We start from the raw sequence: 55,828 nt of genomic DNA on the forward strand, positions 1-55,828 counted from the left end.
CCGGCGGCGAGCAGCGCAGCCACGAGCAGCACGCCGCCGCCCACGATGGTCTGCGCGCGGCGGGAAGGAACCGCGCCGTCGGCGCCGTCGGCATCCGCCGCGGAAGGTGCGAGAGGCTCTGTCATGATGGATGTGTCCTCGTAAATGGCCCCCCGCGCGGCGCACGGGCGCGCGCCGGCCTGCCGCGCGGCCGGCCCTTGTTCGGGGCCCTGCCGCGCACAGGCGCTGCGGGGGAGGGGAAACGGGTCCGCGGGCACGGGGCCCGCAAGGGAAACGGGTCCGCGGTCACGGGCCCGCAAGGGAAACGGGTCCGCGCGCACGAGGCCCGCGGCGGGGGTCAGACCATGCCGGCCTTGACCATGGTGGCGCGCATGCTGGCGAACTCGGCATCCACGAAGGCGCCGAACTCGTCGCCCGCCATCCAGGCCGGCGTCCAGTCGTTCTTCTCGATCGATTCGGCCCAGCTCTTGCTCTTGGTGGCCTGGGCCACCATGTCGATCAGCGCCTTGCGCTGCTGCGCGGTGATGCCCGGGGGCGCATACACGCCGCGCCAGTTGCCGATCTCGACGTTGATGCCCTGCTCCTTGAGCGTGGGCACGCTGGAGCCCTTCAGGCGCTGGCCCGACGTGACGGCCACCGGCACCATCTTCTTGGTGTTGATGTATTCGGCCATCTCGCTGTAGCCGCCGCCGCCGATGGTCACGTTGCCGCCCAGGATGGCCGCGATCGCCTCGCCGCCCCCACGGAACGCCACGTAGTTGATCTTGGCCGGGTCCACGCCCACTTCGCGCGCGATCATCGCGGCCGCGATGTGCTCGGTGGAGCCGCGCGAGCCGCCGCCCCACTTCACGCTGCCCGGGTCCTTCTTGAGCTGGGCGATCACCTCGGCCATCGACTTGAACGGCGAGTTGGCGGGCAGCACGAACACGTTGTACTCGCTCGTCAGGCGCGCGATCGGGGTGGCCTGCGACAGGTTCACGGGCGGCTTGCCGGTGATGATGCCGCCCACCATGACCGAGCCCATCACCATCAGGGAGTTCGGATCGCCCTTGGCGGAATTGACGAACTGCGCGAGGCCGATGGCACCGGCCGCGCCACCCTTGTTGTCGTAGGTGACGGACGAGGCCACGCCCGCGTCCTGCATCGCCTTGCCGAGGGCCCGGCCGGTGGTGTCCCAGCCGCCGCCGGGGTTGGCGGGCAGCAGCATCCGGATGGCCGCCGCGGCGCGTGCCGACAGCGGCAGCGCACCGGCGGCCGCGAGGGCGGCCAGGGATTTGAGGAAGGTATCGCGACGCATGCTGCTTGTCTCCTTGTGGTGTGGCGAACGGGGCCGATGATGCGCCCGTATCCTGTCAAACGGCTGTCCGCCGACTCAGGGAAAACACCCATGGGGCCCGCGGCCGCGCCCGGTGCTATGGTCGCGCCCCATGCAACTGCTTCTCGTGGAAGACGACCCCGCCATGCAGGCCACGCTGCAGCGCTCCCTGGCGCGCCGCGGCATGGACGTGACCGCGCTCGGCGACGGCCGCGCCGCGCTCTCGCAATGGGCCGCGCGCCCGCCCGACGCCGTGGTGCTGGACCTCACGCTGCCGGGCCTGGACGGCCTGCAGGTGCTGCAGCAGGCGCGCGCCCGGGGCCTGCGCACGCCCGTGCTGCTGCTCACCGCGCGCGGCACCGTGGGCGACCGGGTGCTGGGCCTCAATGCCGGTGCGGACGACTACCTGCCCAAGCCCTTCGACCTCGACGAGCTGGAAGCGCGGCTGCGCGCCCTGGTGCGCCGGCTGGGCGACCTGCCGGATGCCCGCCCGGCGGCGCCCTCCACCGTCTCGGTCGGCGCCATCCGGTACGAGAAGGACAGCGGCGCCATCTACCTGCACGGCGAGGTGATGGAGTTCACGCCGCGCGAACTCGCGCTCATGCACGCTCTGCTGGCCCAGCCGGGCCACGCGGTGGCCAAGGAGCGGCTCTACGAACTGGTGTTCCCAGGGCAGCTCGACGTTCAGTACGAGGCGATCGAGGTGGTGGTGTACCGGCTGCGCAAGAAGCTGGCCGGCACCGGCCTCACGCTCATGACGCTGCGCGGCCTGGGCTACCTGCTCAAGGCGGACGCATGACGGCGGATCGGAGCGCATGCGCATGAGGCGGCGCGGAACGGACCCCGCCCAGTCGCTGCGCCGCCGCCTGCTGTTCGGCATCCTCGTGCCGGTGGCGCTGTTCATCGCCTACAACACGGCGAGCCTGTACCGGCAGACGCTCTCGGCGCTGCACACGGCCTACGACCGCACGCTGCTGGCATCCGCCAAGACGATCAGCGAGCAGATCGACGTGTCCGGCTACGACGACGGCGCCCGGCTGCGCGCCACGGTGCCCTACTCGGCGCTCGAGGCCTTCGAGGCCGACAACCAGAGCCGCATGTTCTACCGCGTCTCCACCCTCGGCGGGGAGCTGGTGTCGGGCTTCGCCGAGCTGCCCATGTGGCACGGCCGCATCCCCTCCAGGCCACCCTATGCCGCGCTGGTGGACTTCTACGACGACGAATTCCGCGGCCAGCCGGTGCGCGTCGCGGTGCTGCTGCAGCCCGTCGCCAGCCCGACCGGGCGCGGCATGGCGGTGATCCAGGTCGCCGAGACGCTGGAGCTGCGGCGCACGCTGGCGCTGCAGATCCTGCAGACCACGCTGGCGCGCCAGGCGCTGCTCGCCCTGGTCGTGGCGCTCATCGTGGGCCTGGTGGTGCAATCGGCGGTGCGGCCGGTGCGGCGGCTCAGCGAGCAGTTGCAGACGCGGCCGGAGGACGACCTGCGGCCGATCGCGGCCCCGGGCACGCCGCGCGAGCTGCAGCCGCTGGTCGATGCCATGAACCACGTCATGGGCCGGCTCGCGCACCTGCTCGCGCACCAGACGCGCTTCGTGCGCGATGCCTCGCACCAGCTGCGCACGCCGCTGGCGGTGCTGAAGGTGCAGGTGCAGTCGGCGCTGCGCGGCGATGTTGCGCCCCAGCAGGCGCTGCACGAGATCAGCGACACGGTCGATCGCGCCACGCAGCTGGCCAACCAGATGCTGGCGCTCGCCAAGGTGGAGCAATTGCGCCAGCAGAGCGCGCCGCCCGTGACGCGGCTGGACGACGAACTGCGCGCGATCGCGCTCGAACTCTCGCCGCTGATCGCGCAGCGGGACATCGACTTCGGCATCCACACCGATCCGGCGCCCGTGCAGGCCCACGAATGGATGCTGCGCGAACTCACCCGCAATCTGCTGCACAACGCGATCCGGCACACGCCGGTGTCGGGCGTGCTGTCCGTCGACCTCATGACGGATGGGCGGCATGCGGCGCTGACGTTTTCCGACAGCGGCCCGGGCATCGACGCCGAACTCGCGCAGCGCCTCTTCCAGCCGTTTTCCGCGGGCGACGTGCGCACCGGCTCCGGCCTGGGGCTGGCCATCTGCCAGGAGATCGTGCAGGCCCTGGGGGGGCAGATCGAGCTGTCCAACCGCATGGAGGGCAGCCGCATCGCGGGGCTGGACGCGGTGGTGCGGCTGCCGCTCGCGCCGGGCGATTCCACCGCCGCCGAGCGCAGGAAGCCTGCGGCCTGACGGCGCGCACGGTATTCAGATACCCGCGGGCGGCCGGGGATGCGAAGCCACCCGGTCGATCGCGGCGGCGATCCGGTCGAGCATCGCATCGTCGGTACGCGCGATGTTGAGGCGCACGTGCGAGTCGAACCGGTGGCTCGCGAAAATGGTTTCGTTGGCCACCCTGGCGCCGTCCGCGGCCAGCGCCTGCCATACGGCGGGGGCATCGACGGCTTCGCCGGGCGACATCCACAGGTACATGCCTGCACCCGTCCCGTTGGCCTGCCAGCCGCGGGCACGGACCTTCGCCAGCAACGCCCTGCCGTGGGTTTCCAGCCGTTCCTGCAGTCCCCTGCAGTGCTGCTCGTAATCTCCTTCGGTCAGCAGGTGGTGCAGGATCTGGTCGGTGGCCAGCGAGGAATGGATCGCGCTGACCGAACGCATCAGCATCAGGCGCTGCATGCGCTGGCTGTTCACGGCCAGGAACCCGGCCCGCAATGCCGGGGCCGCGGTCTTCGAGAAGCTGCCGATGTGGATCACCCGCTCGAAGTGGTCCAGCGCGGCCAGGCGCGCCGTCTCGCCCAGCCGGCTGCGCGGCAGCAGGTCGCCGTAGGTGTCGTCGTCGACGATCCACAGGTCGTGCTGTTCCGCGAGCTTGAGCAACTGGTGGGCCTTGCGCGGCGACAGGCTGGTGGACGTCGGGTTCTGGAGGACCGAGCTGCAGAAGAAAGCCTTGGGTTTGTACTTCTCGCACAGTTCCGCGAGCCGCTCCAGGTCCGGGCCGTCTTCCAGGCGCTGCACGCGCAGTATCCAGATGCCGCTGGCCAGCAGGCGCTGGGTGTGGATGAACGGAGCAGGTTCTTCCAGCACCACGTACTGGCCCTGGTAGAGCAATGACCAGACCACGAGATTGAGCGCGTCGGCGGCACCGGCCGTGGTCATGATCTGGTCGGGCGTGGCATCGATGCCGGCCATGCGCAGCCTGGCCGCCAGGGCTTCGCGCAGCGGCAGCCACCCGCGCCGGTCCGCATAGTCGGCCAGGCCCGCGGGCGGGCGGCCGGCCAGCGACCGCAGGGCCGCGGACAGCGCCTCGGTGCCGGTCCACTCGGCGGGCAAGGTGCCGAGGGCGGAGTCTCCCTCCGGACCCGTGGACTGCAGCAGGTGGTCCCACGAACCCGGCGACGGCGGCCCCTCCCACCGCGGCGACGGCGTGGGCGCGCCCACCTCAAGAGCCCGCGGCGAGACGTAGAAACCGGAGCCGCGCCGTGCTTCCAGGTAGCCCGCTGCCGCCAGTTTGTCGTAGGCCCGCAGCACGGTCTCGTTGCTGATGGACATGCTGGCGGCCATCGCACGCACCGAAGGCAGCCGTTCGCCGACGGCCAACGCCCGGCTCTCGATCCGGCCCCGGTACTCGTTGAAGATGCGGTGGATGAGCGCTCCGCTGGCGCGGGCGTTCTGCGGCGCCGCCTGTTTCTTCGGTGTCACGGGGCCTGGCTTCGGCGTGGGGGTGGGTGCCATGGGGATGCGGCGTCGGAGGGACCAAGGAGTGCGGGTCGCAAATGATAGACCGGCCGGTGCCGCGGAGTGCCGGCCGGAGGGAACTGATACGGACAGTTTCCCTTTCGTCCGGTTTGCTGCCGCATGCACGCTCGGCCCGGAACGCACCGGCACGGAGCACGTCCCGCCGCCGATCACGGCGCCGCCGCGATCTGGTGCAGCACGCTGCACCTGATTGGCGACAAACCGGGCCGGCTCCGCGAGCTCATCCGTACATACCCTTATCCCGTCCACCGGGCGAACTGCCACAATAAAACTGTACCAAACACTTTTCGTGCAAAGACTTCTAGAGGAATGGACCCAGAACCCGGACGAAGCCCTTTCCTCTGCACAGACCGATGAAAAGCGTATGGAACACTAATTGCATCTGTTGCTGGCGATTTCGCCGACCACATCCCTTCCGAGGATTCCTGCCATGCTGCCTGCCCCGTCCCCGATGCTCCGTCCGGTCCCGTTCCGTGCGACCGCCATCTGCGCCGCCCTCGCACTCGCATTGCCCACCGCCGTGCATGCCCAGCAGCAGGAGCAGCCTGCCGCTTCCGCTCAGGTTCCCTCGGAAAGGGAGTTCTCCCTCCCCGCGGGGCCGCTGTCCGCCACCCTGCAGGCGATCGCCAGGATTGGTGGAAAGCGCATCCAGTTCGAGGAAGCGGACGTGCAGGGGCTCCAGGCACCGGCGATCGCCATCAGAACGACGGTGCAGGGTGCCGTCCAGACCGCCGTCTCGGGCAGCGGCCTGACCATGAACACGAACCCGGACGGCTCGATCCGCGTGTTCGTGCAGCAGCTGGCAGCCGTGGCCGTCACCGCCCAACGCGACGAGGCGGAAACCGGCTTCCGCGCGTCCAGCTCGTCCACCGCGACGCGCGGCGGCGCCGACCTGCTCGACGTGCCGCAGTCGGTCACGGTGCTGACGGCCAAGGTGATGGAGACCCAGCAATCGGCTTCCGTCGAGGATGCGCTGCGCAACGTCGCCGGCGTGGTGGTGCAACCCGCCACGCAGGGGGCCAACGCGTTCAACATCCGCGGCTTCAACACGGGCACCGCCACGCTGTCCAACGGGCTGAGCGATCCCAACTCCGTGAAGACCAACATCGCCGGCGTGGAGCGCGTCGAGATCCTCAAGGGACCGCAGGCCCTGCTGGCCGGTGCGAACGCCCTGGGCGGCACCTTGAACATCGTCACCAAGAAGCCGACCACCGAGCGCATCCGCGACGTGTCCTTGAGCTACGGCAGCCATGCCGAGCGCACCGGCACCATCGACCTGGCCGGTGCCATCAACGACAGCAAGGAATTCAGCTACCGCCTGATCGGATCGGCGACGCGAGCCGGCGGCAGCTCCGCCGGCTACGACGGGCGCTCGCAGACCTATGGACTGGGCGAGGTGCGCTGGAAGAACGCGGACACGGACTTCATCGCCGGCGTGTCCGCCGACAATTCGCGCTCGGTGCTGGACCGGTACACGGTGGCGATCCGGGGCTACATCGAGCCGCCTCCACCGACCCTGCCCGGCAACCCGGGCAATGGCATCGAAACCCGGACGCGCTCGGTGTTCTACACGCTGCAGCACTCCTTCTCGGACGCGCTGCAGTTCAGCAGCCGCATGCAACGCGTCAGCACCGACATGGACCTGTCCGTCTGGACGCCCCAGTTCCCGGTCAGCACGCCCAACCTGCTGCTGAACTACAGCGGCACCATGGTCAACTCGAACCAGACCACCACCAGCGGCGATCACTACCTGAGCTACAAGTTCAAGACCGGCCCGGTGGAGCAGCGCCTGGTGGCCGGCGTCAACCACAGCGATTACAGCTACGACCAGACCCAGTACACGGGCCCGAGAGCGGTGGTGCGTTTCGACCAGCCGACGCAGTACCCCTACCCTGCCCTCACGCGCAGCAATGACACCCGCTCCTTCAGCAACTACTCGCCGCAGGAGCAGCGGGGCCTGTACCTGCAGGACACCCTGAAATGGGAGCAATGGACGCTGGTGGCGGGCCTGCGCCACACGAGCCTGGACACCGGCCCCGGTCTCACCACCGTCTACACGAATCCTCCCACGCCCAGCACGGTGTCGTCCAAGAAGTCGTTCGGCAGGAACACCGTCAATGCCGGCCTGATCTACAACCTGGACTGGAACACGTCGGTCTACGGCAGCTACGCCGAAGGCTTCTCGCCGCTCTTCTCCGACCTGAACATCTGCGGCACCAGTTCGGCGGCCACGCCGCCTACCCTGTCCAAGAGCAAGGAACTGGGCATCAAGAGCAATGTGGAAGACCGCTTCTCCTGGTCGGCCGCCGTGTTCCAGATCGACCAGGTCAACCTCCTGCGGCGCAACCGCCCGCAGAACTGCAACGACCTGATCGACGGGCAGCGGTCGCAGGGCGTGGAGCTGGAGGCCTCGGGCAAGCCCATGCGCGGGCTCAACCTCATCTTCAACTACTCCTACAACAAGCGCAAGAGCATGACCGATCCGACGGCGCGTCCCGGCGTGGGGCCGAACACGCAAGTCAGCGCGTGGAGCACCTACGACTTCCAGTCGGAACGGCTGCGCCACTGGAGCCTCGCTTTCGGCATCAGCGCCTGGGGCCAGTCCCTGCTGGGCGTCACCGACACCGCGACACGCTCGCCGGGCGGCGCCCGCATCGACGCCGGCGTCGCCTACACGCAGCCGGAATGGTCCGTGCGGCTGGGCGTGAAGAATCTGGCGAACCGCACCCTGTACGGTTTCTCCACGAGCACCATGTTCGTGCCTGTTTATGACAAGCGCACGTTCATGCTGACCTACCAGCGCAAGCTCTGACGGCACGCCGCTCATCGCTGCCCCGCCCCCGCGCTCCCATCCAGGCCTTCTGCGCTCATGAACATCCACCAACGTCCCCGACTGCGCGACCTGATCCTGCCCTACTGGACTTCGCGCGAGAGCTGGCGCGGCTGGGTCCTGCTCGCGATCAAGCTGACGCTCATGTTCACCAGCGTCTATGTGGCTGTCTGGAGCAACCGGCTCCAGGGTCAGGTGGTGGATGCGCTGGTGAAGCGGGAGTGGGACGGCATCTGGCGCAGCCTGGGCCTGTCATGGATCGCCGGCATGGTCGCCATGCTGGTGTCGATGGTGCTTCTCTTCGTGGTGACGGAACTGCTGCAGTACGAATGGCGCACCGCCATGACGCGCCGGTACCTGGCGGCGTGGACGGAGCGGCGCGCCTACTACGCGATCGAGCGGGACAATCGCCTGGACAACGCGGACCAGCGCATCTCGCAGGACATCCCCCGGTTCATCGAACTCACGCTTTTTCTTTTTCTCAATCCGATCCACGTGGTGGTCTCGGCCATCTCGTTCAGCGTCGTTCTCTGGAACCTGTCCGGCACGCTGCAGTTCACGTTATGGGGCATCGGCTTCTCGATCCCCGGGTACATGGTCTATCTGGTGTATGCGTATTCGGCCGGCGCGCTGCTGGTGTCGCACCTCACCGGGCGTCCGCTGATCCATCTCTTCAACCTCCGCCAGACCGTCGAGGCCAATTTCCGCTACCGCGGCATGCAGTTGCGGGAAAACGCCGAGCAGATCGCCTTCTACGACGGCGGCGCGCGCGAGCACAAGCGCCTGGACGAATCGTTCGAAGAGGTGCGCGCCAACTGGCGGGACATCATCGTGCGCAATGCCAAACTGATCCTGGCGCGCGAAACCTATACCCACACCTTTTCCAGCCAGCTGCTGCCCACGGCCGCGGCACTGCCGCGCTACCTCTCCGGCGCCATCACGATGGGCGACGTGACGCGCGTCGGGGGCGCCTTCACCGCCGTCAGCAGCAGCCTGGTCTTCTTCAGCCTCGCCTACGTCAACTTCACCGAGTGGTGGGCCCTCGGCAACCGGCTGCGCGGCCTGCTGGGCGCCCTCGACGAAGCGAAACAGCGGCCGGCGGGCATCCACGTCGCTCGGACGCCCGAGCCTGCCATCGAGGCACATCGCCTCGCGCTGCAAAAGCCCGATGGCCAGCCGCTCGCCACCATTCCCGCGGTCCACATGCGCAAAGGCGAGCGCTGGCTGGTGCGCGGCGCCTCGGGCGCCGGCAAGAGCACGCTGCTGCGGGCCGTGGCGGGCATCTGGCCCTATGGCGAGGGCGACATCCGGCAGCCGGACGGCGGCCGGATGATGTTCCTGCCGCAGCGCAGCTACATCCCTCAGGGCACGCTCAAGGCCGCCCTCTGCTATCCGGGGCAGCCCGGCGATTTCGACGACGGACGCGTGCGCCAGGCGCTGCAGGAAGTGCGGTTGCCGGCGCTGGCCGACCGCCTGCACGACAGCGACCGCTGGCAGCAGAAGCTCTCGGGCGGCGAACAGCAGCGGCTGGCGATCTGCCGAGCGTTGCTGCACCGGCCCGACTACCTCTTCCTGGACGAGGCGACCAGCGCGCTCGACCCGGATACCGAGCGGGCGCTCTACCAGGCCCTGGTGCATGCGCTGCCGGAGAGCACCCTGGTCAGCGTGGCGCACCGCGAATCGCTCGTTGCCTACCACGACCATGTGCTCGACCTCACGCCCCAGCACGGCGAAGCCCCAGGCCAGGGCGGCGGCCCCGTACCCGCTCCGGGCACTGCCTGAATCCGCCTGCGCTTTTTCCGCTCACTTCCCGATCCCTCACAGCCACCGAACCATGCCTTCCAACGTCATTCCCGTCACCGACGCGACCTTCGCAGAACAGGTCCTCCAATCCTCCGGCCCCGTCCTGGTGGACTTCTGGGCCGAATGGTGCGCCCCCTGCAAGCAACTGCTGCCCATCCTGGACGACATCGCCGAGGAATACGCGGGCGAGGCCCGCATCTGCAAGATCAATGCGGACGACAACCAGGCGCTGGCCCAGCAGTTCCAGGTGCGCGGCCTGCCCACCATGATCCTTTTCGTGGACGGCAAGGAAAAGACCCGTCTGGTGAGCCTGGTCTCCAAGACACGGATCGCCCAGGTCATCGACGAATGCCTGGAGGCTTGACATGGGCATGCACGCATACCATGGTGATCCGCAACGGCGACAGCAGGTGGTCGACCGGCTGTATGGCCTGGAGCGCACAGGCCGCTGGGAGCACCGGCCCCTGTACTGGAACGGCGAGGTCGGCAGCTTCATCGGGACCCTGCTGCGGGGCGACGACCTCGGGCGCTGGGAGGCGGAGTTCGGTCTGCCGAAATGGCTCGCCCTGGCGATCGACTCCATGGTCGCCGCCAACCCGGCGCTGGGCGTGGCCTGGGGCATCCACCTGCTGCAGGGCATTCCGGTCGGCATGCCGATGGACACGATGGGCAGCCGCAGCCTGCTGGAACTGCTGAAGGGCCGCAGCCTTGGGCTGCTCGGCCTGGAGGGGGCTGCCGCCCTGGCGGAGGTGCTGGAAGGCGTCGCCGCGCTGCATGCGGCGCGGCTGGCGGGGCAGGACGTCGACAGCGCCCGCTGGCGCGCAGCGCGCCGAGCGGCGGTCGCGCAGACCAATGCCCAGGAGCCCGGATCGGTCGCGGCGGCCGCGGGATCGTGCATCGAAGCGGCCGCCTGGGACCCGGCGCAGTCCCGCAGTGCCGTGTCCGACACGCTGCGCGGATGGATCAACGCACGCGTCGCCGCCGAGATGGCGGTCTACCCGTGGGGCAAGTCGGACGACGAAGACATGAAGCAGCTTCTGGAGATCCTGCACGCGGAGGACAAGGCCCGCCGCGCGCCCGGAGACACCGCCCACACCAACGTCTTCCTCCTGCTGGAGGAAAAGCATCCCGAGAAAGCCCTGCGGCTGAGGACCTATTACCGATACCAGAAGAGCCAGTACGCCCGGCAGTGGCGACAGGCAGCGCTGGTGCTGCAGAACGTCCTGCATGCGGCCGAGGGCGACGCGCCCGCAGCCCTCATTCCCCGCGCCCACCTGTTCGCCAACCCGGTACGTGCCGCCATGGCCATCAGCCCGGACGGCCAGTGGCTGGCCTGGCTGGCCGACGGCGACGGCGTGATGAACATCTGGGCCGCCCCCACCAGCAGCCCGCAGGAGGCTCGCCAGATCACGCGGGACACGCGGCGCGGCATCCAGGCGTTCCACTGGACGTACGTCCCCGGCATGCTGCTGTTCTCGCAGGACCGCGACGGCGACGAGAATTTCCGGCTCTTCGGCGCCGACCTCGCGGACGGCTCCCTGCGCGCCCTGACGCCCGCCGCTCCGGGCGTACGCACGGGCGTGCAGGGCATCAGCCGGCGGCGCCGCGACGAGATCGCGATCGTCTCCAACGCGCGCGACGCACGCTTCTTCGATGTGCACGTGCTGCACCTGCGCACCGGTGCGATGCAGTGCGTGCAAGAGAACACGGGCTTCGCCGGCTTCCTGCTGGACGATCGGTACGAGGTCCGGCTGGCCGTGCGCAACACGCGGGACGGCGGCAGCGAATGGCTGCGTCGCGATGCCGCGGGCGCCTGGCGGCCGTGGCAGGTTTTCTCGGCGGAGGACGGGCGCAGTTCCGCGCCCACCCATTTCGACGCCGAGGGCCGTACGCTCTACGCCTACGACAGCCGCGGCCGCGACACCGCCGCGCTGGTCGCGATCGACTGGGAGAGCGGCGCCGCCACCGTACTGGCCGAGGACCCGCGCGCCGACATCGGCGGCATGCTCACCGATGCCGCCAGCCACCGCCCGCTGGCCTACGGCGTCACCTACGAGCGCTTCCAGCTGCACATGCTGGACGACGCCCTCCGGCGCGACATCGAGACCCTGGACGGCGCGGCCGGAGACGGCGAATGGCGCCTGACCGCGCGCACCGAAGACGACCAGCGCTGGATCGTCGCCATGTCGTCGGACACGCGGCCCTCGTCGTCGTGGATGTACGACCGCCAGGCGCGCACGCTGCAGCACCTGATGGACCTGCGCCCGCGGCTGACCTGGGCCCCGCTCGCGCGGATGCAACCGGTCGTCATCCCCGCGCGCGACGGGCTTCCGCTGGTGTCCTACCTCACCGTGCCCGTGCATGCCGACGCGGGCGATCTGCGCACCCGCGCGCCGCTGCCGCTGGTGCTGCTGGTGCACGGCGGCCCGTGGTCGCGCGACACCTTCGGCTTCAACCCCATGCACCAATGGCTGGCGAACCGCGGCTACGCCGTGCTGAGCGTCAATTTCCGCGGCTCGACGGGCTTCGGCAAGCGCTTCGTGAATGCGGCGGACGGCGAATGGGGCCGCAGGATGGACGAGGACCTGGAGGATGCCGTCGCCTGGGCGCTGGAGCGCGGCATCGCCGAACCGCGGCGCCTGGCCATCTTCGGCGCCAGCTACGGCGGCTTCGCCGTGCTGTCGGCGCTCACCCGCTACCCATCGCGCTACGCCTGCGGCATCGACGTGGTGGGCCCCTCCAACCTGGAAACGCTGCTGGCGTCCATTCCCGCCTACTGGGAGGCCGACCGCGTGCGCCAGCACCGTGCGATGGGCGACCCGGCCACCGAAGAGGGACTGGCCCGGCTGCGCGACCGCTCGCCCCTGCACCGCGCCTCGCAGATCCGCTCGCCCCTGCTCATCGCGCAGGGCGCCAACGACCCGCGGGTGAAGCAGGCCGAGTCCGAGCAGATGGTCGCCGCCCTGCGGCACAGCGGCATACCCGTGACCTACGCGCTCTACACCGACGAGGGGCACGGCTTCGTGCGGGAAGCCAACCGCATGTCATTCAATGCGCTGTGCGAAGACTTCCTGAGCCGCCACCTGGGTGGCCGCGCAGAGCCCTGGTCGGAGGCGGACCATCCGGGCCATTCGCTGCAACTGGCGGAACACGCCGCGCACCAGGCCGCATGATGGATGCCACGGCCCTTTCTCTGCAGGCGCCGCGGCCCGGCGAGCAGCGCACCCGCCAGCGCGCCTGGGAAGCCGAGTGCATCGCCCGGATCGAGGCGGACTTCCGCCGTTCGGCCGACACCCACCTGATCCCGATGCCGCTGCCGGGCTACCCGGGCATCGACGCGTACTTCAAGGACGAGTCGAGCCACCCGACCGGCAGCCTGAAGCACCGTCTTGCGCGCTCGCTGTTCCTGTATGCGCTCGCCAACGGCTGGCTGCGCGAGGGCGCGCCCGTGATCGAAGCCTCCAGCGGATCGACGGCGGTGTCGGAGGCTTATTTCGCGCGCCTGCTCGGCTTGCCGTTCATCGCCGTGGTGCCCGCCTCCACGTCGCGCGAGAAGATCGCGGCGATCGAATTCCATGGCGGGCGATGCCGCCTCGTGCAGCGGGCCTGCGATCTGCATGCGGTCTCGGTGGTGCTGGCGCGGGAGAGCGGCGGCCACTTCATGGACCAGTTCCTGTATGCCGAACGCGCCACGGACTGGCGTGCGAACAACAACATCGCCGAGTCCATCTTCCGGCAGATGCAGAAGGAACCCCATCCCGTGCCGGAGTGGATCGTCTGCAGCCCGGGCACGGGCGGCACGTCCGCCACGCTGGGGCGCTACGCACGCTACCAGCAGCATCCCACCCGCATCCTCTGCGCCGATCCGGAGACGTCGGTGTTCTTCGACTACTACGACGGCCTGCAGCGGGGCCACCCGGACCCGGGCCTCACGGTGCCCGCCGGTTCGCGCATCGAGGGCATCGGGCGCCCCCAGGTGGAGCGCAGCTTCATAGCCGGCTGCGTGGATGCCATGGTCAAGGTGCCGGACGCGCTGTTGCTGGCCGCCATGCGCCACGTCTCCGCAGTGCTCGGCCGCAGGGTGGGCGGCTCCACCGGCACCAACTTCGTCGGCCTGCTCTGGGCGGCGCAGCGGATGGCGGCGCAGGGCTGCGAAGGCTCGATCGTCTCGATCCTCTGCGACAGCGGAGACCGCTACGCCGGCAGCTACTACGACCCCGGCTGGTACGGGCTCCAGGGCATCGACATCGCGCACGCGGACGGCCAGCTCGCCGCCTTCCTCCAGGGCGCGCCCCTGCAGTCCGCGCTGCGCCACGCGCACGCCGCGGCGTGAGGCCGCGGCCCCGCCGAACCGACAGCCTGCAGACCCCGCTCAGGAAGGCCCGGACGCCATGAACAGAAAGCCCCCGAAGAAAGACCTGCGGGACCGCGCCCCGGGCATCGCCGCAGTCGTCGCCCTGCACGTCGGCCTGGCCTACGTGCTGGTGACGAGCACAGCGCTCACGCCGCCGAAAGCAGTGGACAAGGATTCCCTGCTGGTGACCCTCGTGCCCGAACCGAAGCCGGAACCGGCCATCCCGGCGGCGGCGCCGCCACCGCCGCCTCCGCCGGTCCCCCCGCCTCCGGCCCCGCCTGCCCCGCGCCCCCCGGCACCCAGGCCGCCCGCCCCGAAGCCTCCGCCGCCGCCGAGGCCCGCCCCCGAGCGCGCGGCCACGGAGCCGGTGCCGCCGGCGCCGCCCGAACCGCCGGCGCCCGTGCCCCCTGCGCCGCCCGCACCTGCGGCCCCGGCGCCCGCGCCCGCGCCTGCTCCGGCGCCGGCACCCGCCCCGGCGGCACCCGCCAACGTGTCGGTGGAACTGGTCTGCTCCAACTACGCCGAAGTGCAGCAGGCCGTGGGCTATCCCTCGCGCGCCCGACGCCAGGGGCTGGAGGGCACCGTGGTCGCCGAATTCAACGTGTCGCCCAGCGGTGCGGTGGAGAACCTCCGCATCGCCAGCGCCAGCTCCGACCTGTTCTCCGGCCCCGTGCTGGAGGCCATGCGCGACCTGCGCTGCAAGGGCCAGGGCGTGCCGGTCCGCGTGCGCGTTCCCTTCAGTTTCCGCCTGAGATAGCCACCGGTCTCAGCCCCCCTCACAGGCCGCCCCATCGTCCTCACGCGTCCATTTCCATCGATCCGCCCGCCCCTTTTTCTGGAGAGCCCACCATGTCCCACCGTCCGTTCCATCTCCCTTCCCTGCGCGGCCTGGTCGCGGCGCCGCTGTGTGCGCTGGCCCTGCTGGCCCTCCCCGCCGCCGCTTTCGCCCAGGCGGCCGGCCAGGCCAATCCGTACGGCTTCAAGGCCATGTGGGAACACGGCGACCTGGTCTCCAAGGGCACGCTGTTCATCCTGCTGATCATGTCGGCCGCCAGCTGGTACGTGATCATCACCAAGCTGCTGGAGCAGCGCCGCGTGCACCGCCAGACGCGCCTGGTGCAGGCCGAGTTCTGGAACCGGGGCGACCTGCGGGGCTCGACCCAGGCGCTGCCCGACTCCAGCGTGTTCCGCTACGTGGCCGAGGCCGGGCTCGTGGCCCAGAAGCAGTACGAAGGCCCGCTGACACAGCAGGTCGATCGCAACAGCTGGCTCAGCCAGTCGGTCATGCAGGCCATCGATGCCGTCGGCGACCGCCTCCAGGGCGGCCTGGCCGTGCTCGCCACCGTCGGCTCGACGGCGCCGTTCGTGGGCCTGTTCGGCACCGTCTGGGGCATCTACCACGCGCTCACGGCCATCGGCCTGGCGGGCCAGGCCAGCATCGACAAGGTGGCCGGCCCGGTGGGCGAAGCGCTCATCATGACCGCCATCGGCCTGGCCGCGGCGGTGCCTGCGGTGCTGGGCTACAACTGGCTGGTGCGCCGCAACAAGGCGGCTCTCGACGAGGTGCGCGACTTCGGCACCGAACTCCACACGGCCCTGCTGGGCGGCAAGCCGGCCGTCACCCTGGAGCGCTGACCATGGCGATGAACGTCGGCCAGGACGGCGGCGATCCGCTGGTCTCGTCCATCAACACCACGCCGCTGGTGGACGTGATGCTGGTGCTGCTGATCATTTTCCTGATCACGATTCCGGTCGCCACGCAGACCGTGCCGGTGGCCCTGCCCCGCGAAACCAACGACCCGCGCCAGGCGAAGATCGAAGACATCAACCTGTCGGTCACGCGCGACGGCGCGGTCTACTGGAATGCCGCGCCCATCACCCTGCCCGAGCTGCGGCAGCGGTTCGCCGCGCTGGCCACCGCCACGCCGCAGCCCATGGTGCAGGTGTATGGCGACGCCTCGGCCACCTACCTGCCCGTGGGCCGCATCGTCCGGGCCGCGCAGGACGCCGGCATCCAGAAGCTCGGTTTCGTGACCGAGCCGGTATCCAACCCCTGACAGGAGACACGCCATGGCACTGCCACGACGGGGCAAGAAGCAGGACGCCGCGCTGATGATGGAGATCAACACCACGCCGCTCATCGACGTGATGCTGGTGCTGCTCATCATGCTGATCATCACCATCCCGATGCAGCTGCACACGGTGGAGCTCGATCTGCCCGTGCCCACGGACAGCCCGCCTCCGCCTCAGAAGGAGCCGCGCATCGTCCGCATCGCCATCGGGCCGGAAAGCGCCATCCGCTGGAATGGCGAACCCATCGATCTCTCCACGCTCAACGAGCGCCTGCTGTCCGCATCCCTGCAGCCCGACCACCCCGAATTGCGGGTGCGCCCGGACGTGGATGCCAACTACTCGGCCGTGGTGCATGTGATGGCCTCCATCCAGCGCCACGGGCTCACCAAGGTCGGGCTGGCCGGCCAGGAACAGTTCGACTGACCCGCCCGCGTTGCCGCAGAAGGAGACGGCTGACACCGCGGGCCCGCCGCCTCGCGGACAATCGGGGGCATGACCCCTCCCGAATCGATGCGCCTGGACAAGTGGCTGTGGTGCGCCCGCTTCTACAAGACGCGCGCGCTGGCGGTGGAAGAAATCGGCAAGGGCCGCGTCACCGTCAACGGGCAGGCCGCCAAGGCCTCGCGCGAACTGCGCCCCGGCGACACCGTCGCGCTGCGCCAGGGCGTGGTGCCGCGCACCGTGGTCGTGCGGGGCCTGAGCGGCATGCGCGGCCCGGCCGTGGTCGCGCAGCAGCTCTATGAGGAGACACCCGAGAGCATCGCGTCGCGCGAGCAGGCCGCGGAAATGCGGCGCCTCGCCCCCGAGCCGGCGGCGAGCCTGCACGAGGGCCGCCCGACGAAGCGCGACCGCCGCGAGATCGACCAGGCCCGCGACTGGGGCAGCCGCTGGAGCGCCGCGATCGACGAATGAGGGTGTGGGCCGCGGAGGCGGCGATGCTCAGGGCAGGTTGCCGGACTGCGGCCTGAGCATGCGCAGCACGACGTTCAGGTAGTCGTCCATGCGCTGGCGTGCGCTCTCGGCCTCACGCTCCAGCTCCCGCAGGCTTTTGCCGCCCTCGCCCTCCTGCGCAGCCCCCTCGCCCAGACAGATGGCGGACTGGCGCCGTGCCAGCCGCATCTCGGCGGTCTGCCAGTCGCGGCGCAACTCGCTCCACTGCTCCGACGCCGCCTGCAGCGCGGGCGCGCGGTCGGCCTCGGCCGTGACGACCCGCGGGGGGGCCGCGCGGTGCGCCGGGGGAGCGGACGATCGCCTGCGCCGCAGCCCGTCCTGGCCCAGCGAAGAGCGGGCCACGGCGAAGGTCTTCTCCGCCGCCATGTCCTCGCTGGCCCATCGGCCGCGCGCCGCATACCAGGCGCCGTTGCCGACGGACCACGCCCCGCGCCACCCGTCGCCGCTCGGCCATACCATGATGCCCACCCTGCGGCCCGCATGCTCTCGGTACCGCACGGGTTCACGCGCTGCGGGAACGGATGCGGGGATGCCGGCCGGCATGTTCCGCAGACTGGTGGTAGGTTGGATGTCCATGCCCGCTGGGAGGCAAACGGCGTTCCCGAACGCGCGGGTAGCAATATCCGCATATCGCCTACCCGCATTTGTCAGAAGCGCCGTAAAAATTTCCCGCGCCCGCGCGAAGCGCGCGCTATGGCCGAGCAGGGTTCATCGCGCGGCCTCCATTTGCCCTTCCGCGCAGGCAGGATGAGCTAGCATCTGCGCCCCAGCCGCATCCACGCGCCCCGAGCGCGCACCCACAAGGACAAGAGATGGACCAGATCACCCCGGGCGATACCGAGGACGCCGCGGCCCCGGCGGCGGACGGCCCGTCGCCCCTCCCGGGAGACGGCGTCCTCACCTCCCCGCCGGTGGTCGGACTCGGGGGCTCCGCCGGCGCGATCCAGGCACTGCGCGAGTTCTTCGCCGCCATGCCGCCGCAGCCCGGCATGGCCTTCGTGGTGGTCCTGCATCTGTCGCCCGAGCACGAGAGCATTCTGGCCGAGCTGCTCCAGCGCGTCACCGCGCTGCGCGTGCTGAAGGTGACCGGCATGGTGTCGATGGAGCCCGATACCGTGTACGTGGTGCCGCCCGGCAAGGTATTGGAAGTGCGCGACGGCTCGCTGGTGCTCGCGCCCCTGCCCCCGGACCGCCACCGCCATGTCGCCGTGGACCTGCTGTTCCGCACCCTCGCGGATACCCACGGCGCCAGCGCCACCGCCATCGTGCTCTCCGGCGCCGACGGCGACGGCGCGATCGGCATCAAGCGCATCAAGGAGCGCGGCGGCCTCACCATCGCGCAGGACCCGGAAGAGGCGCAGGTGGACGGCATGCCGTCTTCGGCGATCGCCACGGGCATGGTCGACTGGGTGCTTCCCGTCGCCCAGATGGCCGAGCGCGTGATCGAATACCACCGCATGGCGCCACGGCTGCGCCTGCCCGCGTCCCGCACTCCGGCGCCCTCGCCGTCCCTGGCCGAGGCCTCGGACGAGCGGGCGCTGCGCGAGGTGCTGTCCCTGCTGCGCCACCGCACCGGGCGCGATTTCGGCGACTACAAGCGCGCCACCGTCGTGCGGCGCATCGGGCGCCGCATGCAGGTCAACGGCATCGCCACCATGGCAGGCTACCTCGACTGCCTGCGCACGCGCCCCGGGGAAGCCGGCGCGCTGCTGCAGGACCTGCTGATCAGCGTGACCAACTTCTTCCGCGATCCGGGCTACTTCGAGGCGCTGGACGCCCATCTGCAGCGGCTCTTCCAGGGCAAGAGCGGCGCGGACACGCTGCGCGTGTGGGTGGCCGGCTGCGCGACCGGCGAAGAGGCCTACTCGATCGCCATGATGCTCACCGAGCACGCCCGCTCGCTCGACGCGGCGCCGATGCTGCAGATCTTCGCCACCGACCTCGACGACGCCGCCATCCGTGCCGCCCGCGACGGCTTCTACCCCGCAGCGATCGAGAGCGACGTCTCGGCCGAACGGCTGCGGCGGTTCTTCGTGCGCGAGCGCAGCGGCTACCGCGTGCGGCGCGAATTGCGCGAGAGCGTGCTGTTCGCGGTGCACGACCTGCTCAAGGACTCCCCGTTCTCCCGGCTCGACCTGGTCTCGTGCCGCAACCTGCTGATCTACCTGAACCGCGAGGCACAGCACCGGGTGCTGGACACCTTCCACTTCGCGCTGCAGCCCGGCAGGACGCTCTTCCTGGGATCGGCCGAGTCGGTGGATGGCGCCGACCCGCGGTTCACCGTCGTCGACGAACAGCACCGCATCTACTGCCACCAGGCCGTGCCGCGCACGGAGCTGCTGCTGCCCGGCAGGACCGGCGGGCCCGCGATGGCGCACCTGCAGCCCGCCCCGCACCAGGGCCCGGTCACGCACGCCGCGGCGCTGCCGCAGCGCATCGCGGAAACGCCCCGCCTGTTCCCGCAGCCCCCCGGCGAGAAGCCCCCGTCGTGGGGCGAAGTGCACCTGCGCCTGCTCGAGCAGCTGGCGCCGCCCTCGATCCTCGTCGACGGCGAGCAGGAGATCCTGCACATGTCGCCCTCGGCGGGCCGCTTCCTGTCGTTCCACGGCGGCGAGCCCTCGCGCAACCTGCTGCGCCTCGTGCATCCCGCGCTGCGCATCGAGCTGCGGGCCGCGCTCTACCGGGCCGGCCGCACCGGGCAGCCCACGCTGCTGTCCGCCCTGGCCGTCGACACCGCCGGCGGCCTCTTGCGCGTCGCTCCCGAAGTCCGGCCCGTGCCGGATCTGGGGCCGGGCTGCGCGATCGTGCTGCTGCCCGTGGTGCCCGAGGCGCCCTCGCACGCGGCGGCACCGGCCGAACTGCCCGCGGATTCCGCCGCCGAGCAGCTCGACCGCGAACTCGAGATGCTGAATGCGCAGCTGCGCAACACCATCGAGCAGTACGAGGCCTCCACCGAAGAACTGCGCGCCAGCAACGAGGAGCTGCAGGCGATGAACGAGGAGCTGCGCTCGGCCACCGAGGAACTGGAGACGAATCGCGAGGAACTGCAGTCCATCAACGAGGAACTGACGACCGTCAACCACGAGCTCAAGAGCAAGGTGGACGAGCTGGGCCATGCGAACAGCGACATGCAGAACCTGATGGACGCCACCGCCATCGCCACGGTCTTCCTGGACCGGGACCTGCGCATCACCCGCTTCACGCCCTCGGCGGTCACGCTCTTCAACCTGATCGCCACCGACGTGGGACGGCCGCTGTCGCATCTGCGCACGCAGCTGCAGTACCCCGAGCTCGCCGACGACGCGCGGCGCGTGCTCGAACGCCTGGCGCTGGTGGAGCGCGAGGTGGGCGCGAGCGACGGCAACTGGTACCTCGTGCGCATGCTGCCCTACCGCACGCTGGACGACCGCATCGCCGGCGTGGTGCTGACCTTCGTGGACATCTCCGAGCGCAAGCAGGGCCAGGAGGCGCTGCGCCGCTCCGAGGACCGCTTCAGCGCCATCGTGAACCAGGCCGTGGTCGGCGTGGCGCAGACCGATCTCGAGGGCCACATCACCTTCGTCAACCGCCACTACAGCCACATGCTGGGCTACGGGCACGACGAGCTGATCGGCACGCAACTGCTCGACCTGATCCACCCGGGCGATCGCCAGCTGAGCGCGCACCTCATGCGCCGCCTGGCGGACCATGGCGAGCCCTTCCACATCGAAAAGCGCTGCCTGCGCAAGGACGGCAGCACGCTCTGGCTGCACAACAGCGTCAGCTACCTCGCGGACGCGCTGGGCCGGCCCACGGCGTCCATCGTGGTGTGCAACGACATCAGCGAACGCAAACGCGCCGAGAACGCGCTGCGCGAGAGCACCGAGCGGCTGCGCCTCGTCATCGAGAACGCGGTCGAGTACGCGATCTTCTCCACCGACCTGGACCGTCGCATCACCACCTGGAACAGCGGGGCCGAGCGCATCCTGGGCTACAGCGAGGGCGAGGCCGTGGGCCAGCTCGCCGACATGATCTTCACGCCCGAGGACCGCGCGGCCGGCGCGCCGCTCTCGGAAACGCGCACCGCATTGGCCACGGGCGGCGCGCTCGACGACCGGCTGCACCAGCGCAAGGACGGCAGCCGCTTCTGGGCCAGCGGCGCGCTCATGCCGATGCACGACGGCGCGGACGCGGTGGTCGGCTTCGTCAAGATCCTGCGCGACCAGAGCGACCAGCGCGCCAGCCAGCAGGCGCTCGAACAGAGCCGCTCCGACCTGATCAAGGCCCTGCGCGAGAACGAACAGGCCCGCGCCGCGCTGCAGGCGGCCGACGCGACCAAGGACCGCTTCCTCGCCGTGCTGTCGCACGAGCTGCGCAACCCGCTGGCATCGATCGCGAACGCATCGGCGGTGCTCACCACCGACTGCACGGAAGCCGCCGAACGCGACCAGGCCGCGCGCATCGTGCAGCGGCAGGCGCGCGCCATGGCGGTGCTGCTCGACGACCTGATGGACCTGTCGCGCCTGCGCCTGGGCCGCATGACCCTGCAGAAGCGCGAGACGCCGCTGGCCGAGATCGTCGACGCCGCGCTGGAGGCCACGCAGGCCGCCATCCGGGCCGCCGGCCACGAGCTGGTGATGGAGCTCCCCCCCGGCACCGTCCTGCTGGACGCCGACCCGGTACGCATCGCGCAGGTCCTCGCGAACCTGCTGAGCAACGCCGCCAAGTACACCCCGGACGGCGGCCGCATCCGCCTGTCGGCCGAGGTCGGCGCGGGGCGTATCGTTTTCTGCGTGGAAGACAACGGCATCGGCATGGACCCGGGCACCGTCGACGACATGTTCACCATGTTCTCGCAGAGTCCCGATGCGGGCGCGCGGCACACCCAGGGACTGGGCATCGGCCTCGCGCTCGTGCGCAACATCGTGGAAATGCACCAGGGCAGCGTGCGCGGCGAAAGCGCCGGGCCCGGACACGGCAGCCGCTTCACGGTGGAGCTGCCGCTGTCGCCCCAGCCCGGCGACCCCGAGGGGTCGCACGCTCCGCCTGCAGGCAGCGCGGGCGGCAGCCACCAGCCCCGCATCCTGCTGGCGGACGACAACGTGGACGTGACCTGGTCCATCTCGCACCTGCTGGACGGCTGCACGGTCGCCACCGCGGCGGACGGGCACGAGGCCCTGCGGAAGGCGCGCGAGATGGAGCCCGACGTGGCCGTGCTCGACCTCGGCATGCCCGGCATCGACGGCATCTCGCTGGCGCGCACCCTGCGCGCGGAGCCCTTCGGCGCGCGCATGCTGCTGGTGGCCGCCACCGGCTGGGGCCAGGAGAACAACCGGCAGCAGGCGCGCGATGCGGGCTTCGACGCCTACATGGTGAAGCCACTCGACGTGCGCGAACTGCAGCGGCTCATCCAGGAGCACCTGCCGCCGCGCTGAGCGGCCCCGCCGCGCGTCACCGCGCCACGGCGGGCTGCACGGCCTGCGCCTCGCGCACCAGCTCGGTCCCGGGCGTCCACGCGTACGAGGCCGATGCCGCCTGCGAGGGCGAGCCGTCCTGGTTCACCGCGTCGCGGTAGGCGAGCGACGATTCGCCCTCTTCCTGCGGCGTCTGCACGAACTGCGTGCCGTTCTTGCGGTAGCCGGTTTCTGCGTCCACCACCTGGCGCAGGTACTCGCGGTGGCTCTCGAATCGGATGAACGCAGGCAGTGCGCCATCGCCGATCACCTCGGCGGGGTCGCGCCGCTCCAGCCGCTTGAACAGTTCCTGCACCGCCTGGAAGTGCCCCAGTTCATAGTCCAGGAACATCTCCCAGATCGCGCGCACGCGGGGGTTGCTCTCCTGCTCCACGCAGCCGGCGTAGTTCCAGACCTCGCAGGCTTCGGAGATCAGCAGCTTCTCCAGCGGCGTCTCGCGCGGGTTCAGCATCGAGCCGTAGTGCGTGATGTGCTGCGACTCCACCGATGCGATCTCCGCATAGAGCTGCCGCGCCACCGGGTCGGCGAAGATCGGCCCGATGTTCATGTAGTAGTCGTGCGTCTGGTACTCGCCGCCCGTGAGCGTGAGCGCATGCAGCTTGGTCGCCAGCGTCGCGTCGGGCCCGTACGGCTCCAGCAGGTCATGCTCGGGCGCGCGGTGGTGCACCCAGGTCGGGCGCGACGGAACGATGTCGGTGTAGCCCTGGGTGATGTTGTTCGCGTCCTTGCCTTCCAGCCGGTCCAGCAGCGCGCTGTAGCGGTAGAGGTGGTCGAAGTCCTCCAGCAGCGCGTAGCGGTAGCCCTGCGCCAGGTAGCTGTCGGGCTCCAGCTGCGCGACCGATGCGGTGACCTCGATGGCCGTCTGCTCGTAGCCGATCGTGGTCTCCAGCGGCGAATGGTCCGCGCCGATCAGCCAGTTGATCGTCGTGGCCTGGTGCTGCTCGACGCGCATCAATTGCGCGATCTCCACGCGCGCGTCGGCGTTCATGCGCAGCAGGACCTGCTTGGTGCGCAGCGCGTCCAGCTCCACGCCGTTCATGAGGATGGCACGCACGCGCGTGAACGCATCGTCGTCGAGCTTGCTGATGGGCTTGCCCACCATGTCCTTCCAGCTGAGGCGCTGGCGGCCGAGGGCCGTGCCCTTGTCCTGGAAAAGATGGATCGTCATGGGATGTCCTTGGGTTCGTGGGGATGGGGGAAAAGGAAGGAGGGAGGAAGGGCACAGAGGGGCGGCGTGTCCGCCCTCTTCAGACCGCGTCGCTGGGCAGCGGCCCCGACACCACCAGGGCGCCGAGCCAGGCCTGCACGGTGTTCAGGTGCCGCTGCTCCTCGGTGAGCGCCTGCGCGAATTCGCTCACCAGGCTGGTCTCGCCCGCCTGCTCGGCGAGCTGGATCAGCAGCTCCCATCCCGCGTTGTCGGTGAGTTCCGCCGTCAGGATGGCCGAGAGCGCCTGCGCCAGCGTCGTGCGCGGGTCGGTCACCACCTGGATGAGGCCCATGGAGGCGGTGCCGATCACGTCGGCGCACGGCGTCTGCGCCGTCGGGTCGCCGCCGAGCTGGCGCATGGCGTCGCAGAGCAGCTGGAAGTGCTGCAGCTCCTCCGCGCGGATGCGCTGCAGCGTGGCCAGCGCCGAGGCATCGCCCATCAGCGCGGCGTCGTCGGTGCCCGCGCCGGCCGCCTTCACCGCGTCGGCGGGCGACGGCACCTTGGCACCGGCATTCACGGCCCCTTCGTACTTCACGATCAACGCGTCGTAGAGCCGCGTGCCGCCCCGCTCGAACGCGATGCGCTCGCCGATCTTGTCCAGCAGGATCTCGGGGTGCTCGCCCATCAGCTTGCTCACGCCCGTGCGCACCATGCCGCCGAGCGACGTGGGCGGCGGCACCGAGCCGAGCGGGCCGGCCTCCTGCCCATGCAGCAGGCGCATTTCCCGGGCCTGCGAAAGATCGATCGGCCCGGGCGGGGAGTACCGTGCGACGGCTTCCTCCATCGCCTGTGCGCCGGCCGGCGACGCCGAGGCGCCCGTGCGGTTCATACCCGTGGTGGTGGCTTCCATGAAAACTCCTTGTGCTTGCGGTTCATCGGGGGATCTGCGAACGGCCCATGATTCGCCCCACGCCCCCCACCCTGCGTAGGAACCCGCGCAAGATACGGCCCGCGTTACAGATGCCACCTCCAAAATTCCGCAGGATCTGTCGAGCCGAATGCATGAGCCGGAAAGCATTGCTGCAAATACCGGCTTCCCTGGAATAAATGACCATTGCTCTGCCGCTCGCTACGGCCGGGATGGCGACGCCCGCAGTGCCCTCCCCCATCCCTGCGGCGCTGCGACACGGCTTGTTTCTTTTGCATGCACAGCCGGCCCCCGCGCTCGGGCGACTTCGTAACACGGGCGTTTTTCCTACCTGCCGCAGCCGCTCGGCCGGGCTCGTTCCGCAGGCGATGGCATGGGCATTGCCACGTTCTCATCGACAGCGCTGCACTGCGCGGTCACATCCAACGCACCATTCGCAATGTTCCAAAGGAGAAATCACATGGCATCGAATCAAGGCAATCAAGGCAACCAAGGGAATAACCAAGGCAACCAGGGTGGCGGTTCCGGCCGCGGATTCGCCGGCATGGACCCGGAGCGCCAACGCGAGATCGCCGCTGAAGGCGGCCGCGCTGCCCACGCCAGCGGCAATGCCCACGAGTTCAGCTCCGAGGAAGCCCGCCGCGCGGGCAGCGCGAGCCACGGTGGCGGTGGCAACAGCACCCAGAACCGCAGCGGCAGCCAGGGCGGCGGCGGCAATACCGGCAGCAACAGTGGCGGCACGCGTGGCGGCAGCAGCGAGCAGCATGCCCAGGCTGGCCGCCAGAGCCACAAGAACGACCGCTGACGCGCAAGGGTGCGCGCGCCGGCGTCGGGCACGCTGTCATCCATCCGCCGCCCGCCAGTGGACGGATGAAGGACACGGCCCGACCGCCACACTCCGAAAGGCCACCGTTGCTCTCGCACCGGCGGCCTTCTCTTTTGCACCCGCCGCTCTTGCACCCGGCGGCAGGCCGCGGCCACGTCCGCCGCCGCCTACGGCGTCATGGCATCCGCTCCGACCACGGCGCGCCGGCCGTGCGCCTACCGTGGAACGTCGCCCGGCGGGTGGCACGCGCCTGGCCCTCCGCCGCCCCACTTTCCACTCTCCTCCCAAGGAAAACCAAGCCATGCAGAACGAGCAACTCCGCGAATCCGCCCGCCATCTCGTCGATTACGACGACCGCCGCGAAAGCGCGCCCTGCGAACACCAGGCCACGGCCATCGCCGCCGCCGGCCTGCTCTTCTGGGCGTTGGTGGGACGCAGCCGCACGCGCGCCGTGCTCCACGCGGCGATCGGCGGTGCGCTGCTGCTGCGCGCAGCGGGTGGGCGCGACGGGCTGCGGCGCTGGCTCCACCAACCCGCGCAGGAGCCTGCGCAAGAGCAGCCTGCCCGGACCGAGGCCTCCGCAGCGCCTTCCTTCGCCGATCTGCCGATGTGATTCCGCGGGCGGGGTGACGGGCGCCGGCAGCTCGCCCGGCACCCCATCGCGTCGTCAGGCGGGCCGGGGGTCCAGATGGATACCGAAGCCCGACGCGCCCGGAGCAAGATCCTCGCGCAAGTCCAGTTGGGGAACGCGGTAATCCCCGGCGTTTTGCCTCCGGAACGGAATTGGCCTGTCGGTGAAAAGGCCGTCCAGCCGCTGCCCCAGCGCATCGCAGGCCCTTGCAAATCCCGCTTCGTCGATCCGCCCCGTGCGGTAGGCCACATGCGGCGGCAGCACCTCGAACCCGGGGTAGAACAGGATGCCGTGCTGTATCGGGAACAGGATGTCCCCGATCGGCCCGTTGATGCCGCGCGGTCCGTAATGCGGCTCCCAGCCCCCGGCCGTCACCACCAGCATCGCACGCTTGCCCGCCAGCGTGCCCTCGCCGTACCTGTCTCCCCAGTGCGTGTCGGAATGCTCTCCCACGCCGTAGGCGAAACCGCAGGCGTACACCCGGTCCACCCACCCCTTGAGGATCGCCGGCATCGAGAACCACCAGAGCGGGAACTGCAGGATCACCGCGTCGGCCCAGAGCAGCTTCTCCTGCTCGTGCCCGATGTCGCTGCGCTGCGTACCGCGCTCGAAGGCACGCAGCGAATCCTCTGCCGCGCGGAAGCGCTCGCCGGCCCCATGGGCCGTGTCGTCGTCCGCATCCAGCGCGGCTTTCCAGCGCATCGCATACAGGTCGGACACCTGCACCGCATGGCCGGCCTGCTCCAGGTGCCGCACCGAGAAATCCCGCAGCGCACCGTTCAGTGACCGCGGCTCCGGGTGGGCATAGACGAGAAGAATGTTCATGGCGTTTTCCGTTCCATCGAAACCGTTGAAGATGGAAGCCACGATAGAAGCGCGTGCGCTATATTGGAAATGAATTTCCCACATGGCTGGTATTTCCATGAGCAATTCCCTGCGCCAGCTGGACCTGAACCTGCTGGTCACCCTCGACGCGCTGCTGGCGGAGCACCACGTCACCCGCGCGGCCGAGCGGCTGCACCTCTCGCAGCCCACGGTGAGCCTGCAGCTCGCACGGCTGCGGGAATATTTCGCCGATCCGCTGCTGCTGCCGGGCCCGCGCGGCATGCGGCCCACCGCCCGGGCGGGCGAACTGCGCGAGCCCCTGCGGCAGGCGTTGTCCGCGCTGGAGCAGGCCGTGGCGCCCTCGCGCCCGTTCGACCCGGCACAGTCGCAGCAGACGTGGCGCGCGGCGGCATTCGACTACGGCGCATTCACCGTGCTGCGGCCGGCGCTGGCCGGTCTGCGCGCCGCCGCGCCCGCCACGCGCCTGGCCATCGTGCAGGTACCGCCCGCGCAACTGGCGGCGCGGGCCGCGCAGGGAGAGATCGACATCGCCTTCCATACCGGCGCGGAAGCGCCACCGGACCTGCGCCGCAGGGTGCTGTTCACGGAACGCTATGTGCTCGCGGGCCGGGGCGGCCACCCGCGGCTCCGCCGGCGCCCCACGCTCGCACAGTTCTGCCGGCTGGAACATGCCATCGTCTCGCCCGACGGCGGCGGCTTCCACGGCGCAACGGACGCGGCATTGGCCGAGCGCGGCCTCTCGCGGCATGTGGCGTTGTCGGTACCGCACTTCCTGGCCCTTTCGGCCGTGCTCGCCAGCACCGATCTGGTGGCCATGGTGCCATCGCGGCTGGTGCGCGAAAACCCGGCACTGCGGATCGTCGAGCCGCCGCTCGACGTTCCGGGTTTCGACATGCTGATGCTCTGGCCGGAGCGCATCCACCGCGATCCCGCGCACCAGTGGCTGCGCGAGCACATCGCGCGATCGCTCTGAGCCGCGTCGGCAGGCAGGCAGGGAGGAGAAAAGAGTCGCGTCCACGTGGCAAAGCCCCGCACGCGCAAGGCGTGGCGGGGCTTTCTGACACGGGCATGGCGGGAGCGTTCCTGCCGGGCCGGTCAACCCATCAGCGGGTGGCGTCCTTCAGGTCTTCCTTGGCGTCGCCGTAGTTCTTCTGGACGTTGCCTTCGACCTGCTTGGCCACGCCCTTGGCCTGCTGTTCCGGGCTGTTGAACACTTCGCCGGTCTTCTGCTGCACCTTGCCGGCAACTTCCTTCGCGGCACCCTTGATTTGGTCGGTATTCATGGCGAGATCCTTTCGGTGGTGTGGTTTCGGGCACGGAAAAGTCCGATGCCTCACCGACGAAATTTACGCGCCATGCTTCGGCTCCAGGGCGGGCCGATGCCGCTGCCGTCCGTAAGGCCGAGCCTACAAGGCAGAGCCGTGACGGGCGGCGCCGCGGCCACGCTCCGGGCCTGTTCACTCGTTGTTCGGTGTCGCGCGCAGCCGTTCTGTATCGAACGCCAGCTTGCGCGCCAGCGCCCTGCGCACGGCATCGAGCGCGGTGGCGGGCACGAACTGGTCATGGAAGGCGTACAGACCCCTGCCGTCGTCGCCCAGCCACTCGCCGCTGCCCTTCAGGGTGGCGACGAACAGCAGCCGCCGGTCCTGCGATCGGGACCACATCGGCACGTCGGTGAACACCGCGGCGCAGGTGAGCGCGCCGTCGTCGTCCAGCACCTTCATGAAATCGAGCCGCAGCGGGCCCATGGGGCTGGAGATCGCCAGCGTGTCGAACGCCCGGGGCGGCTCGCCCTCGGGAAACGTGAAGCCGTACTGGCTCATGAGGCGCGACGCCTTGCCAAACAGCACGCAGAACTGGTTCCTGCGCTCCTCCGCCCCCTGGACGGCCCATTGGAAACCCGTCTCCACGGCCTTCAACGCCGCTTCATGCAATGCCGTGCCCATGTCCCTCTCCGCTGTGCCCATACGGATCGGGAATATACCGTCGAGCACCGTGCAGATGCTCATTTTTTCGCTGCGCGGCCGCGGTCCGCCCAGCACCGCATCGACGCCCGGGTCCTACCCGCCCCCGCGGCACGCACCGACCGCTCGCAGGTCGCTTCGCGTGCCGAATGGAGCCCAGGGCACCCGCCCCCCTCACAGGAGCCACGCATGACCTCGCCACAGCAGCCGCCATCGCAACCCATCCAATACCCCAACCAGCCCGGACAGCAGCCCATCACGGACGGCGACCCGGCCGATCTGCCGCCACCGCTGACCGAGGACGGCCCGGACCAGGCCAGTCCCGCGACCCAGGACCCGACCGGCCAGCGCGACATCCCGATCGAGACCTGACATGTTGCCGGCTGCCGGAAAAGGCCCCGGCAGAAAGCAAAAAACCCCTGAGCGATCGACTCGCTCAGGGGTTCATGCTTTGGCGGAAACGGAGGGATTCGAACCCTCGATGAGGCTCTACACCCCATACTCCCTTAGCAGGGGAGCACCTTCGGCCACTCGGTCACGTTTCCAATCCCGCTATTCTAACCCAAGATTCGCGCGCTTCAGCGAACTCAGGCGGCGGACGGCTGGTCGAGTTCGAAGGCCTTGTGCAGCGTGCGCACGGCCAGCTCGACGTACTTCTCGTCGATGACCACGGAGGTCTTGATCTCGGAGGTGGAGATCATCTGGATGTTGATGCCCTCTTCGCTCAGCACGCGGAACATCTTGGAGGCGACGCCCACGTGGCTGCGCATGCCGATGCCGACGATGCTCACCTTGCAGATCTTGGCGTCGCCGACGACTTCCTGCGCGCCCAGGGCGGGAACGACCTTTTCCTTGAGCAGATCGATGGTGCGCGCGAAGTCGTTGCGGTTCACCGTGAAGCTGAAGTCGGTCTTGCCGTCCTTGCTGAGGTTCTGGATGATGACGTCCACCTCGATGTTGGCGTCGGCCACGGCGCCCAGGATCTGGTAGGCGATGCCGGGCTTGTCGGGCACGCCCAGCACGGAGATCTTGGCCTCGTCGCGGTTGAAAGCGATGCCGGATACGACGGCTTGTTCCATTTTTTCGTCTTCCTCAAAAGTGATGAGCGTGCCGGAGCGGGCCTCTTCGTCGATGTCGATGTCCCAGGGCGTGAAGCTGGAGAGCACGCGCAGCGGCACCTTGTACTTGCCGGCGAACTCCACGGAGCGGATCTGCAGCACCTTGCTGCCGAGGCTGGCCATCTCCAGCATTTCCTCGAAGCTCACGGTGTGCAGGCGGCGCGCCTCGGCGACCACGCGCGGGTCGGTGGTGTAGACGCCGTCCACGTCGGTGTAGATCAGGCATTCGGCCGCCTTCATGGCCGCCGCCACGGCCACGGCCGAGGTGTCGGAGCCGCCACGGCCCAGCGTGGTGATGTGGCCGTGCTCGTCGATGCCCTGGAAGCCGGTGACGATCACCACCTTGCCGGCGGCGAGGTCGGCGCGCACGCGCTGGTCGTCGATGGATTCGATACGGGCCTTGGTGTAGGAGCTGTCGGTGCGGATCGGCACCTGCCAGCCGGCGTAGCTCACCGACTCCATGCCTTCGGCCTGCAGCGCGATGGCCAGCAGGGCGGAGGACGCCTGCTCGCCGGTGGAGGCGAGCATGTCGAGCTCGCGGTGGTAGGCGGAGGAAGCGCGCGAGGGAGCGAGTTCCTTGGCCAGGCCGAGCAGGCGGTTGGTCTCGCCGCTCATGGCGCTGGGCACCACCACCATCTGGTGGCCCGCCCGCGCCCACTTGGCGACGCGCTTGGCGACATTGCGGATGCGCTCCGTGGAGCCCATCGATGTGCCGCCGTATTTGTGAACGATCAATGCCATTGGATATCCGGGGTGACGGTACGAAGGCCGCGGCGCATAAGACGAGAAACAAGGAAAGGCACAGGACCGGGCCTGCGGGGATGGAGAGGCCCCCTGGGCCTCACAGGGGCCGGCGCCTGTAAGGCACGGGCTCTGTGGCCGAGGTGTTTTGGCGCGCCGCCGTGTTTCGTGCGAAGTGAGGGAAGAAGACCAAAACCCGTCAATTGTACCAACCGAGTCCATCGCCCTCGCGCACCACGAAGCCCCGCCCCACCTTGATGCGGATGCGGTGGCCGCGCGTGGCGCAGGCGGCGATCTGCTCGAGCAGTTCGCCGAGCTGCGCGGCCGAGGGGGTGGTGCCATGCACGGTGCGCAGCCAGTGGCGCAGCGCATTGCCCTGGCGCTCGCGGCCGAGGGCGCGCAGCGCCGCGATGCGCGGCGGCTGCCCGATCGCCTGCAGATCGGCCTCGGCCAACTCCCGCAGCAGCACCGCGGCCTCCGCCGCATGCGATGCGCTGCGCGCGAAGGTGTCGCGGAACTGCGGGAACGCGGCCTCCAGCGCCGGCAGCAGCCGCGCGCGGATGCGGTTGCGGGTATAGCGCTCGTCGGTGTTCGTCGGGTCCTCGACCCAGTCCTCGCCGCGGGCGGACAGCCACGCCCGCACGTCCGCGCCTGCGACTTCGAGCAGCGGCCGGTGCCAGTCGATCCCGCCGCGCCGCCAGTGGCCCGGCATGGCCGCCAGCCCCGCCACGCCCGCGCCGCGTGAGAGTGCGAGCAGCACCGTCTCGACCTGGTCGTCGGCATGCTGGGCGAACGCGATGGATGCCAGCGCGGGTTGCCCCCCTGCGCGGCGGATGTCGTCTGCACGACCGCCGCGGTTCTCTCCTTCAGCCAGCGTCCGCAGGGCCTCGTAGCGATGCCGGCGCGCCGCGTCCTCCGGGCTGTCACCCGCAGCATGCCGCGCATCCACCCGTGCAGTGCGCAGCGGCACGTTCAGGCGCTCGCACAGCGCCCGGCAGTGCGCCTCGAACCCGTCGGCCGCAACCTGCAGCCCATGGTGCACGTGCAGCGCATGCACCTGCCCCGGGAAGCGCTCCGCACACGCATGCAGCAGCGCCGTCGAATCCGCCCCGCCGCTCAGCGCCACCCCCAGCGGCAACGCCGGCCGGAAACGGTCCATGGCCGCGTCGAACGCCCGCGTCATCGCGCCGCCCTCTGCACAGGACAAACAAAAACGGCCCCGAAGGGCCGTGCGGCAGGCATGGATACGGATGTCCCCGACATCTCAACCTATCTCGTCTGCGAAACAGTTGGAGCCCGCCCGCTTGGCAATGCTGAAATGAACCGGCCGCGCAGGCAAGCGCATCCTCACAACCCATGCGACAGCGGAGAACCCCGGCGCCCGAACCCGAAGCGGCCTCGCCCGTCCGATGGCCGCGGAGCAGGCCAAGCCAGCAGACGCCGTGGAACCGGCTCCGCCGGGCCACTGGCGTCGTTCCCCTGCCCGCCGTGCGCAGCACGGCGAGAGCGGGGGGAAGGCGCGCAGCGCCTCAGGGGGGTGCGTCACCGTTCAGCGCGGGTATCGTTGAAACGCCCGTAGCTCTGCAGGCGCTCGTAGCGGCGGTCCAGCAGCTCGCGCACCTTGAGGTCCGCCAGCTGGCGGTAGGCATCGCCCAGCGCGCGCTTGAGGAAGGCGGCCATCTGCTTGTGGTCGCGGTGCGCTCCGCCCACGGGCTCGCTCACGATCTTGTCGACCAGGCCCAGCGCCTTCAGGCGGTGCGCGGTGATGCCCATGGCGTCGGCCGCGTCCTGGGCCTTGTCGCCGGTCTTCCAGAGGATGGAGGCGCAGCCCTCGGGGCTGATCACCGAGTAGATCGAATACTGCAGCATCACGACCTGGTCGGCGACGCTGATGGCCAGCGCGCCGCCGGAGCCGCCCTCGCCGATCACCGTGGTGATGATGGGCACTTCGAGCTGCGCCATCTCGAAGATGTTGCGGCCGATCGCCTCGGACTGGCCGCGCTCTTCCGCGTCGATGCCGGGGTACGCGCCGGGCGTGTCCACGAAGGTGAACACCGGCAGGTGGAACTTCTCGGCCGTCTTCATGAGGCGCAGGGCCTTGCGGTAGCCCTCGGGCCGGCTCATGCCGAAGTTGCGCGCGGCGCGCTCCTTGGTGTCGCGCCCCTTCTGGTGGCCGATGACCATGCAGGCCTGGCCGTTGAAGCGCGCCAGCCCGCCGATGATGGACAGGTCGTCGGCGAAGTGCCGGTCGCCGTGCATCTCGACGAAGTCGGTGAAGATCTCGCGCACGTAGTCGAGCGTGTAGGGACGCTCGGGGTGGCGGGCGATCTTGGTGATCTGCCAGGGCGTCAGCTCGCCGTAGATGTCCTTGGTGAGCTGCTGGCTCTTGCGGCTGAGCTGGTCGATCTCCTCGGAGATGTCCACCGCGCTCTCGGTCTGCACGTAGCGCAGCTCCTCGATCTTGGATTCAAGCTCCGCGATGGGTTGCTCGAAATCCAGAAAAGTCTTTTTCGCCAATTTGTTTTCTCCTTGGGGCTGGCCCCGGCGCGCACGGCGGCGGGGCGCTGCGCACGCAGTTCGCGGGAACGCGGTCGATCGGACGGGCGGTCAGTAGTCCACCGGCAGGGGTGCGAGCGACCGCCAAATATACCAACTCGCCACGCTGCACCAGGGTTTCCAGGCCTCGGCGACTTCGCGGGCATCGCTGCGGCTCACCGGGTCGCCCGAGAAATAGTGCTGGCTGATGCCCTGCAGCAGGGTGGCGTCGTCCAGCGGCAGCACGTTCGGCCGCGCCAGATGGAAGATGAGGAACATGTCGGCCGTCCAGCGGCCGATGCCGCGGATGGCGACCAGCTCGGCCGCGATGGCTTCGTCGTCCATCGCGTCCCAGTCCTTGACGTGCAGGCGGCCGGTGTCGAAGTGCAGCGCCAGGTCCACGAGGTAGTCCACCTTGCGGGCGGAGAGGCCGGCGGCGCGCATGTCGTCCACCTTGAGCTTGAGCACGTCGGCCGGCGTCATGCCGCGCGGCAGCGCGGCGAACTTGTCCCACACCTTCTGCGCGGACGCTACCGAGACCTGCTGGCCCACGATGCTGCGCGCCAGCGTGGTGAACGCGTCGCCGCGCGCCACCAGGGCGACGTCGCCCAGCTGCGGGATGAGCCGCTTCATGACGCGGTCCTTCTTGACCAGGTGGCGGCAGGCGTCCGCCCAGTAGCCGGGGGCGGTGGACGGCACCGCCGTCCCCGCTGGTTTCTTGCTGGAGGCCACGGATTACCTTGTCGGGACGGAAAACTGCTGCGCAGGCAGGAAGCGGAAAAGACGGGAAGGCAGGCTCACTGCGCGGCCTCCCAGGTGGTGCCGGCGGCGGAGTCCTTGAGCACGATGCCCTGCGCGAGCAGTTCGCCCCGGATGCGGTCGGCCTCGGCGAATTTCTTCGCCGCCTTGGCGGCCGCACGCGCGGCGATGTGCGCTTCGATCGCGGCGCCGTCCAGCCGCACGCCCTGGCGCAGGAACGTACCCGGATCGCCCTGCAGCAGCCCCAGGCAGCAGCCCAGCGCCTTGAGCAGCCCGGCCGTGCGCGCGGACCGGGTGCGGTTCACTTCGCCCGCCAGGTCGAAGAGCACGGCCACCGCCTCGGGCGTGCCGAAGTCCTCGTCCATGGCCGCCTTGAAGCGGGCGGCATGCGGATCGGACCAGTCGATCGCGCCGATGTCGTCCGGCGCCACCAGCGAGAGCGCCGTGTAGAGGCGCTTGAGCGACGAGCGCGCGTCCTGCAGGTGCACGTCACTGTAGTTGAGCGGGCTGCGGTAGTGCGTGCGCACGATGAAGAAGCGCACGCTCTCGGCGTCGTACTGCTCCAGCACTTCGCGGATGGTGAAGAAGTTGCCGAGCGACTTGCTCATCTTCTCGTTGTCGACCCGCACGAAGCCGTTGTGCATCCAGAAGCGCGCGAGCGGCTGGCCCGTCGCGCCCTCGCTCTGGGCGATCTCGTTCTCGTGGTGGGGGAACTGCAGGTCCGCGCCGCCGCCGTGGATGTCGAAGCTCTCGCCGAGCGTGGCGCAGCTCATGGCCGAGCATTCGATGTGCCAGCCCGGGCGGCCGGTGCCGAAGGGGCTGTCCCATTTCGCCTCGGGCGGCTCGCCGGGCTTGGCGGCCTTCCAGAGCACGAAGTCGAGCGGGTCCTGCTTGTCGTCCTGCACGGCCACGCGCTCGCCCGCGCGCAGCTCGTCGAGCGACTTGCCCGAGAGCTTGCCGTAGCCCGGGAACTTGCGCACCGCGTAGTTCACGTCGCCGCTGCCGGCGCGGTAGGCCAGGCCCTTGCCCTCCAGCGCGCCGATGAGCGCGAGCATCTGCGGCACGTATTCGGTGGCGCGCGGCTCGACCGTGGGGCGCTCGATCGCGAGCGCGCCGACGTCCTGGTGCATGGCCGCCGTCATCTCGTCCGTGAGTTCGCGGATCGTGATGCCCCGCTCCACCGCGCGGCGGATGATCTTGTCGTCGATGTCGGTGATGTTGCGCACGTAGGTGACGCGGTATCCACTGCTGCGCAGCCAGCGCTGCACCACGTCGAACGCCATCATCATGCGGGCGTGGCCGATGTGGCAGAGGTCGTAGATGGTCATGCCGCACACGTACATGCGGACATGGCCGGGCTCCAGCGGGGAAAAGTCCTCCAGCGCACGCGACAGCGTGTTGTAGATGCGCAAACTCATGGGGTGTCAGTGAAGAGGGGTGGTGGGCCGGGGGCTGCCCTCCGGGCCGTGCCGGCGCGGTCGCGCGGCACCTCGTGGTCCAGTCGGGCGGGGCGTGCGCAGCGTCTGCGCGCTGCGCGGTTCAGGAGCGGCAACAGCGCACCGGCATGGCAAAACCCCTCGGCTACAATTCGCGGCAGTATAAGGCCCGTTACCGATCGACACGTTCATACCCCCTTCCCATCCATGACGCACGCCCGCCGCCCACTCTCCCATCTCCTGCGACTGCTTGCGTTGTCGGCCCTGCTGGGGGCGCCGCTGGCCCATGCGGACGACTATGCGGAGATCACCCAGCTGCTGAAGGCCGGCAAGGCGCAGGAAGCGCTCGCCAAGGCCGACCAGCGCCTGCTGGCGAACCCGCGCGATCCGCAGCTGCGCTTCCTGCGCGGTGTGGCGCAGGCGGACTCGGGCAAGCAGACGGATGCGGTGGCCACGTTCACCAAGCTGACCGAGGACTATCCGGAACTGCCGGAGCCCTACAACAACCTCGCGGTGCTCTACGCGAACCAGAACCAGCTCGACAAGGCGCGCACCGCGCTCGAGATGGCGATCCGCACCAACCCCAGCTATGCCACGGCGCACGAGAACCTGGGCGACATCTACGCCAAGCTCGCCAGCCAGGCCTACAACAAGGCGCTGCAGCTCGATGCCTCCAATGCCGGCACGCTGCGCCCCAAGCTCGCGCTGATCCGCGACCTCTTCTCCAGCGACGCCGGCAAGGCCGCCACGGCCAAGGCCACGGGCACGCAGGTGGCCCCCGCGAATGCGCGGACGACCGCCGCGGCCACGGCCTCCGCACCGGCGCCCGCGCCTGCTCCCGCGGCGTCGCCGGCCCCGGCACCCGCGCGTCCCGCGACGCCTGCGCCGGCACCGGCCCCTGCTGCGGCACCCGTGCCCGCACCCGCTCCGGCGCCGGCTCCCGCGGCAGCACCCGCGCCCGCACCGGCAGCCGCGTCGTCTTCCACGGCGGCTGCCGAGCGCGAGGTCATGTCCGCGGTGCGCGCCTGGGCGAGCGCCTGGGAGAGCCAGGACATGCATGGTTACCTGGGCGCCTACGATGCCTCCTTCACGCCCCCGGGCAAGCTGAGCCGCGCCGCCTGGGAGAAGGAGCGCCGCGACCGCATCGTCGGCCGCGCCAAGATCAACGTCACCGTGAACGACCTGAACGTCACGGTGAAGGACAACAAGGCCCAGGCACGCTTCCGGCAGGGCTACAGCTCGGGCGCGTACAGCGTCACCAGCCGCAAGACCCTCGACATGGTCTACACCCCCGCGGGCCGGTGGCTGATCGTCCGCGAGTCCACCGGCGGCTGATGGCGGTTCGGCAGGCGGGCGCGCCCTCTTCCCTCCGGCCTCCACGCCGTGGCCCGGGCACCGCCGCGCGGGCGTGCCGCCGCGTGCGCGCATGGCCGGCCGCTCTCCTGCGCCCCGTCTGCTGATCCGCATGTCCGTGGCGATGAACATCCGGAGCCGCACGGTGGCGGCGGCAGCCGCCGTGTCGGTGCTGTGCGGCGCGCTGTGGCCTCCGGCCGCCTGGGCGCAGGGCGACAAGGAGCGCAGCATCGCCCGCGGCAAGCGCGCTGCGTCCAAGGCGCCCGCCCGCGCGCAGCAGGCGCCCCTGCGCGACGGCCAGGCCGAGCAGCGCCTCATGGAGGTCTACCGGCTCACCGGCGAAGGCCGTGGCCGCGAGGCGCTCGCCAAGGCCGAAGCCCTGGCGCGCGACTACCCCAATTTCCAGCTGGCGCAGCTCGCGCTGGGCGATCTGCTCTCGGCCCGCACGCGGCCGCTGCGCCAGTTGGGCGACGTGCCCGCGGGCCAGGGCGACGCACCCCAGCCACCGTCGCCGAATGCGGCCGAGGTGCTGGCCGAGCTGCGGGCCGAATCCCGCCAGCGCACGGACGCGCTGCGCGTGCGCCCGGGGGCCCGCACCATCCCGGCGCAGTTCATCGAGCTGTCGCCGCGCTCGCGCCATGCCATCGCGGTCGATGCCTCGCGCTCGCGGCTCTACCTGTTCCAGAACACCGAACAGGGCATGGAGCTGGTGGCCGACTACTACGCCTCCGTCGGCAAGCTCGGCATCGAGAAAGCGCTGGAGGGCGACCAGCGCACGCCGCTGGGCGTCTATTTCATCACCAGCCGCCTCGATCCCGCGACGCTCAAGGATTTCTACGGCGCGGGCGCGCTGCCGATCAACTACCCGAATCCGCTGGACCAGAGCCGCGGCAAGACCGGCAGCGGCATCTGGCTGCATGGCACGCCCTCCGATCAGTTCTCGCGCGCGCCGCTGTCCACCGACGGCTGCCTCGCGCTGGCCAACCCCGATCTGGAGCGCATCCTGCGCACGGTGGAGCCGCGCTCCACGCCGGTGGTGATCACGCGCCGCATCGACTGGGTGCAGCCGCAGGCCGTGCAGACCGAGCGCCGCCAGTTCGAGGCCGTGCTCGATGCGTGGCGCGGCGCCAAGTCGCAGGGCGACGTGCGGCGGCTGATGTCCTTCTATGCGCCGGACTTCCAGAGCTACGGCAAGATGCCCCTGGCGGACTACGCGAAAACGCTGGACACCGAGGTCCGTGCCCTGCGCGGCCGGCCCCTGCACCTCAAGGACCGCTCGCTGCTGCGCTGGAAGGATGCCTCCGACACCATGGTGGTGACCTTCGGCGAAGTCGCCGAGGGCGCCCGCACCGGGCCCGTGAAGCGCCAGTACTGGACCCGCAAGGGCCAGCAATGGCAGATCTTTTTCGAAGGAGTGATTGGATGACGAACCTGCTTTCCCGACGCTGCGCCGCCCTGGCGCTGGCCGCCGGCTTCGCCTGCACGGCGCTGGCCCCGTCCGCTTTCGCGCAGACCGCTGACGCGGCGCCGAAGGTCAAGCTGGAAACCAGCCTGGGCGACATCGTGCTGCAGCTCGATGCCGCCAAGGCGCCGAAGACGGTCGAGAACTTCCTGCAGTACGTGAAGGACAAGCACTACGACGGTACGATCTTCCATCGCGTGATCGACGGGTTCATGATCCAGGGCGGCGGATTCACGCCCGACATGAAGCAGAAGCCCACGCGCCCGCCGATCCCGCTGGAGTCCGCCAACGGTCTCAAGAACAATGCCTATACCATCGCCATGGCGCGCACTGGCAGCCCGGATTCGGCCACGTCGCAGTTCTTCATCAACGTGAAGGACAACATCGCCCTCAATGCCCCCAATCCCGACGGCCACGGCTATGCCGTGTTCGGCAGGGTCGTGAGCGGCAAGGACGTGGTGGACAAGATCAAGGCCGTCGAGACGGCCAACCGCGGCATGCACCAGAGCGTGCCGGCCACGCCCGTCGTGATCAAGACCGCCACCGTGGTGCAATGAGCGCCGCGCCAGGGCACCTCGCACGCACCTCCATCGTCCCCACCCGGGACTTTCCAAGGAAACAGAAATGAGCAACCCGCAAGTCGAACTCCACATCGCCGGCCACGGCGTGATCGTCCTCGAACTCGACGCCGAGAAGGCGCCCAAGTCCACCGAGAACTTCCTCGCCTACGTGAAGAAGGGCCACTACGACAACACCGTATTCCACCGCGTGATCCCCGGCTTCATGATCCAGGGCGGCGGCTTCGAGCCCGGCATGAACCAAAAGGGCACCGACGCCGCGATCGAGAACGAGGCCCAGAACGGCCTGAAGAACGACAAGTACACCGTGGCCATGGCCCGCACCAGCGACCCGCACTCGGCCACCGCGCAGTTCTTCATCAACGTCGCCGACAACGGCTTCCTGAACCACACCGCGCCGTCCGCACAAGGCTGGGGCTATGCCGTGTTCGGCAAGGTGGTCAAGGGCACCGAAATCGTGGACGCCATCAAGGGCGTGAAGACCGGCCGCAAGGGCTTCCACGACGACGTGCCGAAGGACGACGTCATCATCGAGAAGGCCGTTCTGGTCTGATTCCCCCCTGAGTCGCTTTGCGCCGCCTGGCGCGAAGCACTTCTGAATCCCGTCCTGTCATGAGCCTGCCTGTGCCCGACATCCGGGAGTTCGTGGCGCCCGACGCGTGGCGCACGATCGATTTCATCTCCGACCTGCACCTGGAGGCGGACCACCCCCGCACGGTGGAGGCCCTCTTCCGCTACCTGGACACGACGCCGGCCGATGCCGTGTTCCTTTTGGGTGACGTGTTCGAGGTCTGGGTGGGCGACGATGCCCTGCACGAATCCGGCAGCTTCGAGGCCGCCTGCTGCGAGCGCCTGCGCGAAGCCGCATTGCGCAGGGCGATGTACTTCATGCACGGCAACCGCGATTTCCTCGTGGGTGCGGGGTTCACGCAGGCCACGGGCATTCCCGTGCTGCAGGACCCGACCGTGCTCGTCTTCGCCGGCCGCCGCTGGCTGCTGAGCCACGGCGATGCACTGTGCCTGGCCGACGTGCCCTACCAGAAATTCCGCGCCATCGCGCGCGACCCGCAGTGGCAGGCGCAGCTGCTCGCGCGCCCGCTCGCGGAGCGCCGCGCCCAGGGGCGCAGCGCCCGCACCGAGAGCGAGGCCCGCAAGCAGGCGGGCACCGCCTTCTACGGCGACGTGGACGACGGCGCCACGCTGCAGTGGCTGCATGCCGCGCGCGCGCACGCGCTGATCCACGGGCATACCCATCTGCCGGCCGACCATGCGCTGGGCGAAGCCGGCGAAGGCAGCCCCCTCGCCCGCCACGTGCTCACCGATTGGGATCTGGAAGCCCCCGGGCCGCGCGCCGAGGCACTGCGCCTCGGCGTCACGGGCTTGGAACGCATCCGCCTCGTCCCCAGATAGCGGCATGCCCGCCAACCCCGCCCCTGCTCCGGCCGCCTCCTCCGCTCCCGCATCCGGCTTCGCCCGCCTGCTGAACCGGCTTTCGCGCCGCGTGCGTTCCACGCTCGCTCCCGTGCCGGAGATACCGGCCACGCTGTGGATGCAGACCGTGCAGCGCTACGCCTTCCTGGGCGCGCTGCCCCTGCAGGACCAGGCCAAGCTGCGCGCCCTGAGCGCGCTCTTCCTGCAGCGCAAGGAGTTCACCGGCGTCCACGGGCTGGAGGTGACCGACGCCATGGCGGTGGCCATCGCCGCACAGGCCTGTCTGCCGCTCCTGCACTGGGGCGAGCCGGCCAAGGCCCTGGCGTGGTATGACGACTTCGTGGGCATCGTCGTCCATCCCGGCGAGGCGGTGGCGCGCCGGCAGGCCGTGGACGCAGCCGGCGTGGTGCACGATTACGACGAAGTGCTGCTCGGCGAGGCCATGGAGCGCGGCCCGGTGATGCTGAGCTGGCCCGCCGTGGACGGCGCCGGCCGGCCGCTGTCGGGCGGCGAGCGGGGCAGCGGCACGAGCGTGGTGGTGCACGAGTTCGCGCACAAGCTGGACATGCGCAACGGCGGGGCGGACGGCTACCCCCCGCTGCCCGCGGGCTTCCTCGGCACGCAAGGCGCAGGCGCGGCGCGGGAGCGCTGGCGCGCCGCCTGGGAGCCCGCGTACGAGGACTTCCGCGAGCGCGTCATCATCGCCGAGCGGTTCGGCGGCGAGCGGCCGTGGCTCGATGCCTACGGCGCCACCGCACCCGCGGAGTTCTTCGCCGTGGCGTGCGAGGCCTATTTCGTCAGCCGCGAACGCTTCGCGCAGGAATTCCCGACGCTGATGCCGGTGCTGGACGCCTACTTCCGCCCGGGCGGCTGACCCCGCACCTTTTTGGATGGCCTGGGCTGGCCGGGCTGGGTGGGGCTGGATGGGCCGTCAGGCCGCCATGCGGTGGTGGCCGCGGCCCTCGGCCTTGACCTCGTACATGGCGTCGTCGGCGGCGCGCAGCAGGCCTGCGATGTCCTGTGCATGCTGCGGGAACAGCGCCACGCCGACGCTCACCGACGTCTGCAGGCGCGCGCCGCCGGGCAGCGGCACCGGGTCGCGCATGGCACGCACCACGCGGTCCGCCATGCGCTCCGCATCCTGTGTGTTCTGTGCAGGCGCCATCACGATGGCGAACTCGTCGCCGCCGAGGCGCGCGACGAGGTCCGACTCCCGCAGCTGGGCGCGCAGGCGCTGCGCCACGGCCACGAGCAGGGCGTCGCCGGCGGCGTGCCCGTGGCGATCGTTCACGGACTTGAAATGGTCGTTGTCCAGGAACAGCAGCGCGACCGAGGTGCCCGCCCTGCGCGCCTCGGCGAGCCGGGCCTGCAGATGCTGTTCAAAGTACGCCCGGTTGGGCAGCCCGGTCAGGCTGTCGTGCAGCGCCTGGCGCGAGAGCTCCTCGTTGCGCTGCTCCAGCAGCGCTTCGCGGCGTTCGAGCTCCTCCAGGAGCGCGTTGAAGTCGTCGCCCAGCGCATCCATCTCGGCGATGCGGGCGGGTGGCACGCGCAGGCCCCGAGCCTGCTTGCGGCGTACCGTGCGCGCCACGCCCGCCAGCGCCTGCAGCGGCACCACCATGTCGCGGAGCATGCGCCGCGCCATCCAGGTGCCCACCGCCCCGCTCACCGACATGCACAGCAGCAAAAGGATGAGCCCGGCGGCGACGAACCGCAGCAGCCCCAGACCGTCGCTGCGCAGCGTGACGGACCCGGCAGGTTCTCCGTCGTAGAGGATGGGCTCGGAGACCGGCTCCAGCATCACCAGCGCCGCCACGGCATGGGCCAGCCGCCCTGTGAGGTCGTGGCGTTCCGCGCGCCATTCGGCGAAGACGGCGCCTTGCGCATCCGTCACCCGCGCCTCGGCGACGCCTTCGTCCTGCACCATGCGGCGCAGCGTGGACTCGGCCTCGGCGCGGTCGTCGAACACCACGGCCGCTTCCGCGGTGTAGGCCAGCGAACGCGCCACCAGCTGCAGGTTGCTGTCCATGTAGAACCGCAGGGCCACCAGCCCGGCCAGCACCAGCAGCACGCCGGCAAGGGCCACGGCCAGCAGCGCCATGCTCAGGTGTGCGCGCAGCACCGTGGCGCGCAAGGTTTCCTGCCAGGCGCGTCGGGCGCGTTCGGGCCGGGCGGCCTGCGTCACGGGCCGGCCTTCCGGCGCGACAGCTGCAGCACGCGGGGGTTGACCCGCACGCCGCTGCGCGCGACCGCTTCCGGATTGCTCTCGAAGCCCACGCCTTCCGGCCGCACGTCCAGGCAGAACATGCAGCCGATGCGGCACAGCTCGCGCCGCTCGCCGATCGACAGGACGGCCTGCGGGCCGATCCGCTCCGCCAGCCTGCGCCATTCGTCGTCGTCCAGGCGGCCCGCATAGATGCCGTCGCAGGAGGTGGCGAGCGTGGCATCGTCCAGCCGCAGGCGGCGCACTTCGATGCGGCGGGAATGGAGGGGCTCGGTGCCCTGCAGGAGTTCGTCGGCGTATTCGGTGGCGCCCACCACGCAGAGCCGCACGGGCTGGGGATCGCCGGGCCAGCGGCTGTAGCCGACGATGCCGAGCACGGTCTGCGTGACGGACCGGGTCTTCGCATCGGTGCCGGACAGGCCCTGGGGCAGTGCCGCGCCGTGCCAGGCGGCCAGCCAGGCCACGAAAGCGCCCAGGGCCAGGGTATGCAGGTATCGCGACGCCGTCGCGCGGAGGAAGAACGTCCGGAATGGCAGGCGGATGAAAGTCGGAAACACGGGCACTGGCGCGGCGGTACGGGGGACGAACGGGCGGGGAACAGGGCGTCACTCCGCCCTGCCGCGCAGTGTACCGGCCCTGCCGATGAGCCCGGACCGCACGCGGCGCCGGCCTACAGCCGCTCGGCGCACCCCCGCCCCCGCCGCCGCGGCAGGCCCGTCCCGCTCAAGCCACGGCCGTGCGCAGCGCCACCCCGTCGCGCCCCGGATCGGCGCCGCCGTGCAGGCGGCCGTCCGCCCCGATCTGCACGCCGTGCACCCAGCCGATGGTGTAGTTGTACGGGTTGCGGAACACTTCGTAGCCGTCCGCCTGCAGTTCGCGCGTGACGTAGCGCGGGATGCGGTTGCACACGTCGATGGAGTTGCTGGTGGACGAGAAACGCGGCGCCGAGACGGCCTCCTGCATGCCCATGCCGTGGTCGATCATGTTGAGCAGCACCTGCAGCACGCCCATGGCGATCTGCGTGCCGCCGGGCGCGCCGAGCACGATCTCGGGTTTGCCATCCCGGAAGACGATGCTCGGGCACGACGACGTGAAGCGGCTCTTGCCCGGCTGGATGCTGCCCGCGCGGCCGGGGCGCGGATCGAACACGCCCATGCAGCCGTTGTAGAAAAAGCCCATGCCCGGCGTGATCACGCCCGATGGCATGGCCAGCGAATGCGTCATCGACACGCAATTGCCGTCGCCATCGACCACGCTCAGGTGCGTGGTGTCGCGCGGCACGGGCGCACCGGGGTTCACGCGCTCCACGCGGAACCGGTGGCCCGCGCGGATCTGCTCGGCCACGCGGGCCGCACCGTTCTTGGAGAGCAATTGCTCCAGCGGCACTTCCACGAAGGCCGGATCACCGATGTGGCGGTCCTTGTCCGACGTGGCCTTCTTCATCGCCTCGCTGAGCAGGCGCAGGTAGGCCGGGCCGTTGTGCTCCATCTCCGCGAGCGGGAAGTTCTCCAGGATGTTCAGCATCTGCAGCAGCATCGCGCCGCCGCCCGGAGGCTGGTTGGTGGTGACGGTGCGGCCGCGGTAGCTGCCGGTGAGCGGGGCCGTGCGTCGCACCGCGTAGCGGGCCAGGTCTTCGCGCGTCAACAGGCCGCCGACCGACCGCACGTGCTCCACCATGCGCGCCGCGAGTTCGCCTTCGTAGAACGGGGCGATGCCTTCCTCGGCCACCTGCTCCAGCACGCCGGCCATGCCGGGGTTGGCGAGGGGTGTGCCGATCGGCCTGGGCGAGCCGTCCGGACGGCAGTAGAGCGCGCGGCCTTCGTCGCTGTAGCGCAAGCGGTCGAGGTTGCTGGCCCGGCCCATGGTGGGCTCGTCGATCCAAAAGGCATGCATGCCGGGCCGCACGAAGAAGCCCTCGCGCGCCCAGGCGATGGCGGGCGCCACCACGTCCCTCCACGGCAGGCGGCCGTGCGCGCGGTGCATGGCCTCCAGCCCCTTGAGCGTGGCGGGCGTGCCGATGGACTGCGGGCCGATGTCGTTCACGCGGCCCTTCAGGATGAAGCCGAAGCCGTCCTTGGTTTCGCCCTCGAGCAGGTCGGCCCACATGTCCTCGCGGCAGGCGAGCGGCGCGGGAGAGTGGAAATCGAAGTATTCGTGGGCCGCGGGCCCGTTCGCGCCCTGCATGCAGACGGCCGCCGTGCCGAATCCGGCGATGCCGCACATGAGCGGGTCCACGACGGCCTGGGCGAGCGCGATGGCGACGGCGGCATCCACCGCGTTGCCGCCCGCGCGCAGGATCTCGATGCCCGATTCGGCCGCCTCGGGCTGCGGGCAGGACACCATGGCTTCGTGGGTCATGGCGGTCCTCACTTGCCGCTCAGGTTCAGCGCGTCGAGCGTGGGGCCCCAGGCCCGGGTGTCGCGGCGCGTCACTTCCATGAGCTGGCTGGCGGGGCCGGCCATCGGGATGGCACTCATCGCGCGCAGCTTGGCCTGCACCTCGGCACTCGCGTGGAAGGCGCGGGTGCCCTCGTGCAGCTTGGCGATGATCGCGGGCGGGGTGCCGGCCCGGGCGACGATGCCGCTCCAGCCCATGGTGTCGAAATCCTTCACGCCCAGCTCGTTGGCGGCCGGCACGTCGGGCAGTTCCGCCAGGCGCGAAGGCGCCAGCACCACCAGCGGCACCACCTTGCGGCTCTTGATGTGCGGCAGCGCGGTGCCGGCCACGGGCGCCATCACCTGCGTCTGGCCGCCGATGGTCGCCATGAGACCGTCGGGCTCGCCCTTGAAGGGCACGTGCGTCATCGAGATGCCCAGCTTCTTCTGCAGCAGCTCCACGGCCAGTTGCGTCGAGTTGCCGAGGCCGGAGGACGAGAAGTTCAGCTCGCCCGGATGCGCCTTGGCGTACTTCACCAGATCGTCCAGCGATTTGAAGCCGGTCTCGGGATTGGCGACCAGCACGAAGGGCACGGTGCTCAGCATGCCGACGCCGGTGAAGTCCTTCTCCGGGTCGTACGGCAGCGGCTTGTAGACGAATTTGTTGAGCACCATCTGCGACACCCCGCCGAACATCAGCGTGTAGCCGTCCGCCGGCTGCCCGAGCACCTGCTGCGCCGCGATGATGCCGCCCGCGCCGGGCTTGTTCTCCACCACGATGTTGGCGCCCAGCGCCTTGCCCGCGTGCTCGGCCCAGAGGCGCGCGACGGTGTCGGAGCTGCCACCGGCCTGCTGCGACACCACGAGGCGGATGGGGCGGGTGCCGGGGTAGCCGGCGGCGTCTTGCGCCAGGGCCGGGGCGCCGGCGACGGCCCAGGTGGCCAGCGCGGCGGCCGCCAGCTTGGCGAGGCAGGAAATTTTCTTCATGGTGTGCAGTCTCCGAAGGAAGGGGTGGACCGGGGGGCGGTGCGGCATGTGCCGCTGCGCCAGGGAATTATTCGGGCCGTGACCTGCGCGCACCAGCGAATTCGCCCGATGGATCCATTAGCATTTGCTCATGTCTTATGAACAAGTGGCGTGGGCGCGCCGTCTGAAGGTGAAGCACCTCGAATCGTTCCTGGTGCTGGACGAGGCCGGCACGCTCACCGAGGCCGCCGCGCGCATGCACATGACGCAATCGGCCATGTCGCACTGGCTGGCCGACCTGGAGGAACTGGTGGGCATGCCGCTGGTCACGCGGGGGCGGCGCATCCAGCTCACGCCGGCCGGCAACATCATGAAGCGGCTGGCCATCGGCGTGCTGGGCGACATCTCGCGCACGCAGCTCGAACTCGGCGCGGTGGCCGCGGGCCGCAGGGCGCGCCTGCACATCGGCAGCGTCTGGGCCGGCGTGGCGCGCGGCATGCCGCAGGCGCTGGCCGGCTTCCAGGCGCAGCATCCGTACATCTCGGTGACCGTGTCGGAAAGCCCGTTCGGCAACCTGCTCGAAGGGCTGGAGAACCGGCAGCTCGACGTGGTGATCGGGTCGCTGGATGCGCGCGCCCACCAGGCGCGCCTGGAGCACCGGGAGCTGTTCGAGGACAACGTCTGCCTCGTGATCGGCCGGGCGAGCCGCCTGTGGGACGCGCAAGGCCCGGTGCGGCTGGCCGACCTCGTGGACGAGAACTGGATCATGCCGCCCAAGGGCACGCTGATGCGCTCGCAGCTGGATGCGGCCCTGCTCGACAGCGGCGCGCCCTGGCTGCTGCCCAAGGTGGAGACCGCCGCCATCACCACCTTGCAGGCCCTGGTGCACCAGGGCGACTACGTGGGCGTGTGCTCCGGGGCGATGGCCGAATACCAGGCGGCGCTGGGCAACATGAGGATCCTGCCGCTGGACCGCACGATCCGCTTCGGGCCCGTGGGAGTGGTCTGGAGCCGCGACAACCCCGCGGAGGCGGTGCGGCTCTTCGTCGAACACCTCGTGCGCACCGTGGGCGGCGGTGCGCATGCGCATGCGCAGGCCTGAGCGGCTACGGCCCCGGTTCCAGCTTTGGCTGCGGCAGCTGCGGCGGGCTCAGGACGCTGCGGGCGCCGGCCGCAGGCACTGCCGTGCCGCATGCGCGATGTGCGCGGCATCCACGCCGAAGTGGCTGCGCAGCGCGGCGCGCGTGTCGCTGCGGCCGAAGCCGTCCGTGCCCAGCGTGAGGTAGCGGCGCCCCTCCGGTACGAAGGCGCGCACGGTTTCCGGCACGGCGCGCACGTAGTCGGTGGCGGCGATGACCGGGCCGCGCGTGCCGCGCAGCACCTGGGCGAGCCACGGCACCGCACCGGCTTCCGGTGGCGCGCCTTCGCCCCGCGTCCCGCAATCGCCCTCCAGCCAGCGCCGCTCGCAGGCCACGCCGTCGCGCGCCAGCTCGCTCCAGCTCGTCACGCTGACGACCGTGGCGGCGATGCCCTCGGCGGCCAGCAGCGCGGCGGCCTTCACCACTTCGGTGAGGATCGCGCCGGAGCCCAGCAGGGTGACCTGTGCTTTCGGCGTCTCTTGCGCCACGGCAGGCACCGCCTCGCCGTCCTCACCCTGTCCACCGCCCGTGGTGGCGCAGCCAGCGCCAGGCCCTTGCAGCACATAACCGCCGCGCAGAACGCCTTCGGCCGCGCCCGCGGGCAGGTCCGGCTGCGCGTAGTTCTCGTTCATGAGCGTGACGTAATAGAACACGTCGCGCTGCTCCACCAGCATCTCGCGCATGCCCGCATCCACGATCACGGCCAGCTCGCCCGCGTAGGCCGGGTCGTAGGCCTTGCAGTTGGGGATGGTGGCGGCCACGAGGTGGCTCGATCCGTCCTGGTGCTGCAGCCCCTCGCCGCCCAGCGTGGTGCGGCCCGAGGTGGCGCCCAGCAGGAAGCCCCGCGCGCGCTGGTCGGCGGCGGCCCAGATGGCGTCGCCCACCCGCTGGAAGCCGAACATCGAGTAGTAGATGTAGAACGGCAGCATCGCCAGGCCGTGCACGCTGTAGCTGGTGGCCGCGGCCGTCCAGCTGGCGATCGCGCCGGCCTCGCTGATGCCTTCTTCCAGGATCTGGCCGTCCAGCGCCTCGCGGTAGCTGAGCACCGAGCCGATGTCCTCCGGCGCGTAGCGCTGGCCCACGCTGCTGTAGATGCCCACCTGCTTGAACAGGTTCGCCATGCCGAAGGTGCGCGCCTCGTCCGCCACGATGGGCACGATCCGGGGGCCGAGCTGCGCGTCTTTCAGCAGCGTGCCCAGCATGCGCACGAAGGCCATGGTGGTGCTCATCTCCTTGCCCTGCGCCTGCAGCGCGAACCGGGCGTACTGGTCCAACCCGGGGACCGGCACCACGTCGCAGGCGGTCTCGCGGCGCGGCAGCGCGCCGCCCAGGGCCGCGCGGCGCTCGCGCAGGTAACGCATCTCCGGGCTGTCCTCGGCGGGGCGGTAGAAGGCCAGCCCGGTGGCCTGCGCGTCGGTGAGCGGCAGGTTGAAGCGGTTGCGGAATTCGATCAGCTCGGATTCGTCGAACTTCTTCTGGCTGTGCGTGGTCATCTTGCCCTGGCCCGCGGCGCCCATGCCGTAGCCCTTCTTGGTGTGCGCCAGGATCACGGTGGGCTGGCCGCGGTGCGCGGCCGCCGCGGCGTAGGCGGCGTGGATCTTCACGAGATCGTGGCCGCCGCGCTTCAGCCGGTCGATCTGCTCGTCCGTCAGGCCCTGCGCGAGCGCCGCCAGCCCGGGGTTCTGGCCGAAGAAGTGGTCGCGGTTGAAGCGCCCGTCCTTGGCCGCGAAGGTCTGCATCTGGCCGTCCACCGTCTCGCCCAGCGTGCGGGCCAGCGTGCCGTCGGCATCGCGCGCGAAGAGGCCGTCCCAGTCGCTGCCCCAGAGCAGCTTGACCACGTTCCAGCCCGCGCCCGCGAACAGCCGTTCCAGTTCATCGACGATGCGGCCGTTGCCGCGCACCGGGCCATCGAGCCGCTGCAGGTTGCAGTTGACCACCCAGACGAGGTTGTCCAGCCCCTCGCGCGCGGCCAGCGTGAGCGCGCTCATGCTCTCGGGCTCGTCCATCTCGCCGTCGCCGAACACGCCCCAGACCTTGCGCTGCCGGCAGTCGAGCAGTTGCCGGTGCGAGAGGTACCGCATGAAGCGCGCGTGGTAGATGCTGCTGATCGGCCCGATGCCCATCGAACCCGTCGGGAACTGCCAGAAATCCGGCATCAGCCACGGGTGCGGATAACTGCAGAGCCCCTGCGCGCCGGCCGCGGGTGCGGCGATCTCCTGGCGGTAGTGCTCCAGGTCGCGCTCCGTGAGCCGCCCTTCCAGGAAAGCGCGGGCGTACACGCCCGGTGCGCTGTGCGGCTGGAAGAACACCAGGTCGCCCCGGTGCTGCTCCGGCGCGGTGCCTTCGCGTGCACGGAAGAAGTGGTTGAAGCCGGTTTCGAACAAGTCGGCCGCGCTCGCGTAGCTCGCGATGTGCCCGCCGAGCTCGCCGTACGCCTGGTTCGCGCGCACCACCATGGCCAGGGCATTCCAGCGCATCAGCGACGCCAGCCGCTCTTCGATCGCGAGGTCGCCCGGAAAGGCCGGCTGCGCCTCTGCCGCCACGGTGTTCACGTACGGCGTGTTCAGCGTCGGCTGCCAGCCGGTGCGCTGGCGTCGCGCGAGGCCCGCCAGCTCGTCCAGCACGAAGCGCGCACGCTCCGGGCCCTCGGCGCCCAGCAGCGCCAGGAAGGCGTCCCGCCACTCGGCGGTTTCCTGGGGATCCGGATCGGCGGGGCGACCGGCAGCGGGCGTACCCGAAGACGTGGCGGCGGCCTGGGCGCCGAGGGCATGGAGCGGCAGCGGAGCGTTCATGCGGGAACACTCTACCGGCCCGTGAGCGGCATGGGCGGCTTTTCGGCATCCTGGCAACCCCGAAACCCGGCATTTCATGCCGCCGATCTTCTAAACTGCAGCACATGAAGCTGGACACGACCGATCTGCGCATTCTGGCCGAGCTGCAGGCCGACGGCTCGCTCTCCAACGTGGAGCTGGCGCGCCGGGTGCATCTGTCGCCCTCGCCCTGCCTGGCGCGCGTCAAGGCGCTGGAGGCCTCGGGCGTGATCGCGCGCTATGTGGCCCTGGCGAACCCGGCGGTGCTGGGCCTGGGGCTCAATGTGTTCATCAGCATCAGCCTGAAGTCGCAGGCCAAGGAGGCGCTGGCGCAGTTCGAGCGCCGCATCGCCGAGCACGACGAGGTGATGGAGTGCTACCTCATGAGTGGCGACTCCGACTACCTCATCCGCGTGGCGGTGGCCGACATCGGCGCGCTGGAGCGCTTCATCCTGGAGCAGCTCACGCCGATCCCGGGCATCGAGAAGATCCGCTCCAGCTTCGCGCTCAAGCAGGTGCGCTACAAGACCGCCCTGCCCTTGCCGGTGCCGTCTGTCTGAGGGCGTGGTGACGATCTCCCGGCAGTCCGGGAATCGGAGGCTTCGACTGGAAAGAAATACGCCGGCGACATCAGCCGCGAGAAGTATGCCCAGATCGAGCCACTGCCGGCTGTCTACACGGGCAAGCCGTTGCACAGCAGGTCGGCAAGACGCTGGGCGAACACGTCACGGGGCAGGTGGCCAAGCGTTCAGAAGACCGGAAGCACGTTCTCAGAGGAAGTTTCCGCCGTCGTCGTCGAAGACTGGGCCGTTGTCGTCGGGCGACCAGCCTGCGTCGCGGATGTCGTCGTTGCCGCGGCTGCCGTAGAAATTCTCGTTGGTGATGTTCTGCACCACGGTTTCCTGCGGCATCAGTTCGCCACCGAACAGGCCGGCGTTGCTGCCGCCCCCCAGCAGGCCATTGCCCACGGCGCTGCCGCGGTTGCCCAGCAGGTGTTCCAGCCCGTTGAACAGGAACATGCCGCCGGCCACACCGGCCGCCGCGCTGGCGGCGGTGCCGAGAAAGCCCGGCCCTGCAGGGGAGGCCGCAGCCGGCGCGCTGGCGTTGCCGAACAGGCGGTCGCGCCAGCCCGGAGCGGGTGCCGGTTGCGCATAGCCCGCCGGGGGGGCCTGCGGCGGCATGGACGTGGGTTGCGCTGCGGCGGCACCCGGGCTGTAGGCTTGCGACGAGGCGCGGCCGAAGCCCGGCTCCAGGCCGGCGCCGATGAAGCTGCGATGGCTGTCTGCGGCCTGCTGCAGCCGTGCGACTTCTTCCTGTGCATGCGCCAGGCCGCGCTCGAGCAGCAGGCAGCGCTGCACCAGCAGGTAGAGCGCATCGGGCTGCGCGGCCAGCGCCTGGTGGATGCGGCTGTCGGCCTCGCTGTCCTTGGCGACCGGGCCGGCGTGGGCCAAACGTTGCAGCAGGTCGTCGAGCAGCGGGCGTTCGTTCGGGGTCATCGTCACATTCCTTTGGCCGGTGGATGAAGGGTATGCGCATCTGATCCCGCGCCGATTGGCGGGTTCCCGGCACTGGCCTGCCATTAAGGCTCGGCTAAGGCTGCCGGCGGCGGGCGGGCGGGTAGCCAGACGAAGGCAGCAGCCTTCCAGCGCCGTCAGGCTCCACCGCTCAGAAAGATCGTCAACACGTTCCGGGGGCGAGAGCATGCGAGGCCAGCCGGAAGACCGCTCACCAGGCGGCGTCGAACAATTCGAGCTGCGGCGGGCCCAGGTACAGATCGCGCTTCTGGCCCGCGTTCGCATGCGCGGCGCGGAAAGCCTCGGAGCGGATCCAGTCCTCGAAATGCACACGCGACTGCCACACCGTGTGCGACGCGAACAGCGTGTGCTCCGCGGTGGTCTCGCCGCGCAGCAGATGGAACGACTGGAAGCCCGGCACCTGGGCCAGGTGGCTGTCGCGCTGGCGCCAGAGTTCGATGAATTCATCCTCCCGGCCGGGGACGATGCGGAAGCGGTTCATGGCGATGAACAGGGGCATGGCGGAAGCCTTGTCAATGGAAGGGGATGGAAGAATCGTACGGCTGATGAACGGCCGGGACACACGCGAAGCACCGCTCGACGGAGAGAGACAAGGCGCCGACAGATCCTGCCAGGCCCTGGTTCACGGTGCGGTACCCGCCGCCGGGGCGGACGCGGACGCGGACGGGGCGTCGGCACCCGTTGCCGGCTGGGCCCCGCCCGCCACCAGCCGCTTGCGCACGTCGGCCAGCACGGCCTTCACGCGGCGCGCGTTCTCGGGCCCGATGCGCAGCATCATCTTCTGGCCGGCGGAGAGCGCCTGCAGGTGCGGATCGGCGAACTCGTAGCGCACCCATGGCCGGGTAGAGGGCACGTCGCCCTGCACGCGGGTGAGCTGCACCTGCAGCGGCACGGCCGGCTCGGGCGTCTGCAGCAGATGCCCGATGACCGCCACGAGCCGGTCGTTGAAGTAGCCCTTCGGGTAGCCGAGTTCCACATAGGTCTGCTGGAACAGCGGATACAGCTGCCGGTAGAGCGCCACCGCCTGCTCGCGCGGCACCGCCTCCACGAGCGAGACCAGCGCCCCGTAGCGCGCCGTGTTGCCCGGGGCGATGGTGGCATGCAGCGGCGCGCCGTTCTCGTCCACCGCGCTGCCGGGCTGCGCCTGCACCAGGAAGCGCTGCGGCGCCGGCTGCACGGGCCAGAGCCGCGAGGGCGCCTGGGTGCGCGGCAGGTTGTCCACCGTGACCACGAAGCGCCGCACGATCTCGTCGAGGTGCAGCAGCGCGGCGATGCGGTCCCGCCCCAGCCACCCGCCGAGCGACTGGGCGATGACCGCATCGGATTCCTGCAGCGACGGCAAGGCTGCCGAATGCGCCGCCTCGATCGGATGCTCGGGCCCGGAGGCGGCAGCGGCGGGCGCAGGCGCGGAGGCCGGCGCCCGCGCCATCGGCGGCGTGGGGGCCTGGGCGGACGGCACGGGTTCGGGCGGGGGCATGTGCGAGGTCGGCGGCAGCCAGCCGAACCACCAGGCGGCACCCGCCAGCGCGGCAGCGCCGGCCAGCGCCGCGACGATCCAGCCCACGGGCGATGCAGAGGACGGGCGGCGCGGCACGCTGGACGGCGGGCGCAGATCCATGGAACGGTCGTCTGTCATGCGGAACACTCTTTCACGAACAGGGCATGGGCAGGCGCGGCAGCCGGAAAGGCCGGCCACGCGGTGCCGATGCATGCCATTGTGGAGCCGGCCGGCCCGCGGGGCGGTAAGCACGTGTTCATGTCACGCCCCCGCCGCCGCGCCCTCCCGGCGCACGGGCGGGGCCGGGTGCCCGAGCCCATCCAGCCAGGCCATGGCATCGCGCAGTTCATCGGGCCGGATCTCGTGCATGCCCGCATATTCGCGGTAGGTGAGCGCCACCGGCAGGCCGAGGGCATGATCGCGGATCACATGGGCGCTCGCCAGGGGAATCACGTTGTCCTGCAGCCCGTGGCTCACCCAGAGCGCGCGGCCCGCCAGCGCCTCGGGGGCCACGGCATGCGGCAGCACCTGGGGCAGCAGCCGGCTGTGCCAGGCCATCGCGCCCCGCAGCAGGTCGGGCCGCGTCAGCAGCAGCGAGATCGCCATGATGCCGCCCTGGCTGAAGCCGCCGACCACGACGCGCGCCGGCGGCACGCCCAGCTGCACCGCGGCGGTTTCCACCGTACGGGTCAGCAGGCTGCGGCTGGCCGTTTCCTGGGCTTCGTGGATGGTGCGGCTGCCGTCGGGTTCCACGGTGAATTCGAACCAGGTATTCGCTCCCGGGCCCATGGCGTAGGGTGCGCGCAGGCTCACCACGTGGAACTGCGCGGGCACCCAGCGGGCGAGCGCGAACAGGTCCTTTTCATGGCTGCCCACGCCGTGCATGAGCACCAGCAGCCAGGGCTGCTCCGTACCCGCGGCGGCGGGACGGCCCAGGAAGGACATCGGCAGATCGAGCGGGGAAAGCGTCGGGTCGGTGAGCGTCGGGTCGGTGTGCGTCGGGATCATCCGCGGTTGGAGCGCCCGGCGCCCCCGGAGTTTCATGCGGCGTCGGAAACCGGCTCGAGCGCGAACGAATCCATGGCGAGGGAGCCGTGCATCACCTCGCGGCTCAGGTAGTGCGCAGCCGCTCCCGCCCCTGCCGCGCCCAGTGCAAAGAAGAGCGGCAGGAAATGGTCGTCGCCCGGGTGCGCGCGCACCGCATGCGGCGCCCGGCTGCGGTAGTCCAGCAATGCCTCGGTGTCACCGCGCTGCACCGCGGCCTCGATCCAGCGGGCGAACTCCGCCACATACGGTTGGGCGCCACCGGCTCCACCGAAGAATTCCGACAGGTTGTGGGTCATGCTGCCGGAGCCGACCACCAGCACGTTCTGCGCGCGCAGGCCGCGGAGGGCGGCCCCGAGCGCATGGACCTCGCGCGGGCCCGCACCGGCCGGCAGTGCCACCTGCACCACCGGCAGATCGGCCTGCGGGAACAGGTGCATCAGCGGCACCCACGCGCCATGGTCGAACGGGCGCTGCGCATCGCCCTGCGCAGCGATGCCCGCGTCCTGGAGCAAGGCGAGCACCTCCGCGGCGAGGCCGGGCGAGCCGGCTGCCGGATAGTGCAGCGCATAGAGCGGCTCGGGAAAGCCCCCGAAATCGTGCCAGGTGGCCGGGCGCGGCCCCGCCATCACCTGCACGCCGCGCGCCATCCAGTGGGGCGACATCACCACGATGCCGCGCAGCGCCGGAAACCGGGCCCGCAGGTCGTCGGCCCAGGCGCGCAGCGCGGGACCCGTTTCTCCGGGCTCCAGCGCGAACATCGGCGAGCCGTGGGAGACGAACAGCGTGGGGACTTCGGCCGGCGGGGCATCCGCGGCGCTGCCCACGCGGATGGAAGGCAGCGCCGCAGCGGCGCCAGCGCGTGGCGAGGCGACGGGAGACGGGGAATGCAGCGTGTCAGGCGAGTCGGGCGAAATCATGGCGGGGCGATCCAGAAAGGACAGGAGGATGTTGCCATGCAGATGGGAGCGCACCGCCACGTTCCGAAGGCCTGCGCGGCGGACACAGCGTTCCACCCACGGTGCCAATCGGCCTTTCAGCCCGCGTCGCGCACCCGTCCCCGCAGCGACTTGGTGCCCGACCGCTCCCGCTTGTCCTGCATGCGGCGCTGCCGCTCGCCGTAGGACGGCTGCGTGGCGCGGCGCACGCGCGGCGGCTGCGCGACGCGCGCCACCATCGCTTCGAGCCGCTGCAGCGCATCGAGGCGATTGGCCTCCTGCGTGCGGTATTGCTGCGCCTTGATCACCACCACGCCCGCCTGGGTGATGCGCGCGTCGGGCAGCGCCAGCAGCCGGGCCTTGACGTCGTCCGGCAGCGACGACGCACCCACGTCGAAGCGCAACTGCACCGCGCTCGACACCTTGTTGACGTTCTGGCCGCCGGGCCCCTGCGCCCGCATCGCGGTGAACGCCACTTCGCGCTCGTCCACCCGCACCGGCGTACGCCCAGGCCCCCGCGCAGGAATGCCGGACATGGCCGCCTCAGCCCCGGCCCGGGCCGGCGGCCCCGGCCTCCAGCGCCGCCCGCAGTGCGGCCTCGAAGGGCCCGGGCCGCTCGAACTGCACCCAGTGCCCGGCATCCGGCACCAGCGCCATGCCCCGGAAATCCGGCGCGGCGGCGCGGTAGGCATCCTCCAGCGCAGCGATCCATTGGCGGTAGAGCGTGTCGCGCGCGCCGTAGATGGCATGCACGGGGCAGCGCACGGCCGGCAGCGCACGGGCCAGCGCGTCCGTGTGCGCCAGGCGCCGCCGCGGCATGCGGTCGCGGACCACGTTGGCCTGGTGCAACTCCAGCGCCAGGCCGTCGATGAGCGTGGCGTCGTGCAGCATCAGCTCGGCCAGGTTGTGGCGGTGCGCCGCCTCCTGCGCCGCCGCGGACGCCAGGTGCCGCCAGCCCTTGAGCGTGAACT

51 protein-coding genes and 1 tRNA gene (2 of these 52 running past the window's edge) are annotated in these 55,828 nt (G+C 70.3%); 25 read left to right on the plus strand and 27 right to left on the minus strand.

Features of this window, described 5'->3' with window-relative positions; genetic code table 11:
* Together Q9R47_RS08790 and Q9R47_RS08795 are read right to left on the minus strand one after the other, a co-directional pair.
* Positions 1-125, minus strand: the 5' portion of a protein-coding gene (locus tag Q9R47_RS08790; protein WP_311232825.1) for a tripartite tricarboxylate transporter TctB family protein. The gene continues 433 nt to the left of window position 1, outside the view; 125 of the gene's 558 nt are visible here — the first part of the coding sequence; it begins with the start codon at positions 123-125; its stop codon lies off the left edge, out of view.
* Positions 126-337: 212 nt separating this feature from the next.
* Complete coding sequence (locus Q9R47_RS08795; RefSeq protein WP_311232826.1) at positions 338-1,297, minus strand: tripartite tricarboxylate transporter substrate-binding protein; 960 nt, start codon at positions 1,295-1,297, stop codon at positions 338-340.
* Between the two features lie 130 nt (positions 1,298-1,427).
* Here Q9R47_RS08795 and Q9R47_RS08800 point away from each other — a divergent pair, with 130 nt between their 5' ends.
* Positions 1,428-2,114, plus strand: a complete 687-nt coding sequence (locus Q9R47_RS08800; RefSeq protein ID WP_311232827.1) for a response regulator transcription factor — start codon at positions 1,428-1,430, stop codon at positions 2,112-2,114.
* A gap of 22 nt (positions 2,115-2,136) precedes the next feature.
* Positions 2,137-3,591 carry a sensor histidine kinase N-terminal domain-containing protein gene (locus Q9R47_RS08805; RefSeq protein ID WP_311232828.1) on the plus strand — a complete coding sequence of 485 codons (1,455 nt, stop codon included), beginning with the start codon at positions 2,137-2,139 and terminating at the stop codon, positions 3,589-3,591.
* 15 nt (positions 3,592-3,606) lie between these two features.
* Here the strand turns inward: Q9R47_RS08805 and Q9R47_RS08810 are convergent, their stop codons facing one another.
* Positions 3,607-5,055: a PLP-dependent aminotransferase family protein gene (locus Q9R47_RS08810; RefSeq protein ID WP_311232829.1), complete on the minus strand. Its 1,449-nt coding sequence runs from the start codon at positions 5,053-5,055 to the stop codon at positions 3,607-3,609.
* Between the two features lie 508 nt (positions 5,056-5,563).
* Here Q9R47_RS08810 and Q9R47_RS08815 point away from each other — a divergent pair.
* From Q9R47_RS08815 to Q9R47_RS08860, 10 genes are all read left to right on the plus strand, one after another.
* A complete protein-coding gene (locus Q9R47_RS08815) occupies positions 5,564-7,924 on the plus strand; it encodes a TonB-dependent receptor (protein WP_311232830.1) in 2,361 nt (786 codons plus the stop codon).
* Positions 7,925-7,981: 57 nt separating this feature from the next.
* Positions 7,982-9,724 carry an ABC transporter ATP-binding protein/permease gene (locus Q9R47_RS08820; protein WP_311232831.1) on the plus strand — a complete coding sequence of 581 codons (1,743 nt, stop codon included), beginning with the start codon at positions 7,982-7,984 and terminating at the stop codon, positions 9,722-9,724.
* Between the two features lie 52 nt (positions 9,725-9,776).
* Entirely contained in the window at positions 9,777-10,109 is a 333-nt protein-coding gene (gene trxA, locus Q9R47_RS08825; protein WP_311232832.1) for a thioredoxin, read from the plus strand.
* A 1-nt stretch (position 10,110) separates the two neighbouring features.
* Positions 10,111-12,918 (plus strand): S9 family peptidase, encoded by a 2,808-nt coding sequence (locus Q9R47_RS08830; protein WP_311232833.1) that lies wholly within the window; start codon positions 10,111-10,113, stop codon positions 12,916-12,918.
* Complete coding sequence (locus Q9R47_RS08835) at positions 12,915-14,078, plus strand: PLP-dependent cysteine synthase family protein (RefSeq protein WP_311232834.1); 1,164 nt, start codon at positions 12,915-12,917, stop codon at positions 14,076-14,078. Before Q9R47_RS08830 ends, Q9R47_RS08835 begins: the two co-directional genes overlap by 4 nt.
* A 58-nt stretch (positions 14,079-14,136) precedes the next feature.
* Positions 14,137-14,856, plus strand: a complete 720-nt coding sequence (locus Q9R47_RS08840; protein WP_311232835.1) for an energy transducer TonB — start codon at positions 14,137-14,139, stop codon at positions 14,854-14,856.
* Between the two features lie 92 nt (positions 14,857-14,948).
* Positions 14,949-15,734, plus strand: a complete 786-nt coding sequence (locus Q9R47_RS08845; protein WP_311232836.1) for a MotA/TolQ/ExbB proton channel family protein — start codon at positions 14,949-14,951, stop codon at positions 15,732-15,734.
* Positions 15,735-15,736: 2 nt separating this feature from the next.
* Positions 15,737-16,156: a biopolymer transporter ExbD gene (locus tag Q9R47_RS08850; protein ID WP_311232837.1), complete on the plus strand. Its 420-nt coding sequence runs from the start codon at positions 15,737-15,739 to the stop codon at positions 16,154-16,156.
* Positions 16,157-16,169: 13 nt separating this feature from the next.
* Positions 16,170-16,595: a biopolymer transporter ExbD gene (locus Q9R47_RS08855; protein ID WP_311232838.1), complete on the plus strand. Its 426-nt coding sequence runs from the start codon at positions 16,170-16,172 to the stop codon at positions 16,593-16,595.
* 69 nt (positions 16,596-16,664) lie between these two features.
* Positions 16,665-17,084: a S4 domain-containing protein gene (locus tag Q9R47_RS08860; RefSeq protein ID WP_311232839.1), complete on the plus strand. Its 420-nt coding sequence runs from the start codon at positions 16,665-16,667 to the stop codon at positions 17,082-17,084.
* 27 nt (positions 17,085-17,111) lie between these two features.
* Here Q9R47_RS08860 and Q9R47_RS08865 read toward each other — a convergent pair whose 3' ends face one another.
* Positions 17,112-17,582: a hypothetical protein gene (locus Q9R47_RS08865; protein ID WP_311232840.1), complete on the minus strand. Its 471-nt coding sequence runs from the start codon at positions 17,580-17,582 to the stop codon at positions 17,112-17,114.
* Between the two features lie 353 nt (positions 17,583-17,935).
* Here Q9R47_RS08865 and Q9R47_RS08870 point away from each other — a divergent pair, with 353 nt between their 5' ends.
* Positions 17,936-22,537 carry a PAS domain S-box protein gene (locus Q9R47_RS08870; protein ID WP_311232841.1) on the plus strand — a complete coding sequence of 1,534 codons (4,602 nt, stop codon included), beginning with the start codon at positions 17,936-17,938 and terminating at the stop codon, positions 22,535-22,537.
* A gap of 16 nt (positions 22,538-22,553) precedes the next feature.
* Here the strand turns inward: Q9R47_RS08870 and Q9R47_RS08875 are convergent, their stop codons facing one another.
* Both Q9R47_RS08875 and Q9R47_RS08880 read right to left on the minus strand, forming a co-directional pair.
* Positions 22,554-23,744, minus strand: a complete 1,191-nt coding sequence (locus Q9R47_RS08875) for a hypothetical protein (RefSeq protein WP_311232842.1) — start codon at positions 23,742-23,744, stop codon at positions 22,554-22,556.
* A 79-nt stretch (positions 23,745-23,823) separates the two neighbouring features.
* On the minus strand, positions 23,824-24,633 hold the full coding sequence (locus Q9R47_RS08880) for a ferritin-like domain-containing protein (RefSeq protein ID WP_311232843.1): 810 nt from the start codon (positions 24,631-24,633) through the stop codon (positions 23,824-23,826).
* A gap of 478 nt (positions 24,634-25,111) precedes the next feature.
* Between Q9R47_RS08880 and Q9R47_RS08885 the strand changes: the two genes are divergently transcribed.
* Positions 25,112-25,456, plus strand: a complete 345-nt coding sequence (locus Q9R47_RS08885; protein WP_311232844.1) for a KGG domain-containing protein — start codon at positions 25,112-25,114, stop codon at positions 25,454-25,456.
* Positions 25,457-25,778: 322 nt separating this feature from the next.
* Positions 25,779-26,090 carry a hypothetical protein gene (locus Q9R47_RS08890; protein ID WP_311232845.1) on the plus strand — a complete coding sequence of 104 codons (312 nt, stop codon included), beginning with the start codon at positions 25,779-25,781 and terminating at the stop codon, positions 26,088-26,090.
* A gap of 54 nt (positions 26,091-26,144) precedes the next feature.
* Here Q9R47_RS08890 and Q9R47_RS08895 read toward each other — a convergent pair whose 3' ends face one another.
* The gene (locus Q9R47_RS08895) at positions 26,145-26,933 is read right to left on the minus strand and encodes an NAD(P)H-dependent oxidoreductase (RefSeq protein ID WP_311232846.1); all 789 of its coding nucleotides are present in this window, start codon (positions 26,931-26,933) and stop codon (positions 26,145-26,147) included.
* Positions 26,934-27,030: 97 nt separating this feature from the next.
* Here Q9R47_RS08895 and Q9R47_RS08900 point away from each other — a divergent pair, with 97 nt between their 5' ends.
* On the plus strand, positions 27,031-27,927 hold the full coding sequence (locus tag Q9R47_RS08900; protein WP_311232847.1) for a LysR family transcriptional regulator: 897 nt from the start codon (positions 27,031-27,033) through the stop codon (positions 27,925-27,927).
* A gap of 130 nt (positions 27,928-28,057) precedes the next feature.
* Here the strand turns inward: Q9R47_RS08900 and Q9R47_RS08905 are convergent, their stop codons facing one another.
* Together Q9R47_RS08905 and Q9R47_RS08910 are read right to left on the minus strand one after the other, a co-directional pair.
* Entirely contained in the window at positions 28,058-28,237 is a 180-nt protein-coding gene (locus tag Q9R47_RS08905; RefSeq protein WP_311232848.1) for a CsbD family protein, read from the minus strand.
* A gap of 174 nt (positions 28,238-28,411) precedes the next feature.
* A complete protein-coding gene (locus tag Q9R47_RS08910; RefSeq protein WP_311232849.1) occupies positions 28,412-28,900 on the minus strand; it encodes a hypothetical protein in 489 nt (162 codons plus the stop codon).
* 207 nt (positions 28,901-29,107) lie between these two features.
* Here Q9R47_RS08910 and Q9R47_RS08915 point away from each other — a divergent pair, with 207 nt between their 5' ends.
* Positions 29,108-29,290: a hypothetical protein gene (locus tag Q9R47_RS08915; protein ID WP_311232850.1), complete on the plus strand. Its 183-nt coding sequence runs from the start codon at positions 29,108-29,110 to the stop codon at positions 29,288-29,290.
* 80 nt (positions 29,291-29,370) lie between these two features.
* On the opposite strand, the gene Q9R47_RS08920 is transcribed toward Q9R47_RS08915, so the two are convergent.
* The 6 genes from Q9R47_RS08920 to cysS all read right to left on the minus strand — a co-directional run bounded on the left by Q9R47_RS08920 (position 29,371) and on the right by cysS (position 35,489).
* Positions 29,371-29,463, minus strand: a tRNA-Ser gene (locus Q9R47_RS08920).
* Between the two features lie 42 nt (positions 29,464-29,505).
* On the minus strand, positions 29,506-30,777 hold the full coding sequence (locus Q9R47_RS08925; protein ID WP_311232851.1) for an aspartate kinase: 1,272 nt from the start codon (positions 30,775-30,777) through the stop codon (positions 29,506-29,508).
* 199 nt (positions 30,778-30,976) lie between these two features.
* The gene (tilS, locus tag Q9R47_RS08930; protein WP_311232852.1) at positions 30,977-31,960 is read right to left on the minus strand and encodes a tRNA lysidine(34) synthetase TilS; all 984 of its coding nucleotides are present in this window, start codon (positions 31,958-31,960) and stop codon (positions 30,977-30,979) included.
* A 359-nt stretch (positions 31,961-32,319) separates the two neighbouring features.
* A complete protein-coding gene (locus tag Q9R47_RS08935; protein WP_311232853.1) occupies positions 32,320-33,294 on the minus strand; it encodes an acetyl-CoA carboxylase carboxyltransferase subunit alpha in 975 nt (324 codons plus the stop codon).
* A gap of 90 nt (positions 33,295-33,384) precedes the next feature.
* Positions 33,385-34,044 carry a DNA-3-methyladenine glycosylase 2 family protein gene (locus Q9R47_RS08940; protein WP_311232854.1) on the minus strand — a complete coding sequence of 220 codons (660 nt, stop codon included), beginning with the start codon at positions 34,042-34,044 and terminating at the stop codon, positions 33,385-33,387.
* A 65-nt stretch (positions 34,045-34,109) separates the two neighbouring features.
* On the minus strand, positions 34,110-35,489 hold the full coding sequence (gene cysS / locus Q9R47_RS08945; RefSeq protein ID WP_311232855.1) for a cysteine--tRNA ligase: 1,380 nt from the start codon (positions 35,487-35,489) through the stop codon (positions 34,110-34,112).
* A gap of 225 nt (positions 35,490-35,714) precedes the next feature.
* Between cysS and Q9R47_RS08950 the strand changes: the two genes are divergently transcribed.
* The 6 genes from Q9R47_RS08950 to Q9R47_RS08975 all read left to right on the plus strand — a co-directional run bounded on the left by Q9R47_RS08950 (position 35,715) and on the right by Q9R47_RS08975 (position 41,205).
* Positions 35,715-36,842: a tetratricopeptide repeat protein gene (locus tag Q9R47_RS08950; protein ID WP_311232856.1), complete on the plus strand. Its 1,128-nt coding sequence runs from the start codon at positions 35,715-35,717 to the stop codon at positions 36,840-36,842.
* Between the two features lie 130 nt (positions 36,843-36,972).
* Positions 36,973-38,286 (plus strand): L,D-transpeptidase family protein, encoded by a 1,314-nt coding sequence (locus Q9R47_RS08955; protein ID WP_311232969.1) that lies wholly within the window; start codon positions 36,973-36,975, stop codon positions 38,284-38,286.
* Positions 38,283-38,879 (plus strand): peptidylprolyl isomerase, encoded by a 597-nt coding sequence (locus tag Q9R47_RS08960; RefSeq protein ID WP_311232857.1) that lies wholly within the window; start codon positions 38,283-38,285, stop codon positions 38,877-38,879. Before Q9R47_RS08955 ends, Q9R47_RS08960 begins: the two co-directional genes overlap by 4 nt.
* Positions 38,880-38,946: 67 nt before the next feature.
* The gene (locus Q9R47_RS08965) at positions 38,947-39,453 is read left to right on the plus strand and encodes a peptidylprolyl isomerase (RefSeq protein ID WP_311232858.1); all 507 of its coding nucleotides are present in this window, start codon (positions 38,947-38,949) and stop codon (positions 39,451-39,453) included.
* Positions 39,454-39,512: 59 nt separating this feature from the next.
* Positions 39,513-40,310, plus strand: coding sequence for a UDP-2,3-diacylglucosamine diphosphatase (locus Q9R47_RS08970; protein WP_311232859.1), 798 nt, complete (start codon positions 39,513-39,515; stop codon positions 40,308-40,310).
* Between the two features lie 4 nt (positions 40,311-40,314).
* A complete protein-coding gene (locus tag Q9R47_RS08975) occupies positions 40,315-41,205 on the plus strand; it encodes a zinc-dependent peptidase (RefSeq protein ID WP_311232860.1) in 891 nt (296 codons plus the stop codon).
* A gap of 57 nt (positions 41,206-41,262) precedes the next feature.
* Here the strand turns inward: Q9R47_RS08975 and Q9R47_RS08980 are convergent, their stop codons facing one another.
* The 4 genes from Q9R47_RS08980 to Q9R47_RS08995 all read right to left on the minus strand — a co-directional run bounded on the left by Q9R47_RS08980 (position 41,263) and on the right by Q9R47_RS08995 (position 45,914).
* Positions 41,263-42,513 (minus strand): diguanylate cyclase domain-containing protein, encoded by a 1,251-nt coding sequence (locus Q9R47_RS08980; RefSeq protein WP_311232861.1) that lies wholly within the window; start codon positions 42,511-42,513, stop codon positions 41,263-41,265.
* The gene (locus Q9R47_RS08985; RefSeq protein ID WP_311232862.1) at positions 42,510-43,109 is read right to left on the minus strand and encodes a YfiR family protein; all 600 of its coding nucleotides are present in this window, start codon (positions 43,107-43,109) and stop codon (positions 42,510-42,512) included. Before Q9R47_RS08985 ends, Q9R47_RS08980 begins: the two co-directional genes overlap by 4 nt.
* A gap of 166 nt (positions 43,110-43,275) precedes the next feature.
* Positions 43,276-44,910, minus strand: a complete 1,635-nt coding sequence (gene ggt, locus Q9R47_RS08990) for a gamma-glutamyltransferase (protein WP_311232863.1) — start codon at positions 44,908-44,910, stop codon at positions 43,276-43,278.
* 8 nt (positions 44,911-44,918) lie between these two features.
* A complete protein-coding gene (locus Q9R47_RS08995; RefSeq protein ID WP_311232864.1) occupies positions 44,919-45,914 on the minus strand; it encodes a tripartite tricarboxylate transporter substrate binding protein in 996 nt (331 codons plus the stop codon).
* Positions 45,915-46,044: 130 nt separating this feature from the next.
* Here Q9R47_RS08995 and Q9R47_RS09000 point away from each other — a divergent pair, with 130 nt between their 5' ends.
* Positions 46,045-46,995 (plus strand): LysR family transcriptional regulator, encoded by a 951-nt coding sequence (locus Q9R47_RS09000; RefSeq protein WP_311232865.1) that lies wholly within the window; start codon positions 46,045-46,047, stop codon positions 46,993-46,995.
* Between the two features lie 48 nt (positions 46,996-47,043).
* Here the strand turns inward: Q9R47_RS09000 and mdeB are convergent, their stop codons facing one another.
* A complete protein-coding gene (mdeB, locus tag Q9R47_RS09005) occupies positions 47,044-49,824 on the minus strand; it encodes an alpha-ketoglutarate dehydrogenase (protein WP_311232866.1) in 2,781 nt (926 codons plus the stop codon).
* Between the two features lie 104 nt (positions 49,825-49,928).
* Between mdeB and Q9R47_RS09010 the strand changes: the two genes are divergently transcribed.
* Positions 49,929-50,402: an Lrp/AsnC family transcriptional regulator gene (locus Q9R47_RS09010; RefSeq protein WP_311232867.1), complete on the plus strand. Its 474-nt coding sequence runs from the start codon at positions 49,929-49,931 to the stop codon at positions 50,400-50,402.
* A 210-nt stretch (positions 50,403-50,612) separates the two neighbouring features.
* Here Q9R47_RS09010 and Q9R47_RS09015 read toward each other — a convergent pair whose 3' ends face one another.
* From Q9R47_RS09015 to Q9R47_RS09045, 7 genes are all read right to left on the minus strand, one after another.
* Positions 50,613-51,338 (minus strand): DUF2076 family protein, encoded by a 726-nt coding sequence (locus Q9R47_RS09015; protein WP_311232868.1) that lies wholly within the window; start codon positions 51,336-51,338, stop codon positions 50,613-50,615.
* A 229-nt stretch (positions 51,339-51,567) separates the two neighbouring features.
* The gene (locus Q9R47_RS09020) at positions 51,568-51,876 is read right to left on the minus strand and encodes an antibiotic biosynthesis monooxygenase (RefSeq protein ID WP_311232869.1); all 309 of its coding nucleotides are present in this window, start codon (positions 51,874-51,876) and stop codon (positions 51,568-51,570) included.
* Positions 51,877-51,999: 123 nt separating this feature from the next.
* Positions 52,000-53,013, minus strand: a complete 1,014-nt coding sequence (locus Q9R47_RS09025; RefSeq protein WP_311232870.1) for a DUF3014 domain-containing protein — start codon at positions 53,011-53,013, stop codon at positions 52,000-52,002.
* 123 nt (positions 53,014-53,136) lie between these two features.
* The gene (locus Q9R47_RS09030; RefSeq protein ID WP_311232871.1) at positions 53,137-53,883 is read right to left on the minus strand and encodes a dienelactone hydrolase family protein; all 747 of its coding nucleotides are present in this window, start codon (positions 53,881-53,883) and stop codon (positions 53,137-53,139) included.
* A gap of 32 nt (positions 53,884-53,915) precedes the next feature.
* Positions 53,916-54,839 carry a class III extradiol ring-cleavage dioxygenase gene (locus Q9R47_RS09035; protein WP_311232872.1) on the minus strand — a complete coding sequence of 308 codons (924 nt, stop codon included), beginning with the start codon at positions 54,837-54,839 and terminating at the stop codon, positions 53,916-53,918.
* 116 nt (positions 54,840-54,955) lie between these two features.
* Positions 54,956-55,393: an alternative ribosome rescue aminoacyl-tRNA hydrolase ArfB gene (gene arfB / locus Q9R47_RS09040; protein WP_311232873.1), complete on the minus strand. Its 438-nt coding sequence runs from the start codon at positions 55,391-55,393 to the stop codon at positions 54,956-54,958.
* Positions 55,394-55,400: 7 nt separating this feature from the next.
* A protein-coding gene (locus Q9R47_RS09045; protein WP_311232970.1) for an alpha/beta fold hydrolase crosses the window boundary here: on the minus strand, positions 55,401-55,828 show its 3' portion. It continues 400 nt past the right edge of the window; only the last 428 of its 828 coding nucleotides appear in the window; its start codon lies off the right edge, out of view — the gene reads right to left on this strand; the stop codon is at positions 55,401-55,403.

Origin of the sequence: Acidovorax sp. PRC11 (genome assembly GCF_031844105.1) — a bacterium.
GTDB lineage: Bacteria > Pseudomonadota > Gammaproteobacteria > Burkholderiales > Burkholderiaceae_C > Paracidovorax.

Coding starts and splice junctions, on each gene's coding strand:
- Q9R47_RS08795 (WP_311232826.1), bottom strand. CDS start 1,297: ATGCGTCGCGATACCTTCCTCAAATCCCTGGCCGCCCTCGCGGCCGCC.
- Q9R47_RS08800 (WP_311232827.1), top strand. CDS start 1,428: ATGCAACTGCTTCTCGTGGAAGACGACCCCGCCATGCAGGCCACGCTG.
- Q9R47_RS08805 (WP_311232828.1), top strand. CDS start 2,137: ATGAGGCGGCGCGGAACGGACCCCGCCCAGTCGCTGCGCCGCCGCCTG.
- Q9R47_RS08815 (WP_311232830.1), top strand. CDS start 5,564: ATGCTCCGTCCGGTCCCGTTCCGTGCGACCGCCATCTGCGCCGCCCTC.
- Q9R47_RS08820 (WP_311232831.1), top strand. CDS start 7,982: ATGAACATCCACCAACGTCCCCGACTGCGCGACCTGATCCTGCCCTAC.
- trxA (WP_311232832.1), top strand. CDS start 9,777: ATGCCTTCCAACGTCATTCCCGTCACCGACGCGACCTTCGCAGAACAG.
- Q9R47_RS08830 (WP_311232833.1), top strand. CDS start 10,111: ATGGGCATGCACGCATACCATGGTGATCCGCAACGGCGACAGCAGGTG.
- Q9R47_RS08835 (WP_311232834.1), top strand. CDS start 12,915: ATGATGGATGCCACGGCCCTTTCTCTGCAGGCGCCGCGGCCCGGCGAG.
- Q9R47_RS08840 (WP_311232835.1), top strand. CDS start 14,137: ATGAACAGAAAGCCCCCGAAGAAAGACCTGCGGGACCGCGCCCCGGGC.
- Q9R47_RS08845 (WP_311232836.1), top strand. CDS start 14,949: ATGTCCCACCGTCCGTTCCATCTCCCTTCCCTGCGCGGCCTGGTCGCG.
- Q9R47_RS08850 (WP_311232837.1), top strand. CDS start 15,737: ATGGCGATGAACGTCGGCCAGGACGGCGGCGATCCGCTGGTCTCGTCC.
- Q9R47_RS08855 (WP_311232838.1), top strand. CDS start 16,170: ATGGCACTGCCACGACGGGGCAAGAAGCAGGACGCCGCGCTGATGATG.
- Q9R47_RS08860 (WP_311232839.1), top strand. CDS start 16,665: ATGACCCCTCCCGAATCGATGCGCCTGGACAAGTGGCTGTGGTGCGCC.
- Q9R47_RS08865 (WP_311232840.1), bottom strand. CDS start 17,582: ATGGTATGGCCGAGCGGCGACGGGTGGCGCGGGGCGTGGTCCGTCGGC.
- Q9R47_RS08870 (WP_311232841.1), top strand. CDS start 17,936: ATGGACCAGATCACCCCGGGCGATACCGAGGACGCCGCGGCCCCGGCG.
- Q9R47_RS08875 (WP_311232842.1), bottom strand. CDS start 23,744: ATGACGATCCATCTTTTCCAGGACAAGGGCACGGCCCTCGGCCGCCAG.
- Q9R47_RS08880 (WP_311232843.1), bottom strand. CDS start 24,633: ATGGAAGCCACCACCACGGGTATGAACCGCACGGGCGCCTCGGCGTCG.
- Q9R47_RS08885 (WP_311232844.1), top strand. CDS start 25,112: ATGGCATCGAATCAAGGCAATCAAGGCAACCAAGGGAATAACCAAGGC.
- Q9R47_RS08890 (WP_311232845.1), top strand. CDS start 25,779: ATGCAGAACGAGCAACTCCGCGAATCCGCCCGCCATCTCGTCGATTAC.
- Q9R47_RS08895 (WP_311232846.1), bottom strand. CDS start 26,933: ATGAACATTCTTCTCGTCTATGCCCACCCGGAGCCGCGGTCACTGAAC.
- Q9R47_RS08900 (WP_311232847.1), top strand. CDS start 27,031: ATGAGCAATTCCCTGCGCCAGCTGGACCTGAACCTGCTGGTCACCCTC.
- Q9R47_RS08905 (WP_311232848.1), bottom strand. CDS start 28,237: ATGAATACCGACCAAATCAAGGGTGCCGCGAAGGAAGTTGCCGGCAAG.
- Q9R47_RS08910 (WP_311232849.1), bottom strand. CDS start 28,900: ATGGGCACGGCATTGCATGAAGCGGCGTTGAAGGCCGTGGAGACGGGT.
- Q9R47_RS08915 (WP_311232850.1), top strand. CDS start 29,108: ATGACCTCGCCACAGCAGCCGCCATCGCAACCCATCCAATACCCCAAC.
- Q9R47_RS08925 (WP_311232851.1), bottom strand. CDS start 30,777: ATGGCATTGATCGTTCACAAATACGGCGGCACATCGATGGGCTCCACG.
- tilS (WP_311232852.1), bottom strand. CDS start 31,960: ATGACGCGGGCGTTCGACGCGGCCATGGACCGTTTCCGGCCGGCGTTG.
- cysS (WP_311232855.1), bottom strand. CDS start 35,489: ATGAGTTTGCGCATCTACAACACGCTGTCGCGTGCGCTGGAGGACTTT.
- Q9R47_RS08950 (WP_311232856.1), top strand. CDS start 35,715: ATGACGCACGCCCGCCGCCCACTCTCCCATCTCCTGCGACTGCTTGCG.
- Q9R47_RS08955 (WP_311232969.1), top strand. CDS start 36,973: ATGTCCGTGGCGATGAACATCCGGAGCCGCACGGTGGCGGCGGCAGCC.
- Q9R47_RS08960 (WP_311232857.1), top strand. CDS start 38,283: ATGACGAACCTGCTTTCCCGACGCTGCGCCGCCCTGGCGCTGGCCGCC.
- Q9R47_RS08965 (WP_311232858.1), top strand. CDS start 38,947: ATGAGCAACCCGCAAGTCGAACTCCACATCGCCGGCCACGGCGTGATC.
- Q9R47_RS08970 (WP_311232859.1), top strand. CDS start 39,513: ATGAGCCTGCCTGTGCCCGACATCCGGGAGTTCGTGGCGCCCGACGCG.
- Q9R47_RS08975 (WP_311232860.1), top strand. CDS start 40,315: ATGCCCGCCAACCCCGCCCCTGCTCCGGCCGCCTCCTCCGCTCCCGCA.
- ggt (WP_311232863.1), bottom strand. CDS start 44,910: ATGACCCACGAAGCCATGGTGTCCTGCCCGCAGCCCGAGGCGGCCGAA.
- Q9R47_RS08995 (WP_311232864.1), bottom strand. CDS start 45,914: ATGAAGAAAATTTCCTGCCTCGCCAAGCTGGCGGCCGCCGCGCTGGCC.
- Q9R47_RS09000 (WP_311232865.1), top strand. CDS start 46,045: ATGTCTTATGAACAAGTGGCGTGGGCGCGCCGTCTGAAGGTGAAGCAC.
- mdeB (WP_311232866.1), bottom strand. CDS start 49,824: ATGAACGCTCCGCTGCCGCTCCATGCCCTCGGCGCCCAGGCCGCCGCC.
- Q9R47_RS09010 (WP_311232867.1), top strand. CDS start 49,929: ATGAAGCTGGACACGACCGATCTGCGCATTCTGGCCGAGCTGCAGGCC.
- Q9R47_RS09015 (WP_311232868.1), bottom strand. CDS start 51,338: ATGACCCCGAACGAACGCCCGCTGCTCGACGACCTGCTGCAACGTTTG.
- Q9R47_RS09020 (WP_311232869.1), bottom strand. CDS start 51,876: ATGCCCCTGTTCATCGCCATGAACCGCTTCCGCATCGTCCCCGGCCGG.
- Q9R47_RS09025 (WP_311232870.1), bottom strand. CDS start 53,013: ATGACAGACGACCGTTCCATGGATCTGCGCCCGCCGTCCAGCGTGCCG.
- Q9R47_RS09030 (WP_311232871.1), bottom strand. CDS start 53,883: ATGATCCCGACGCACACCGACCCGACGCTCACCGACCCGACGCTTTCC.
- Q9R47_RS09035 (WP_311232872.1), bottom strand. CDS start 54,839: ATGATTTCGCCCGACTCGCCTGACACGCTGCATTCCCCGTCTCCCGTC.
- arfB (WP_311232873.1), bottom strand. CDS start 55,393: ATGTCCGGCATTCCTGCGCGGGGGCCTGGGCGTACGCCGGTGCGGGTG.